Source organism: Nocardia pseudobrasiliensis NBRC 108224, from assembly GCF_001613105.1.
GTDB classification, from domain to species: Bacteria; Actinomycetota; Actinomycetes; order Mycobacteriales; family Mycobacteriaceae; genus Nocardia; species Nocardia pseudobrasiliensis.
Map to the genome: position 1 here is coordinate 172,030 of NZ_BDBS01000005.1, position 55,618 is coordinate 227,647.

Annotated in this window: 61 protein-coding genes (2 of these 61 running past the window's edge); 35 read left to right on the forward strand and 26 right to left on the reverse strand. The window is 68.1% G+C overall.

Going from position 1 to position 55,618, the window contains the following annotated elements; genetic code table 11:
- Positions 1 to 229: the 3' end of a lipase family protein gene (locus tag NP4_RS07670; RefSeq protein ID WP_169813685.1), read on the forward strand. Its footprint begins 572 nt before the window's first position; only the last 229 of its 801 coding nucleotides appear in the window; its start codon lies off the left edge, out of view; its stop codon occupies positions 227 to 229.
- On the opposite strand, the gene pdxR is transcribed toward NP4_RS07670, so the two are convergent.
- Positions 205 to 1,614, reverse strand: a complete 1,410-nt coding sequence (pdxR, locus tag NP4_RS07675; RefSeq protein ID WP_067994130.1) for a MocR-like pyridoxine biosynthesis transcription factor PdxR — start codon at positions 1,612 to 1,614, stop codon at positions 205 to 207. The two genes, NP4_RS07670 and pdxR, sit on opposite strands and share 25 nt — an antisense overlap.
- Positions 1,615 to 1,685: 71 nt before the next feature.
- On the opposite strand from pdxR, the gene NP4_RS07680 reads away from it, so the two are divergent.
- On the forward strand, positions 1,686 to 2,396 hold the full coding sequence (locus NP4_RS07680; RefSeq protein WP_067994812.1) for a pyridoxamine 5'-phosphate oxidase family protein: 711 nt from the start codon (positions 1,686 to 1,688) through the stop codon (positions 2,394 to 2,396).
- A 46-nt stretch (positions 2,397 to 2,442) separates the two neighbouring features.
- A complete protein-coding gene (locus NP4_RS07685; RefSeq protein ID WP_067994815.1) occupies positions 2,443 to 2,820 on the forward strand; it encodes a PLD nuclease N-terminal domain-containing protein in 378 nt (125 codons plus the stop codon).
- 3 nt (positions 2,821 to 2,823) lie between these two features.
- Here the strand turns inward: NP4_RS07685 and NP4_RS07690 are convergent, their stop codons facing one another.
- Both NP4_RS07690 and NP4_RS07695 read right to left on the reverse strand, forming a co-directional pair.
- Entirely contained in the window at positions 2,824 to 4,068 is a 1,245-nt protein-coding gene (locus tag NP4_RS07690) for a hypothetical protein (protein ID WP_307596592.1), read from the reverse strand.
- 2 nt (positions 4,069 to 4,070) lie between these two features.
- On the reverse strand, positions 4,071 to 4,838 hold the full coding sequence (locus tag NP4_RS07695) for a crotonase/enoyl-CoA hydratase family protein (protein WP_067994132.1): 768 nt from the start codon (positions 4,836 to 4,838) through the stop codon (positions 4,071 to 4,073).
- A gap of 168 nt (positions 4,839 to 5,006) precedes the next feature.
- On the opposite strand from NP4_RS07695, the gene NP4_RS07700 reads away from it, so the two are divergent.
- Positions 5,007 to 5,603 (forward strand): TetR/AcrR family transcriptional regulator, encoded by a 597-nt coding sequence (locus NP4_RS07700; protein WP_062509239.1) that lies wholly within the window; start codon positions 5,007 to 5,009, stop codon positions 5,601 to 5,603.
- A gap of 9 nt (positions 5,604 to 5,612) precedes the next feature.
- Complete coding sequence (locus NP4_RS07705) at positions 5,613 to 7,238, forward strand: acyl-CoA dehydrogenase family protein (RefSeq protein ID WP_067994134.1); 1,626 nt, start codon at positions 5,613 to 5,615, stop codon at positions 7,236 to 7,238.
- Here the strand turns inward: NP4_RS07705 and NP4_RS07710 are convergent.
- Entirely contained in the window at positions 7,228 to 8,064 is an 837-nt protein-coding gene (locus NP4_RS07710; protein WP_067994136.1) for a heme-binding protein, read from the reverse strand. The two genes, NP4_RS07705 and NP4_RS07710, sit on opposite strands and share 11 nt — an antisense overlap.
- A gap of 128 nt (positions 8,065 to 8,192) precedes the next feature.
- Between NP4_RS07710 and NP4_RS07715 the strand changes: the two genes are divergently transcribed.
- Positions 8,193 to 9,566 (forward strand): DUF1731 domain-containing protein, encoded by a 1,374-nt coding sequence (locus NP4_RS07715; RefSeq protein WP_082875651.1) that lies wholly within the window; start codon positions 8,193 to 8,195, stop codon positions 9,564 to 9,566.
- A 74-nt stretch (positions 9,567 to 9,640) separates the two neighbouring features.
- Here the strand turns inward: NP4_RS07715 and pgi are convergent, their stop codons facing one another.
- Positions 9,641 to 11,278, reverse strand: a complete 1,638-nt coding sequence (pgi, locus tag NP4_RS07720) for a glucose-6-phosphate isomerase (RefSeq protein ID WP_067994139.1) — start codon at positions 11,276 to 11,278, stop codon at positions 9,641 to 9,643.
- Positions 11,279 to 11,428: 150 nt separating this feature from the next.
- Here pgi and NP4_RS07725 point away from each other — a divergent pair, with 150 nt between their 5' ends.
- Positions 11,429 to 12,880, forward strand: coding sequence for an NAD-dependent succinate-semialdehyde dehydrogenase (locus NP4_RS07725; protein WP_067994141.1), 1,452 nt, complete (start codon positions 11,429 to 11,431; stop codon positions 12,878 to 12,880).
- A gap of 49 nt (positions 12,881 to 12,929) precedes the next feature.
- Here the strand turns inward: NP4_RS07725 and NP4_RS07730 are convergent, their stop codons facing one another.
- The gene (locus NP4_RS07730) at positions 12,930 to 13,154 is read right to left on the reverse strand and encodes a hypothetical protein (RefSeq protein ID WP_067994144.1); all 225 of its coding nucleotides are present in this window, start codon (positions 13,152 to 13,154) and stop codon (positions 12,930 to 12,932) included.
- A 188-nt stretch (positions 13,155 to 13,342) separates the two neighbouring features.
- Positions 13,343 to 13,636 carry a chorismate mutase gene (locus tag NP4_RS07735; protein WP_062509230.1) on the reverse strand — a complete coding sequence of 98 codons (294 nt, stop codon included), beginning with the start codon at positions 13,634 to 13,636 and terminating at the stop codon, positions 13,343 to 13,345.
- A gap of 305 nt (positions 13,637 to 13,941) precedes the next feature.
- On the opposite strand from NP4_RS07735, the gene pcrA reads away from it, so the two are divergent.
- Entirely contained in the window at positions 13,942 to 16,464 is a 2,523-nt protein-coding gene (gene pcrA, locus NP4_RS07740; protein ID WP_082875652.1) for a DNA helicase PcrA, read from the forward strand.
- Between the two features lie 58 nt (positions 16,465 to 16,522).
- Entirely contained in the window at positions 16,523 to 16,978 is a 456-nt protein-coding gene (locus NP4_RS07745) for a GNAT family N-acetyltransferase (protein ID WP_147287930.1), read from the forward strand.
- Between the two features lie 121 nt (positions 16,979 to 17,099).
- Here NP4_RS07745 and NP4_RS07750 read toward each other — a convergent pair whose 3' ends face one another.
- Entirely contained in the window at positions 17,100 to 18,170 is a 1,071-nt protein-coding gene (locus NP4_RS07750) for a M23 family metallopeptidase (RefSeq protein WP_067994151.1), read from the reverse strand.
- Positions 18,171 to 18,687: 517 nt separating this feature from the next.
- On the opposite strand from NP4_RS07750, the gene sucC reads away from it, so the two are divergent.
- The 6 genes from sucC to purH all read left to right on the forward strand — a co-directional run bounded on the left by sucC (position 18,688) and on the right by purH (position 26,174).
- The gene (sucC, locus tag NP4_RS07755; RefSeq protein ID WP_067994153.1) at positions 18,688 to 19,854 is read left to right on the forward strand and encodes an ADP-forming succinate--CoA ligase subunit beta; all 1,167 of its coding nucleotides are present in this window, start codon (positions 18,688 to 18,690) and stop codon (positions 19,852 to 19,854) included.
- Positions 19,855 to 19,868: 14 nt separating this feature from the next.
- Positions 19,869 to 20,783, forward strand: coding sequence for a succinate--CoA ligase subunit alpha (gene sucD / locus NP4_RS07760; protein WP_067994157.1), 915 nt, complete (start codon positions 19,869 to 19,871; stop codon positions 20,781 to 20,783).
- Between the two features lie 360 nt (positions 20,784 to 21,143).
- The gene (locus NP4_RS07765; RefSeq protein WP_067994160.1) at positions 21,144 to 22,232 is read left to right on the forward strand and encodes a DUF5336 domain-containing protein; all 1,089 of its coding nucleotides are present in this window, start codon (positions 21,144 to 21,146) and stop codon (positions 22,230 to 22,232) included.
- A gap of 148 nt (positions 22,233 to 22,380) precedes the next feature.
- Complete coding sequence (locus tag NP4_RS07770) at positions 22,381 to 23,892, forward strand: cell division protein PerM (protein WP_147287931.1); 1,512 nt, start codon at positions 22,381 to 22,383, stop codon at positions 23,890 to 23,892.
- 66 nt (positions 23,893 to 23,958) lie between these two features.
- Positions 23,959 to 24,615, forward strand: a complete 657-nt coding sequence (gene purN / locus NP4_RS07775; RefSeq protein ID WP_082875653.1) for a phosphoribosylglycinamide formyltransferase — start codon at positions 23,959 to 23,961, stop codon at positions 24,613 to 24,615.
- Positions 24,612 to 26,174 carry a bifunctional phosphoribosylaminoimidazolecarboxamide formyltransferase/IMP cyclohydrolase gene (purH, locus tag NP4_RS07780; RefSeq protein WP_067994166.1) on the forward strand — a complete coding sequence of 521 codons (1,563 nt, stop codon included), beginning with the start codon at positions 24,612 to 24,614 and terminating at the stop codon, positions 26,172 to 26,174. The genes purN and purH overlap by 4 nt, the downstream gene beginning before the upstream one ends.
- 237 nt (positions 26,175 to 26,411) lie before the next feature.
- On the opposite strand, the gene NP4_RS07785 is transcribed toward purH, so the two are convergent.
- Positions 26,412 to 26,873 (reverse strand): hypothetical protein, encoded by a 462-nt coding sequence (locus NP4_RS07785; RefSeq protein ID WP_067994169.1) that lies wholly within the window; start codon positions 26,871 to 26,873, stop codon positions 26,412 to 26,414.
- Positions 26,874 to 27,069: 196 nt separating this feature from the next.
- Here NP4_RS07785 and NP4_RS07790 point away from each other — a divergent pair, with 196 nt between their 5' ends.
- On the forward strand, positions 27,070 to 27,630 hold the full coding sequence (locus tag NP4_RS07790; protein ID WP_067994172.1) for a LysM peptidoglycan-binding domain-containing protein: 561 nt from the start codon (positions 27,070 to 27,072) through the stop codon (positions 27,628 to 27,630).
- A 96-nt stretch (positions 27,631 to 27,726) separates the two neighbouring features.
- On the opposite strand, the gene NP4_RS07795 is transcribed toward NP4_RS07790, so the two are convergent.
- The 5 genes from NP4_RS07795 to rpmB form a co-directional block, all read right to left on the reverse strand.
- Positions 27,727 to 28,074, reverse strand: coding sequence for a DoxX family protein (locus tag NP4_RS07795; RefSeq protein ID WP_067994175.1), 348 nt, complete (start codon positions 28,072 to 28,074; stop codon positions 27,727 to 27,729).
- A gap of 147 nt (positions 28,075 to 28,221) precedes the next feature.
- The gene (rpsR, locus tag NP4_RS07800) at positions 28,222 to 28,476 is read right to left on the reverse strand and encodes a 30S ribosomal protein S18 (RefSeq protein ID WP_062509206.1); all 255 of its coding nucleotides are present in this window, start codon (positions 28,474 to 28,476) and stop codon (positions 28,222 to 28,224) included.
- A gap of 38 nt (positions 28,477 to 28,514) precedes the next feature.
- A complete protein-coding gene (rpsN, locus tag NP4_RS07805; protein WP_373863813.1) occupies positions 28,515 to 28,934 on the reverse strand; it encodes a 30S ribosomal protein S14 in 420 nt (139 codons plus the stop codon).
- A complete protein-coding gene (rpmG, locus tag NP4_RS07810; protein ID WP_067994179.1) occupies positions 28,934 to 29,098 on the reverse strand; it encodes a 50S ribosomal protein L33 in 165 nt (54 codons plus the stop codon). The genes rpsN and rpmG overlap by 1 nt, the downstream gene beginning before the upstream one ends.
- Entirely contained in the window at positions 29,098 to 29,334 is a 237-nt protein-coding gene (gene rpmB, locus NP4_RS07815; RefSeq protein ID WP_062509200.1) for a 50S ribosomal protein L28, read from the reverse strand. The genes rpmG and rpmB overlap by 1 nt, the downstream gene beginning before the upstream one ends.
- 100 nt (positions 29,335 to 29,434) lie before the next feature.
- Between rpmB and mrf the strand changes: the two genes are divergently transcribed.
- From mrf to rpmF, 3 genes are read left to right on the forward strand one after another with little or no spacing between them, the layout of a single operon-like run.
- Positions 29,435 to 30,733, forward strand: a complete 1,299-nt coding sequence (gene mrf / locus NP4_RS07820; RefSeq protein WP_067994191.1) for a ribosome hibernation factor-recruiting GTPase MRF — start codon at positions 29,435 to 29,437, stop codon at positions 30,731 to 30,733.
- Positions 30,734 to 30,737: 4 nt separating this feature from the next.
- Complete coding sequence (locus tag NP4_RS07825) at positions 30,738 to 31,022, forward strand: type B 50S ribosomal protein L31 (protein ID WP_067994194.1); 285 nt, start codon at positions 30,738 to 30,740, stop codon at positions 31,020 to 31,022.
- 2 nt (positions 31,023 to 31,024) lie between these two features.
- Positions 31,025 to 31,198, forward strand: a complete 174-nt coding sequence (gene rpmF / locus NP4_RS07830) for a 50S ribosomal protein L32 (protein ID WP_062509194.1) — start codon at positions 31,025 to 31,027, stop codon at positions 31,196 to 31,198.
- A 327-nt stretch (positions 31,199 to 31,525) separates the two neighbouring features.
- Here the strand turns inward: rpmF and NP4_RS07835 are convergent, their stop codons facing one another.
- Entirely contained in the window at positions 31,526 to 32,488 is a 963-nt protein-coding gene (locus NP4_RS07835) for a DUF1906 domain-containing protein (protein ID WP_082875654.1), read from the reverse strand.
- A gap of 476 nt (positions 32,489 to 32,964) precedes the next feature.
- Here NP4_RS07835 and NP4_RS07840 point away from each other — a divergent pair, with 476 nt between their 5' ends.
- A complete protein-coding gene (locus tag NP4_RS07840) occupies positions 32,965 to 33,702 on the forward strand; it encodes a VOC family protein (protein WP_245997752.1) in 738 nt (245 codons plus the stop codon).
- 212 nt (positions 33,703 to 33,914) lie between these two features.
- Entirely contained in the window at positions 33,915 to 34,649 is a 735-nt protein-coding gene (locus NP4_RS07845) for a DUF8020 domain-containing protein (protein WP_067994834.1), read from the forward strand.
- A 78-nt stretch (positions 34,650 to 34,727) separates the two neighbouring features.
- On the opposite strand, the gene NP4_RS07850 is transcribed toward NP4_RS07845, so the two are convergent.
- The 5 genes from NP4_RS07850 to NP4_RS42460 form a co-directional block, all read right to left on the reverse strand.
- Entirely contained in the window at positions 34,728 to 35,516 is a 789-nt protein-coding gene (locus tag NP4_RS07850) for an MHYT domain-containing protein (RefSeq protein WP_067994203.1), read from the reverse strand.
- A gap of 12 nt (positions 35,517 to 35,528) precedes the next feature.
- The gene (locus NP4_RS07855) at positions 35,529 to 36,134 is read right to left on the reverse strand and encodes a GTP-binding protein (protein WP_067994206.1); all 606 of its coding nucleotides are present in this window, start codon (positions 36,132 to 36,134) and stop codon (positions 35,529 to 35,531) included.
- Between the two features lie 136 nt (positions 36,135 to 36,270).
- Positions 36,271 to 36,645 (reverse strand): DUF742 domain-containing protein, encoded by a 375-nt coding sequence (locus NP4_RS07860; protein WP_062512886.1) that lies wholly within the window; start codon positions 36,643 to 36,645, stop codon positions 36,271 to 36,273.
- A gap of 8 nt (positions 36,646 to 36,653) precedes the next feature.
- A complete protein-coding gene (locus tag NP4_RS07865; protein ID WP_062512884.1) occupies positions 36,654 to 37,070 on the reverse strand; it encodes a roadblock/LC7 domain-containing protein in 417 nt (138 codons plus the stop codon).
- Positions 37,067 to 40,300 (reverse strand): ATP-binding protein, encoded by a 3,234-nt coding sequence (locus tag NP4_RS42460; protein ID WP_067994209.1) that lies wholly within the window; start codon positions 40,298 to 40,300, stop codon positions 37,067 to 37,069. Before NP4_RS42460 ends, NP4_RS07865 begins: the two co-directional genes overlap by 4 nt.
- Before the next feature lie 416 nt (positions 40,301 to 40,716).
- Between NP4_RS42460 and NP4_RS07875 the strand changes: the two genes are divergently transcribed.
- Both NP4_RS07875 and NP4_RS07880 read left to right on the forward strand, forming a co-directional pair.
- Positions 40,717 to 41,406 carry a response regulator transcription factor gene (locus tag NP4_RS07875; RefSeq protein ID WP_062512880.1) on the forward strand — a complete coding sequence of 230 codons (690 nt, stop codon included), beginning with the start codon at positions 40,717 to 40,719 and terminating at the stop codon, positions 41,404 to 41,406.
- A gap of 93 nt (positions 41,407 to 41,499) precedes the next feature.
- Entirely contained in the window at positions 41,500 to 42,885 is a 1,386-nt protein-coding gene (locus NP4_RS07880) for a HAMP domain-containing sensor histidine kinase (RefSeq protein ID WP_082875691.1), read from the forward strand.
- A 119-nt stretch (positions 42,886 to 43,004) separates the two neighbouring features.
- Here the strand turns inward: NP4_RS07880 and NP4_RS42465 are convergent, their stop codons facing one another.
- Entirely contained in the window at positions 43,005 to 43,454 is a 450-nt protein-coding gene (locus tag NP4_RS42465; protein ID WP_245997843.1) for a hypothetical protein, read from the reverse strand.
- Between NP4_RS42465 and NP4_RS07890 the strand changes: the two genes are divergently transcribed.
- The 5 genes from NP4_RS07890 (at position 43,401) to NP4_RS07910 (ending at position 47,232) form a co-directional block, all read left to right on the forward strand.
- Entirely contained in the window at positions 43,401 to 44,663 is a 1,263-nt protein-coding gene (locus NP4_RS07890) for a S1C family serine protease (protein ID WP_245997755.1), read from the forward strand. The two genes, NP4_RS42465 and NP4_RS07890, sit on opposite strands and share 54 nt — an antisense overlap.
- A gap of 89 nt (positions 44,664 to 44,752) precedes the next feature.
- Positions 44,753 to 45,247 (forward strand): MogA/MoaB family molybdenum cofactor biosynthesis protein, encoded by a 495-nt coding sequence (locus NP4_RS07895; RefSeq protein ID WP_211335859.1) that lies wholly within the window; start codon positions 44,753 to 44,755, stop codon positions 45,245 to 45,247.
- Positions 45,244 to 45,444 (forward strand): hypothetical protein, encoded by a 201-nt coding sequence (locus tag NP4_RS07900; protein WP_062512876.1) that lies wholly within the window; start codon positions 45,244 to 45,246, stop codon positions 45,442 to 45,444. The genes NP4_RS07895 and NP4_RS07900 overlap by 4 nt, the downstream gene beginning before the upstream one ends.
- A gap of 376 nt (positions 45,445 to 45,820) precedes the next feature.
- Positions 45,821 to 46,498: an MspA family porin gene (locus NP4_RS07905; RefSeq protein WP_067994216.1), complete on the forward strand. Its 678-nt coding sequence runs from the start codon at positions 45,821 to 45,823 to the stop codon at positions 46,496 to 46,498.
- Between the two features lie 62 nt (positions 46,499 to 46,560).
- Entirely contained in the window at positions 46,561 to 47,232 is a 672-nt protein-coding gene (locus tag NP4_RS07910; protein ID WP_062512872.1) for an MspA family porin, read from the forward strand.
- A gap of 116 nt (positions 47,233 to 47,348) precedes the next feature.
- Here NP4_RS07910 and mscL read toward each other — a convergent pair whose 3' ends face one another.
- The 4 genes from mscL to NP4_RS07925 form a co-directional block, all read right to left on the reverse strand.
- Entirely contained in the window at positions 47,349 to 47,756 is a 408-nt protein-coding gene (gene mscL / locus NP4_RS07915; protein WP_067994221.1) for a large conductance mechanosensitive channel protein MscL, read from the reverse strand.
- 143 nt (positions 47,757 to 47,899) lie between these two features.
- Positions 47,900 to 48,601, reverse strand: coding sequence for an SAF domain-containing protein (locus tag NP4_RS07920; RefSeq protein ID WP_067994224.1), 702 nt, complete (start codon positions 48,599 to 48,601; stop codon positions 47,900 to 47,902).
- Positions 48,602 to 48,698: 97 nt separating this feature from the next.
- Positions 48,699 to 49,007 carry an FmdB family zinc ribbon protein gene (locus NP4_RS39755; protein ID WP_082875657.1) on the reverse strand — a complete coding sequence of 103 codons (309 nt, stop codon included), beginning with the start codon at positions 49,005 to 49,007 and terminating at the stop codon, positions 48,699 to 48,701.
- 67 nt (positions 49,008 to 49,074) lie between these two features.
- Positions 49,075 to 49,665, reverse strand: coding sequence for a 5-formyltetrahydrofolate cyclo-ligase (locus NP4_RS07925; protein WP_067994225.1), 591 nt, complete (start codon positions 49,663 to 49,665; stop codon positions 49,075 to 49,077).
- A gap of 146 nt (positions 49,666 to 49,811) precedes the next feature.
- Here NP4_RS07925 and NP4_RS07930 point away from each other — a divergent pair, with 146 nt between their 5' ends.
- The 7 genes from NP4_RS07930 to NP4_RS42085 all read left to right on the forward strand — a co-directional run bounded on the left by NP4_RS07930 (position 49,812) and on the right by NP4_RS42085 (position 55,513).
- Positions 49,812 to 50,756, forward strand: coding sequence for a UTP--glucose-1-phosphate uridylyltransferase (locus tag NP4_RS07930; protein ID WP_067994229.1), 945 nt, complete (start codon positions 49,812 to 49,814; stop codon positions 50,754 to 50,756).
- Between the two features lie 57 nt (positions 50,757 to 50,813).
- Positions 50,814 to 52,067 (forward strand): molybdotransferase-like divisome protein Glp, encoded by a 1,254-nt coding sequence (glp, locus tag NP4_RS07935; RefSeq protein ID WP_062512860.1) that lies wholly within the window; start codon positions 50,814 to 50,816, stop codon positions 52,065 to 52,067.
- Positions 52,068 to 52,092: 25 nt separating this feature from the next.
- Entirely contained in the window at positions 52,093 to 52,743 is a 651-nt protein-coding gene (locus NP4_RS07940) for a GNAT family N-acetyltransferase (protein WP_114755627.1), read from the forward strand.
- A 247-nt stretch (positions 52,744 to 52,990) separates the two neighbouring features.
- A complete protein-coding gene (gene sepX / locus NP4_RS07945) occupies positions 52,991 to 54,010 on the forward strand; it encodes a divisome protein SepX/GlpR (RefSeq protein ID WP_067994843.1) in 1,020 nt (339 codons plus the stop codon).
- Positions 54,011 to 54,163: 153 nt separating this feature from the next.
- Entirely contained in the window at positions 54,164 to 54,472 is a 309-nt protein-coding gene (locus NP4_RS07950) for a hypothetical protein (RefSeq protein ID WP_067994231.1), read from the forward strand.
- A 14-nt stretch (positions 54,473 to 54,486) separates the two neighbouring features.
- On the forward strand, positions 54,487 to 54,900 hold the full coding sequence (locus tag NP4_RS42080) for a hypothetical protein (protein ID WP_169813686.1): 414 nt from the start codon (positions 54,487 to 54,489) through the stop codon (positions 54,898 to 54,900).
- Complete coding sequence (locus tag NP4_RS42085; RefSeq protein ID WP_255285490.1) at positions 54,791 to 55,513, forward strand: TetR/AcrR family transcriptional regulator; 723 nt, start codon at positions 54,791 to 54,793, stop codon at positions 55,511 to 55,513. Before NP4_RS42080 ends, NP4_RS42085 begins: the two co-directional genes overlap by 110 nt.
- On the opposite strand, the gene NP4_RS07965 is transcribed toward NP4_RS42085, so the two are convergent.
- Positions 55,483 to 55,618 carry the end of a glucarate dehydratase family protein gene (locus NP4_RS07965; protein ID WP_067994240.1) on the reverse strand. 1,145 nt of this gene lie beyond the right edge of the window, so only the last 136 of its 1,281 coding nucleotides appear in the window; its start codon lies beyond the right edge, outside the window; it ends in the stop codon at positions 55,483 to 55,485. The genes NP4_RS42085 and NP4_RS07965 overlap by 31 nt on opposite strands.

A 55,618-nucleotide genomic window follows, 5' to 3' on the forward strand; every position in this document is an offset into this window, starting at 1 on the left:
CGCCGCGGAATACGCCGCCGATCAAATCATTTCGCCCGCGCAGGCGCGAGATCTGGTGGTGCAGTGGCGCGCTCGCGGCGCACGGGTGACCTATCGCGAGGTCCCGGGCCCGGTGACCCCGGCCGGTGCGCTGTTCGACCACGCCGCCGGCGCGGTCGTCGCCCTGGAGTCCGGCCTCGACTATCTCGCGAATCGCTTTGCCGGTCAGCCGATCCCGGCCGACTCCTGACCCGCGTGCCCGGCGCGGACCAGGCACTCCGCGACGACGCGCACGGCCGCGGGCAGATCCTCGCGGGCCACCGCGGCGTAGCCGAGCGGGATCCCGAAGGTGTGCTGCGGCCCGATGTGATGGCGGCTCAGGCCCTCGAGCAGTACGCCGCGCCGCCACGCGGCGGCGATCACCCGGCGCTCGGCGAGTGCGGACGGCAGCGGCGCGACCACATGGCTCCCGGCGTCGTCGCCGACCACATCGAAACCGCGACAGCGCAATTCGTCGACAACGATCGCCCGCCGCGGCGGCATTTCCCGACGCAGCCGCCGCAGATGCCGGGCCAGATCGCTGTGGCGGGCCAGTTCGACCACCACATGCTGACCGGTCGTGGCCGGTCCGGTGCCGGTGAACTCGCGATAGGCCAGCACCGCCTCGGCGATCCGTGGCGGACCCACCAGCCAGCCGATGCCCAGCACGGGCGAGAGGATCTTCGAGGTGGTGCCCAGATGGACCACGACATCGGGCCCCAAGGTGGCCAGCAGTGGCAACGGTGCTGTGTCGTAACGCAATTCGCCGTCGTAATCGTCCTCGATCACCAATGCGCCGGTGCGCCGAGCGAATTCGATCAGCGCTACCCGCCGCGCCGCGGGCATGCGCGCGCCGAGCGGAAACTGGTGTGCCGGAGTGCAATACACGGCATCGACCCCCGCCGGAACGGCGTCGACCCGCAGCCCGTCGCCGTCCACGGGCACCGGCAGCACCCGCACACCGGCCGCCCGGAACGCCCCGACCGCCCGCTGATAGCCGGGATCCTCCATCGCGACCGTGGCCCCGGGGCGCAGCACAGCCGCCGCCAACTCGCCCACCGCATCGCTGGCGCCGCTGGTCGCCAACACCACGGTATCGCTACCCGCGCCGAGACCGCGGTGGCGCAGCAGCTGCTCGGCGATCGCGACCCGATACTCCGCATCGCCCGCTCTGTCCCTGCGCGCCAGGGGAATTCGATCACCCGCTGCCCGCCATGCGCGACGCCAGGCCGCGCGGTCGATCGCCTCGACGCAGGGCGCGCCCGCCGCGAGATCGAGGTGAGTGTCCTCGGGATCCGGTTCCGCGGCGATCGGATGGCGTTCGGGTCGCGGGGCGGGCGAGGCGCTCAGATAGGTACCCGAACCATGCCTGCCCGACAGCCAGCCCTCGGCGTGCAACTGGTCGTACGCCGCGGTGATCACGGTGCGGCTCACCCCCAGCCGGGTCGCGAGCGCGCGCGAGGACGGCAGCCGGTCGCCCGCGCGCAGTCGCCCCGCGGTCGCGGCGGTGCGCAGACCGTCGGCAACCTGGACCGCGAGCGGTGTGGTCGCCCGGCGGTCGACCGACAGCGGAAGTTCGTCCAGGGCGTCGTTCATCGGAAGTGGTCTTTCGAAATTTCGGCGAATTGGCCATTCAAGAATGCCATTCCTTCCACGAATCTGATCTCATGACCGAGTCAGTTATCGCCCGGACCCCGCTCTCGCCCTCGCCGCGCAGCACCCTGACCCGCTACCGCGAGCGGGCAGCCGCCGATCGCGCCGATCTGGACGCCGTCCTCGACGCCGGTCTGCTCTGCCATGTCGCGGTGGTGATGCATGGCACGCCCGTCGTGCTGCCGACCATCTACGGCCGCGACGGCGACACCCTCTACCTGCACGGTTCCACCGGATCGGGCAATATGCGGGCGGCGATGAGCGGCGATGTCTCGGTGTCGGTCACGCTGGTCGACGGCATCGTCTACGCGCGCTCGGCCATGAACTTCTCGATGAACTACCGTTCGGCGGTCATTCACGGTCGTCCCGTCGAGCTCACCGACTCCGAGGAACGCCTGCACGCGCTGCGGGTGATCATGGACCACAACGCACCCGGCGCGTGGGACGTCGTGCGCCCGCCCAACAAGAAGGAGATGGCGGCCACCCGCGTGCTGGCCCTGGACCTCACCGAGGCGTCGGTGAAGACCCGCGCCGGCGACAGCGGCGACGATGTGGAGGACCTGCACAACGGGGTCTGGGCGGGCGTGCTGCCGATCCGTCAGGTCTTCGACGCTCCGCGCTCCAACGCCGATCTCGACCCCGGTATTGACATCCCGGACTACGTCAGCGACCGTGTCTCGGTCGATGACACGGTCCCGGTCGGCGTAAGGGGCCGTTCGAGCTGATCTGCCTGCGGGGGGACAATTCCGCGGCGCCGAGGAGGTGGCCTGCGTGCCGTACGCCGTTGTTGGTCTGATCACCCTGGTTCTCTGGGTGTACTGCCTGATCGATGTGATCACGAGTCCGGAGTCGGAGATCCGGCACGCGCCCAAGGGGTTGTGGCTGCTGATCGTGATCGTGGTTCCGACGGTCGGGGCCATTCTGTGGCTGCTGCTGGGTCGTCCGGTCACCGTCACCACCCGGTCGACGGCTCCCGGCTTCCCCGAATACGACCGCCCGGGCCGCTATGTCGCGCAGAACCCCGAGGACGACGAGGAATTCCTGCGCCGGGTGCGCGAGCGCGCCGAATCCCAGCGCCGGGAGGCTCGTCGTCAGGAGGAGGCGCGGCAGGCCGAACTGGACCGTCGCCGCGAGGCCGGGGAACTCTGACGCTCACCAGGCCGCGCTCGGCACATCCAGCCTGTCCAGGACCGATGTCGCCAGTTCGGCCAGTGCGGCGTGCGAGCGCACGCGTCGCGGGTCGAGGCTGACCAGCGCCAGCGTATAGGTCTGCGCGGTGCGTGAGAGGTAGGCCGACAGTCGGGTGCGGGGCAGATTCGCCGCGGTCAGGCCGGGATGGATGGCCCGCGCTGCCACGCCGGTGCAGCGATGCGGACCCAGTTGCGACAGTGCCGGGGGTAGCGGACCGATATTGGAGCACAGGATATCTCGCTCACCCGCGCCCCGGGACAGTCGATGGGCCAGGCGATCGGGGACGAGCTGCAGAATCTCCTCGGGTAGGCCGCCCGGACTGGTCATGCGGTGTTCGTATGCGGCGCGGCACTTTTCGCGGATCATGGCGGGAGTGTCGGTGCGCTCGACGGTGATCTCGGTCATCGACATGTCGTTGTCCACCCGGGCTTCGGCGCGGGTGTCGACCGGCAGACTCGCGCCGAGCGTGTCCCGATCGAAACCGCTGTCCCACAGCAGTTTCGCGGTTACGTAGACGAACAGGCTGTTGGGTGTTGCGCCGCGCGCGGCGGCGGTCAGCTCCCAGTCCGCGGCCGGTATCCGTAATACCGCGCTGTGTGTGGTCGCGTCGGAGTCGGTGCGCGCGGCCGCGACGGCCGGACGCCCGGGGACGCCGCGGCGCAGCGCCTGGGCGGTCCCGCCGAACACCGTCGACAACTGTCGACGGGCGTCGGACCAATCGGACTGGATCGCAAGGGGTTTGGCATCGGGCCTGCCGCTCAGCGCGCGGTCGACGGCGATTACCAGCCCCCGTCCATCGGCCAGGACGTGCGAACACGTCAGCGACACAACCGAACCGCGGTCCTCGAGTTGCGCCGCGGACAGTCGCCAGCCGGGCCCGAACTCCGGATCCAGGTCGAAGCCCTGCGCATCGGCCCACTCCCACAGCGCATCCGAGGAGATCGGCCGCGCTTCGATCCGCAGCGGATGGGCGCGATCATTGGCCCGCCAGTACCGGCGCGCACCCGGGACGGCGGGCCGCACGACCCGCCTGCCCAGCGAGCCCACCCGCAGCGCGGAATGCACCTGCCGCAACAACTCCGGCTCCACCCGCCCGGCCGTGCGCCACAGCCCCTGCAGGGCGATCGGTGTGCCCATACCCCGATGGGTGCGCAGGAAGATCTCGTCGACGACGCTCAACCGGCCCGAGGATGAGGTATTCGCCACGGTCAGGCGGATCGTCCGTGTCGTCCCGCACCCGAGGCGAAGCGCTGCGCCCCGGCGAGCGCGCCGTTCGCGTCCGACAGTGCGGTCATGCCGTGGCGCAGCTCGTTGCCGATCGCCGCGCGCTCGTCCAGACCCCACTGCTCGAGCGCCGAGGATCGGTCCGAGCGCAGGCAGGTCTGCGGGAGTGCGGCCAGCTCGCCCGCGAGAGCCTCTGCGGCACTGCGGGATTCGCCCGGCGGCACCACGCGATTGACCAGGCCCATCTGCAGCGCCTCGGGTGCGCCGACCGCACGGCCGGTGAGGATCATATCCATGGCCCGGCCCGCGCCGACGATGCGCGGCAGCCGCACGGTGCCGCCGTCGATCAGCGGCACGCCCCAGCGTCGGCAGAACACGCCGAAGGTGGCGTCCTGTTCGGCGACGCGCAGATCGCACCACAGCGCCAGCTCCAACCCCCCGGCCACCGCGTAGCCGGATACCGCCGCGATCACCGGCTTGGACAGCTGCATGCGGGTCGGGCCCATGGGTCCGTCGCCGTCCTCGGTCACTTGGTTGGAGCGTTGTGTGCCAAGCGATTTCAGATCCGCCCCGGCGCAGAAGGTACCTCCCGCGCCCCACAGCACGGCCACCGCGGCCTGTGGATCGGCGTCGAATTCGCGGAAGGCGTCGGCCAGGGCCGCCGCGGTCGGTCCGTCGACGGCATTGCGCGCCTGCGGCCGATCCAGGACGACGGTGAGTACGGGACCGTTCCGCTCGATTCGTACGCTCATAACAGTGTCCTCTCGGGGCATGATCGGAGGTCGTGCGTGGTTACGCAAGCTGCCTCCTCCGGGCCTTGACCGCTCATACCCCTGCCCTGGCTGTCGCTACGGTTCGCTCGACCATACGACGTAAACCCACCCTTGCGTCAAGAAATGAATTCATGATTCACTTCTTGCGTGGCCTACCGCAGAACCCCGGCCGTCCAGGCCCGGCTCGACGCTCAGGCGGACGCGATCACGCACGCCGCCATGAAGGTGCTGTCCCGCGAGGGGTTTTCGGGGCTGTCCATGGCCGCGGTCGCGGCCGAGGCCGGAGTGGCCACCGGCACGGTCTACAAGAACTTCAGTGGTAAAGCCGAGTTGGTGACGGCGGTGTTCCGCGCGGTCGTCACCCGCGAGGTGGCGGCGGTCGCCGCGGCGGGCAGCGCGGGCGGCATCGTGGCGCGGGTCACCGCCGCGGTGGAGACCTTCGCCGGCCGCGCCCTGAAGAATCCGAAACTGGCATATGTGCTGCTCGCCGAGCCGGTGGACGCGGCGGTCGACACCGAACGCCTGCGCTTCCGCCGCGCCTTCGCCGAAACCTTCGAGGCCGCCATCGCCACCGGCGTGGCCAGCGGCCAACTGCCACCGCAGAATCCGCGCACCACCGCCACCGCCCTGGTCGGCGCCATCGGTGAGGTCCTGGTCGGGCCGCTGGCCGAGGCGCTGCAGAGCGAATCGGTGGTGCCCGAACTCGTCGCCTTCGCCCTGCGCGCGCTGGGACTGCACGAATAGGAGCTCCGCATGCCCACCCACGAAGTCTTCAATCAGGTTCCCGATATCGCTCCGTTCGACTTCTCGCGCAATCCGGCCCTGATCGAGGGCCTGCACCGGGAGGGCGCGGGCTGGGCCGAGGCCGAGGTGCGCGAATTGGGCGCTCGCGCGGGCAGTCCCGAGGCGCAGGAGTGGGGCCGGGTGGCCAATGAGAACCCGCCGGTGCTGCACACCCACGACCGCTACGGAAACCGCGTCGACGAGGTGGAATTCCACCCCTACTGGCATCGGCTGATGGAGGTCGCGGTGTCCCACGGCCTGCACGGTTCCCCGTGGGTCGAGGACCGGCCCGGCGCGCATACCGCCCGGGCGGCCAAGTTCTACACCTGGGGCATCGCCGATCCGGGTCATATGTGCCCGATCTCCATGACCTACGCGGTGATTCCGGCGCTGCGACACAACCGTGAACTGTCCGCGCGCTTCGAACCGCTGTTGGCCGCGCGCACCTACGACTACGGCCTGCGCGAACCGTCGTCGAAGGCCGGTCTGATCGCGGGCATGTCGATGACCGAGAAGCAGGGCGGCTCGGATGTTCGCGCCAATACCACCACGGCCACACCGCAATCCGACGGCACCTACCGCGTGGTCGGCCACAAGTGGTTCACCTCCGCGCCCATGTCGGATATGTTCCTCACCCTCGCGCAGGCGCCGGGCGGGCTGTCGTGTTTCCTGCTGCCCCGGGTGCTGCCGGACGGTTCGCGCAATGCGCTGCGGTTGCAGCGGCTCAAGGACAAACTCGGCAACAAGTCCAACGCGTCCTCGGAGATCGAATACGAGAATGCGGTCGGCTGGCTGGTCGGCGCGGAGGGCGCGGGTGTGAAGACCATCATCGAGATGGTCAATATGACGCGACTGGACTGCGTGATCGGCTCGGCCACCGGCATGCGGACCGGCGTGGTGTTCGCGGCCCATCACGCCCGGCATCGAGAAGCGTTCGGCGCCAAGCTGATCGACCAGCCCGCCATGCGCAATGTGCTCGCCGATCTGGTGATCGAATCCGACGCCGCGACCACGGTCATGATGCGGCTTGCCGGCGCCACCGATCGCGCCTCGACCGATCCCGCCGAGGCCGCGCTGCGCCGCATCGCGCTCGCGGTCACCAAGTACTGGGTGTGCAAACGCGCGCCCGCCCATGCGGCCGAGGCGCTGGAATGTTTGGGCGGCAATGGATATGTCGAGGAGTCGGGTATGCCGCGGCTGTATCGCGAGGCGCCGCTGATGTCGATCTGGGAGGGGTCGGGCAATGTCGCGGCCCTGGACGCGTTGCGCGCCATGGCCCGTCAGCCGGAGACGGTCGAGGCGTACTTCAACGAGGTCTCGCTCGCGCGCGGGGCCAACCACCACCTCGACGACGCCATCGATCGAATCGGCAAGGAGCTGACCGATCTCAGCGATATCCAGTACCGCGCCCGCCGGGTCGTGGAGCTGATGGCGCTGGTGCTGCAGGGCGCGCAACTGGTCCGCCACGGCCACGCGGCGGTCGCGGACGCGTTCTGCGCCACCAGATTCGGCGGCGACTGGGGTATCGCCTTCGGCACGCTGCCGACCGGCGTGGACACCACCGCGATTCTGGAGCGGGCCTACGTCACTGCTTGACCAGGGTCGCGACCTGGATATGCGGCCAGTCGGTCGGCTCGCGGCGCGAACGGGACGGGAAGCGCAGGGTCGTCTGCTGGCTGTACTGCAACTGCAACGTTTCCACACCGTCGATGCCGCTGAGCGTTTCGACCCAGTAGGTCGATTCGAATCTGGCCGCGGCGGCATTGGCGCCCAGGAAACCGATGGCGCGGATGTCGTCGCGGCCGGTGCGCACGTCCAGGGTGGTGGTGTGGATGACCGTTTGCTCCTTGAGCGCGTCGGTGAGCAGCACCGTCGGATCGCGGAGCGCCTGATCGGGAATGCCCGGCGGCAGTTGAACATCCGGCGTCGGGAAGTCGCCGTCGCCGAAGGTGTATCCGATCGGTGTGGTGTCCAGCGGTGGAATGTCCGGCGCGCCCGCCACATCCGGCAGCGGCGTGCCCTGTGCGAGCAGGGCCGCGCCGTGCGGGACGGTGGCCGTGCGTACGATCGTGGCCACCGCGATCGGCGCGGTCGTGGGCGGCACGAACAGCCACATCCCGGTCTCCACGTGCAGGGCTTCGTTGGTGCGGGCATCGCAGACCTGCTGCAGATAGTGCAGGCCGCGCAGCACGATATCCCCTTGGCCGTTGCCCCGGTTCGAGATCGGCGCGCCGATCTCGGTGAAGGTCAGGATCTCCCGGGTCGCGTCGACCCGCAGCCGAAACGGCGCGTGGCCCTGGTGATCCGGTAGTTCCGCGACGCTGAGACCCGAACCCATCCAGGTGCCCGGCAGATCCTGCAGCGGGCCCAGATCGGCGGTCGAAAGGAATGCGGGCGCGGCCGCCCGCAGACGGGTCCTCATATCTCCCCCCTAGTACAGCCTCAGTGTCAGGATCACAGCGTCGCGCGTCGTCGGCACGCCCCCAATTCCAGCGGCCGGTGAGCAAGCCCACCCTTCCGATGCTCGCGGGGCGGGGGTTTGATCGAAATATGGCAAGTACGACGACGTACCGGCAGTTCATCGCTCTACCGCCCGAGCGGGTGTGGACAGTTCTCGGGGATCTCGTCCAATGGCCGGACTGGAATCCGGCGGTGGCCTCGGTGGCGCTGCGCTCGACGCCCGGGGTGGGAACGCTGGGGGATTACGTGCCGGGCGGTGCGACGGGCATCGTGCACGAACGGCTGGCCGAGCCGTTCGTGATCACCGTCTTCGACCCCAACCGTGAGCTGGTGATATCGCAGCCGGAACCGTTGGGAGTCTTGGAGATTCGCTGGACGCTCACACCCGTGTCGGGCGGTACGGAGCTGAGCGAACGAGTGCGTCTGACCGGACCGTCGGCGGCCGTGTTCCGGCGGATCATCGGCGACCGGTTGCGCGCGGATGCGCGAATGCGATTCGCGCGACTGGCCCGGCTGGCGGGACTCACCCCGGATCCGGCGGCGCTTCGGATCGTACTGGCCGGTGGCAGTGGGGCATTGGGGCGGCATATCGCGGCGGATCTCAGCTGCCGCGGCCACGAGGTCACCATTCTGACTCGGCGTCCGGATCCGGAATTGCCGTTCCCGCAGGTGCGTTGGGACGGCCGCGGCCTCGGCGACTGGGTGCGGACACTGCGCGGGCCCGGGCCGATCGCGGTGATCAATCTCGCGGGCAAACTTGTCGACTGCCGACCCAATGAACGCAATATCGCCGAATTGCGGAACAGCCGAGTCGATTCCACGGCCGCTCTGGTCGCGGCCTCGCGCACGCTGGATCGTCCGATCGATCGCTGGATCCAGGCGAGTACCACGGCCATCTGGTCCGATGCCGGAGAAATGCGCTGCACCGAAACCACTCCGCTGCCGGTGGGGCTGCCGCAGATGACCGGCGTCGCCGAGCCGTGGGAGCGGGCGTTCGACGGGGCGAACACCGCGCACGCGACGATTCTGCGCACCTCGATCGTGCTGGATCCCGAAGCGCCCGCGCTGAAACGGTTGTGCGGGCTGACCAGGGCCGGGCTCGGCGGCCGGGTCGGGCGCGGGGATCAGTGGTTCAGTTGGATCCATATCGAGGACTGGCTCGCGCTGGTGCGGGCCGCCCTCGGACTGGAGCCCGATACTCGTATACCGGACGGAATCCTCGTCGCCGCAACGGATTTCCCGGTGCGAAACCGCGAACTTATGGCGGCCCTGCGGCGGCATCTGCGTCGGCCGCCCGCGCCGCCGACGCCCGCGGTGCTCCTGCGGATCGGCGCGGTGGTGTTGCGCAGCGATCCGGCGCTCGGCCTCACCGGTCGACACGCCACCTCGGAGGTGTTGCCGCACACCGGGTTCCGATTCCGTTATCCCACGCTGGACGAGGCGCTGACCGATCTGATCGGCTGAGCTACGCGCGGCACCATGCCGAGCCACGGCATCGGCAGGAACCACAGCAGGTGTCCGGCCAGCGCGCTCATGGTTCAGCGGTGGCCGCGGTACCAGCGGATCAGGGCGTCGGTGGACGAATCCGATTGCGGCTGTGGATCTTCCGCCGCGGTCAGCAGCGGTTCCAGTGCGAGGGCCTGCTGCTTGCCCAGCTCCACGCCCCACTGATCGAAACTGTCGATGCCCCAGACGGTTCCCTCCACGAACACCTGATGTTCGTACAGGGCGATCAGCTGGCCGACCACCGAGGGGGTGAGCTGTTCGGCGAGAATCGCTGTGCTGGGCCGGTTTCCGGGCATGACCTTGTGCGGGACGATCCTCGGATCGGTACCCTCGGCCGCGATCTCCTCGGCGGTCTTGCCGAAGGCGAGCACCTTGGTCTGCGCGAACAGGTTGCTCATCAGGATGTCGTGCATGCTGCCCGTGCCGTCGCGCGTGGCCAAATCGTCGGTGGGGCGGGCGAATCCGATGAAATCCGCCGGGATCAGCCGGGTGCCCTGATGTAGGAGCTGGTAGAAGGCGTGCTGGCCGTTGGTGCCCGGTTCGCCCCAGAAGATCTCGCCGGTCGAGGTGGTGACCGGGGTGCCGTCGGCGCGCACCGATTTGCCGTTGGATTCCATCGTCAGCTGCTGCAGATAGGCCGGGAAGCGAGCCAGATCGTTCGAATACGGCAGCACCACACGGGATTCCGCGCGGAAGAAGTTCGAGTACCAGACTCCGAGCAGACCGAGCAGTACGGGCGCGTTCTCGGCCAGCGGCGCGGTGCGGAAGTGTTCGTCGACGGCGTGCATACCGGCGAGGAATTCCGCGAAGCGCTCCTTGCCGATGGTGGCCATGACCGATAGGCCGATCGCCGAATCCACCGAGTAGCGGCCGCCTACCCAATCCCAGAAGCCGAACATATTGGCGGTGTCGATGCCGAAGTCCGAGACGCGTTCGGCATTGGTGGACACGGCGACGAAGTGTTTGGCCACGGCCTCCTCGCCCAGCGCGGCGACCAGCCAGCGGCGCGCGGCGGTGGCGTTGGTGAGCGTTTCGAGGGTGGAAAACGTCTTGGACGCAACGATGAACAGGGTGCTGGCCGGGTCCAGGCCGTCGAGTTTCGCGGTCAGATCGGCGGGGTCGATATTGGAGACGAAGCGCGCCGAGACGCCCGCGTCGGCATAGTGCCGCAGGGCCTGATGCACCATGACCGGACCCAGATCCGAGCCGCCGATGCCGATATTCACCACCGTCGCGATCCGCTCGCCGGTGGCGCCGCGCCATCGGCCCGAGCGCAGCGCGTCGGTGAACTCGCCCATTCGCCGCAGCACCTCGTGCACCTCGGCGCCCGCGTCCGCGCCGTCGATGGTCGAGGACCGATCCGCGGGCAGGCGCAGGGCCACATGGCCGACCGCGCGATCCTCCGAGGTATTGATGTGCTCGCCGCCGAACATGGCATCGCGCCGACCCGCGATATCGGCCGCCTCCGCCAGTTGCACCAGCAGATCGAGGGTTTCCCGCGTGATCCGATGCTTGCTGTAGTCGATCCGCAGATCCGCGACCTCGACGATCAACTCGCGCCCGCGCTCGGGATCCTCGGCGAACAGATCACGAAGATGCCGGTCGGCAACCGCCGAATGGTGATCCCGCAGTTTCCGCCAGGCCGCCGTCGCGGTGATGTCGCTGCTCACGTACGCCGAGATTACAGACCGTTTCGTGTGGGCGCAGGTGATGTCGCTGGCTGTATCGGTTGGCCGGGATTACAGACCGTTCGGAAGTCGTTTCGGTCTCGCGGTGATTGTCGCCACCCCTGCGCGGGGGACCGGCCTAGGGTGGAAGCCATGGTGTCCGAAAGTGAACTTCTCGCGTCCGTACCCACGCAGCTCTGGATCGGTGGGCCGGTGGATGCCACCGGCGGAGCCACCTTCCCGGTCGAGAATCCGGCCACCGGCGAGCCGCTCACGCACGTCGCCGACGCCTCGCCCGAGGATGCCGTGCGCGCCCTCGACGCGGCCGTGGCGGCGCAGGACGCGTGGGCCGCGACGCCCGCCCGCGAACGCGGCGAGATCCTGCGCGCGGTCTACGAGCGCATCATCGCGCGCACCGAGGATTTCGCACTGCTGATGACCCTGGAGATGGGTAAGGCGCTGCCGGAGAGTCGCAACGAGGTGCGCTACGGCGCGGAATTCTTCCGCTGGTTCAGCGAGGAGGCCGTGCGCATCCACGGCCGCTATCAGACCGCGCCCACCGGCGCCGGCCGGATCATCGTGCACAAGCAGCCGGTCGGCCCGTGTTTGGCCATCACGCCCTGGAACTTCCCGCTGGCCATGGGCACCCGCAAGATCGGCCCGGCCCTGGCCGCGGGCTGCACCATGATCGTCAAACCCGCCTCGGCCACCCCGCTGACCATGCTGCTGCTGGCGCAGCTGTGCAGCGAGGCCGGACTGCCCGACGGCGTGCTGTCGGTCATCACCAGCAGCCATTCGGGCGCGGTCACCGAACCGCTGCTCAACGACTCCCGGCTGCGCAAACTCACCTTCACGGGATCGACCGGCGTCGGCAAGAAGCTGGTCGAGAAGTCGGCGAACAAACTGCTGCGCACCTCCATGGAACTCGGCGGCAACGCCCCCTTCGTGGTCTTCGACGATGCCGATATCGACGAGGCCGTCAAGGGCGCGATGCTCGCCAAACTCCGCAACGGCGGCGAGGCCTGCACCGCGGCCAACCGCTTCCACGTGCACAACTCGGTGCGCGAGGAGTTCATCGAGAAGTTCGCCGCCGCCATGAGCGAGGTCAAACTCGGCGCGGGCGCCGATCCGGAGACCACCCTCGGGCCCTTGATCAACGAGGAACAGCTGACCACCGTCTCCGAACTGGTCGACGACGCCGTATCCAAGGGCGCCCAGGTCCGCCTCGGCGGCAAGGCTCCCGGCGGCCCCGGCTACTACTACCCGGCCACCCTGCTGTCCGATGTGCCCGAGGGCGCGCGCATCCTGAGCGAGGAGGTCTTCGGCCCCGTCGCCCCCGTCATCGGCTTCGATACCGAGGAACAGGGCCTGGCCGCCGCCAACGACACCGAATTCGGTTTGGTCGCATACATTTACACCCGCGACCTGAACCGCGCCCTGCGCGTCGCCGAGGGCCTGGAAAGCGGCATGGTGGGCGTCAACCGAGGCGTCATCTCCGATCCGGCCGCCCCCTTCGGCGGCGTCAAGGAATCCGGCTTCGGCCGCGAGGGCGGCTTCGAGGGCATCGAGGAGTATCTGTCCACGAAGTACATTGCCCTGCAGTAGCAGCGCGTCGTGATGGGGCCCGGGTTCCGGGCCCCATCACGACCGGAGCTCAAATCTGCTCGTCCAAGGCGGCGTCGATCTCCCTTTCGGACGCGGGCCTGACATCGAGAGCACCCGCTACTCGCCCGAGATTGATCTTCAGCCCCAGCACATCTCTGCCGATTCGATACACGGTCTCGCCGTAACCCGCTTCGACATCGTCGACCTTATGGCGCAATCGGTCCATCCGGCTCTCCAGAATCTCGACTCGATGTTCGATGGTCTCCCTCGCCATGACTTCCCCCAATCGTGTTGAGGCCCCCTGGAACTGGACCGTGGTGAACGTCGGCCACAGTACCCACGGCCACCGACAGGATCGATCCCGCACGCGTGTCGCCACGCGGACACAAAGCGACCGCCCCGGGGCGACATCACCCGGGGCGGCCTGGGGTCGCGGGCTCGGTGGAACGCCGCGGTGGTGGTCTAGTGGCCGAGGCGGCCGCGGCCGAGGCGGAGCAGCAGCATGGCGAGGGTATGGCCCTCCTGGCCCAGTTCGCTGAAACGCTCCAGCACCTTCATCTCGCGGGAGTGGACCAGGCGGGGGCCACCGTTGGCCATCCGGGTGCGGCCGATCATTCTCGAGATCTCGGTGCGCCGCTTGATGGCGGCCAGGATCTCGGCGTCGAGCCGATCGATTTCCTTACGGAGCTTGTCGATTTCCGCCTCGCTGCTGGGCAGGGCGGAATCGGACCCGGTCGCGGTCGTAGAGGTGTTCATACTTGTGCTCTCCTCGTGTCAGAACTTCGATCGGCAGGCGGCCCCGACCCGTTACCGATCGGTTCTTTCACCGTGAATCAGACCCGGTGAGCCTTTCATTGTCCCCCGTCGATTGTGCGCTCAGGTGCACGATCGGCAACCACATATGCCAGTGGCTGCTCGAACAGCAGAGGTCGCGTGAGCGCTGGTCATGTGGCCAGTCTGCCACGGGCCCAGAGCGAAGCAAAACAGTTTCGGATGAGAGGCCGCTGAGAATGCACTGGAACTACATGCGTGTCGGTGCCCGCCGGTAGCGTGGATGGGCGATGGATACGACGGTGGCTGACAAGACGCGGAGCGGGCGCGCACACAACAGGGATCGAGACGGCAACGCGGCGGCCGAGGGCCTGCTCGACGGCCTGAATCCGCAACAGCGGGCGGCGGTGCTGCATACCGGTACCCCGCTGCTGATCGTGGCGGGCGCGGGTTCGGGCAAGACGGCGGTGCTGACCCGCCGCATCGCCTATCTGCTGGCCGCCCGCGGCGTCAGCCCGGGCCAGATTCTGGCCATCACCTTCACCAACAAGGCCGCCGCCGAGATGCGCGAGCGGGTCGCCGGTCTGGTGGGCCCGCGCGCGGCGAGTATGTGGGTGTCGACCTTCCACTCCAGCTGCGTCCGCATCCTGCGCACCCAGGCCGGTCTGGTGCCGGGCCTGAACTCCAACTTCTCCATCTACGACGCCGACGATTCCCGGCGCCTGCTGGCCATGATCGGGCGCGATCTGGATCTGGACGCCAAGAAGTACTCCCCGCGCCTGCTGGCCACCGCCATCTCGAATCTCAAGAACGAGCTCATCGATCCCGAAACCGCCTCGGCCGACGCGGAATCCGACGAGAGCGAACTGCCCCGCATCGTCGCGCAGGTCTACACGGAGTACCAGCGGCGGCTACGCGCGGCCAATGCCCTGGACTTCGACGATCTGATCGGTGAGACGGTCGCGCTGTTGCAGAACCACCCCCAGGTCGCCGAGTACTACCGCCGCCGCTTCCGCCACGTCCTGGTCGACGAGTACCAGGACACCAACCATGCCCAGTACGTTCTGGTGCGCGAGCTGGTCGGCCATCACGTGGGCCTCGACGACGCCGATGCGGGCGCGGCCGCCGCCGATCCGGATTTCGTCCCGACCCAGCGCGCCGACGCGGTGCCGCCGAGCGAATTGTGCGTGGTCGGCGACGCCGATCAGTCCATCTACGCCTTCCGCGGCGCCACCATCCGCAATATCGAGGAATTCGAGCGCGACTTCCCGGACGCGGAAATCATTCTGCTGGAGCAGAATTACCGTTCGACCCAGCACATCCTCTCCGCCGCCAATTCGCTCATCTCGCGCAACGAGGGGCGACGGGAGAAGAAGCTGTGGACCGATGCGGGCGACGGCGATCTGATCGTGGGCTACGTCGCCGACAACGAGCACGACGAGGCCTCGTTCGTGGCCCGGGAGATCGACCGGCTGGTCGACCAGGGCGACTACAACTACAGCGATGTCGCGGTGTTCTACCGTACCAACAACAACTCCCGCGCCCTGGAGGAAATCTTCATCCGAATGGGCCTGCCGTACAAGGTGGTCGGCGGGGTGCGCTTCTACGAGCGCAAGGAAGTTCGCGATATCGTCGCCTATCTGCGGGTGCTGGAGAATCCGGACGACGCGGTGAGCCTGCGACGCATCCTCAACACCCCGCGCCGCGGCATCGGCGACCGCGCCGAGGCGTGTGTGGCCGTACACGCCGAACAGCGCGGCACCGGTTTCGCGCAGGCGCTGCGTGAGGCCGCCGACGGCAAGGTGGCGCTGCTGAACACCCGCGCGCAACGGGCGATCGCGGGCTTCCTGGATCTGCTCGACGAGATTCGCGCCGCCGGTGAGCAGGACGATGTCGAATTCCCGGATGTCGGCTCGGTGGTCGAGGCGGTGCTGGACAAGACCGGCTACCGCATGGAGCTGGAGAACTCCGACGATCCGCAGGACGGCGCGCGGCTGGACAACCTCAACGAATTGGTCAGCGTCGCCCGGGAATTCAGTTCCGAGGCGCGCAACAGCGTGGAGGCCGCCCGCGCCGAGGGCCTGCTGCCCGAGGCCGGTGAGGGCGAACCGGATCCGGGTTCGCTCGCGGCCTTCCTGGAGCGGGTGTCGCTGGTCGCCGATACCGATCAGATTCCCGACGAGGGCACCGGGGTGGTCACGATGATGACCCTGCACACCGCGAAGGGGCTGGAGTTCCCGGTCGTATTCGTCACCGGCTGGGAGGACGGGCAGTTCCCGCATATGCGCGCGCTCGGCGATCCCGCCGAACTGGCCGAGGAGCGTCGCCTGGCCTATGTCGGCCTCACCCGCGCGCGGCGGCGGCTGTATCTCACCCGCGCGGTGGTCCGCTCGGGCTGGGGTCAGCCGGTATCCAATCCGGAATCCCGCTTCCTCCAGGAGATCCCGGGTCATCTCGTCGACTGGCAGCGGCTCGAGCCCGCGCATTCGCCGCAGGCGCGCGGTTTCCGGCGCCGCGGTGAGGACGAGGGGCTGGAACGGGATTGGACCCGCGGCGACGGCTGGTCGGATCAGCGGCCCGGTCTGCGCGAGCGCGGCGGCCCCCGCAGGCCCGCCCCCGCCGCCGCCGGTAAACGCAACAACACCGATCTGGTACTGGCCGTGGGCGATCGGGTCAGCGACGACAAGTACGGCCTCGGCCGGGTGATCGCCGCGGAGGGCTTCGGCTCGCTCGCCACGGTGACCATCGACTTCGGCACGGCCGGGAAAATTCGCTTGATTCCGCAGTACAGCCGGACTTTGGTGAAGCTGTAACACGGGCGCGGCCGCGGATCGGCGGGGCGCCTGTCCTGCCGACGAGCGGAACGAGGTGATGACCACCATGGCGCTGACCGCCCGCGTCGCCGCGACGGCGGATGTCCCGGGGCTGTGCGCGATGATGGCCGAGTTCAACCTCCTCGAGGGCATCGAGTGGACCCGCGAGACCGGTGAGTCGGGCGTGCGCAGGCTCATCGCGGATCGCGACCTGGGCGTGATCGGCCTACTGTCCGAAAGTGACCACATCACGGGCTATTTCGTCGTGACGTGGGGCTACGACCTGGAATGGAACGGCCGCGACGCCTATCTCACCGAGCTCTACCTGATCCCGCAGGCACGCGGCCGCGGATTGGGCAGGGTCGCACTGGAACACGCCGAGCGATTCGCCCGCCGCCATGACGTCCGCGCCCTGCATTTGATGGTGCGACAGGACAATCTCGCGGCCGTGCGGCTGTACAAGCGCGCGGGCTATGCGATTCCGCCGCGAGTGTTCATGTCCAAGCCGCTGTAGCGCCGACCGGCGTCGCACTGGACCGTCCCGCAGGCCCTACTCGGTCGACGACACCGGGCCGATGCCTAGCGCGGGCTCGCCTACGACTTCCGTGCGCGGCCTTCGAAACTCGCCGCGAGAGTCAGTCGCGCTCGGGTCCCAGCGAAATACCGCGCGAGGCCAGCCAGGGCAGCGGGTCGATCTTGTCGACGCCGTTGAGCCACACCTCGAAATGGCAGTGCGGACCGGTGGAGAAGCCGCGGTTGCCGACGGTGGCGATCTGATCGCCCGCCATGACCCGCTGACCCACCGAGACGACGGCGGTGTCGACGTGGCCGTAGACGGTGATGGTGCCGTCGTCGTGCTTGAGCCGCACCCACATGCCGAAGCCGGAGGCCGGGCCCGCGTCGAGAACGGTGCCGTCCTCGACCGCGTAGATCGGGGTGCCGATAGGGGCCGCGATATCGACGCCGAGATGCTGGACGCCCCAGCGACTTCCGAAACCGGAGGTGAAGGTGCCGTTGGCGAATTTGGTGAACAGCGGCCGCAGCTTGGCGGCCTCCTGCGCGGCGAGTTCGGCCGCGAACTGCTGGCCGTGCTGCAGGATGTCCTGGAACTGGCTCATATCGGCCACCGGCGCCACATTGAGCACCTGCGGCGTCTGCGATCCGGCGGTGTCGGTGCTGACCGCCTGCGCGGCGATTTCGTGCACCTGGCCCGCGGCCTCGTAATCGGCGGTGGCCGTATGCGGCTGGCTGCCGGACTGCATTCCGGCCTGTCCGGCGGCGACCACCGCGCCCGCGGCGACGGCGACCACGGCCGCCCGGCCCTTGAGCGCGGCCGGGGGAGCGGGCATCCGATGCGCACCGGAGCGACGGACGCCGAACCTGTTGGAACGGCCCGCCACACCATCGGTGCGGGAGTTCTTGTGCGGCCAGGCATCTCCGAGTCGCGCGATATCGAACGGCTCGGCGTCCTCGGCCGGATAGTCGAAGTCGTCGTGCTGATCGCCGGACTCCTGCGAGTCCCAGGCATCCCAGCCGGAGTCCTGGCCCGCACCCCACTGGTCGTGCTGCTGCCAGGCGTCGTACTGCTCGGTTTGCTGCGCACCGGCGTACCCGAAATGCGCTTGATTGCCGAAGGATTCGCTCTCGGGCCGATAGCGTCCGGCCGACTGAGCGCGGGAACCGTATTGAAAGACGCCGCTGCTCATCGAACGAATTCCGGTTTCGAACGGAACCGGTTGGTCGACAAGTCGCCTGCGGAGCGGCCCTCTACCTGCGGAGCGCTGTGCTGCAACAAGTCTGCCGTCCTCCTAGTCCCTGACCCCAGTCGTAACCGTGCTGTGACATCGACCGCATCGACGGTAACGAAACGATTGCAGGTCGGCAAGCGCTGCGGTCGATCTGCGACCACATGTGAGATTCATCACGCTAGCAGCGGGGAATAGCGATGTGTGCTGGGGGTAACCAGCGCCGGTTCTTCTACGACGATTTGTCGTATAAATCCCGTCGCGCCCGCTCACCTGCCGCACGGTAGAAACCTACTCGCGAGTAGGCTTGGCCAGGCGTTTTGCGGATGCGGATGCAGCGCCGTGACCTGCGCCACTTAGGCTGTATGCGGCTGATTTCGCGTCCATGTGACTGATTAGAGTCCGACCCGACCCGCCTCCGACGACGGGCCGCCAACAGAAGTCGTTGTCACCACAACGCAGACGAGACGGTGAGTACATGGATCTCTTCGAATATCAGGCGAAGGAACTCTTCGTGAAGCACGGAGTGCCTTCGTCGGAAGGCCGGGTCACCGACTCGGCCGAGGAAGCCCGTGCGATCGCGGCCGAGATCGGCAAGCCTGTGATGGTCAAGTCTCAGGTCAAGGTCGGCGGACGCGGCAAGGCTGGTGGCGTCAAGTACGCCGCCACCCCGGACGACGCATTCACCCACGCCTCCAACATCCTCGGCCTGGACATCAAGGGCCACATCACGAAGAAGATCCTGGTCGCCGAGGCCAAGGACATCGCGGCCGAGTACTACATCTCCTTCCTGCTGGACCGGGCCAACCGGACCTACCTGGCCATGTGCTCGGTCGAGGGCGGTATGGAGATCGAAGAGGTCGCCGCCACCAAGCCGGATCGGCTCGCCAAGGTTCCGGTCGACGCGGTCAAGGGCGTCGATCTCGCGTTCGCCCGCTCGATCGCCGAGCAGGGCCATCTGCCCGCCGACATTCTCGACGCCGCCGCGGTGACCATCCAGAAGCTCTGGGAGGTGTTCATCGCCGAGGACGCCACCCTGGTCGAGGTCAACCCGCTGGTCCGCACCCCGGACAACGAGATCCTGGCCCTGGACGGCAAGGTCACCCTGGACGAGAACGCCGAGTTCCGCCACCCCGACCACGCGGCCTTCGCGGATATCGACGCGACCGATCCGCTCGAGCTCAAGGCCAAGCAGAACGACCTCAACTACGTCAAGCTCGACGGCGAGGTCGGCATCATCGGCAACGGCGCCGGTCTGGTCATGTCGACCCTGGACGTCGTCGCCTACGCCGGTGAGAACCACGGCGGCGTGAAGCCCGCGAACTTCCTCGACATCGGCGGCGGCGCCTCGGCCGAGGTGATGGCCAACGGTCTCGACGTCATCCTGGGCGACGACCAGGTCAAGAGCGTTTTTGTGAACGTGTTCGGCGGCATCACCGCCTGTGACGCCGTGGCGAACGGCATCGTGAAAGCCCTGGAGATCCTGGGCGATTCGGCGGCCAAGCCGCTGGTGGTCCGGCTCGACGGCAACCGCGTCGAAGAGGGCCGCAAGATTCTGGCCGACGCCAACCACCCCCTGGTGACGCTGGCGCAGACAATGGACGAAGGCGCCGACAAGGCCGCCGAGCTGGCTGCGGCCAAGTAAAGGACGAACGAGAAATGTCTATTTTCCTGAACAAGGATTCCAAGGTCATCGTCCAGGGCATCACCGGCGGTGAGGGCACCAAGCACACCGCGCTGATGCTCAAGGCCGGCACCCAGGTCGTCGGCGGCGTCAATGCCCGCAAGGCCGGCACCACCGTCTCGCACACCGCCAAGGACGGCTCGGCCGTCGAGCTGCCGGTGTTCGGCACGGTCGCCGAGGCCATCAAGGAGACCGGCGCCGACGTCTCGATCATCTTCGTGCCGCCGAAGTTCGCCAAGGACGCCATCATCGAGGCCATCGACGCGGAGATCCCGCTGCTGGTGGTCATCACCGAGGGCATCCCGGTGCAGGACACCGCCTACGCGTGGGCCTACAACGTGGAGAAGGGCAACAAGACCCGCATCATCGGCCCGAACTGCCCCGGCATCATCACCCCGGGCGAGGCGCTGGTGGGCATCACCCCGGCCAACATCACCGGCAAGGGCCCGGTCGGCCTGGTGTCCAAGTCCGGCACCCTGACCTACCAGATGATGTACGAGCTGCGCGACTTCGGCTTCTCCACCTCGATCGGCATCGGCGGCGACCCGGTCATCGGCACCACCCACATCGATGCCATCGAGGCGTTCGAGAAGGATCCGGAGACCAAGCTGATCGTGATGATCGGCGAGATCGGCGGCGACGCCGAGGAGCGGGCCGCGGCCTACATCAAGGCCAACGTGACCAAGCCGGTCGTCGGCTACGTCGCGGGCTTCACCGCGCCCGAGGGCAAGACCATGGGTCACGCCGGTGCGATCGTGTCCGGTTCGTCGGGCACCGCGCAGGCCAAGAAGGACGCGCTCGAGGCCGCGGGCGTCAAGGTCGGCAAGACGCCGTCCGAGACCGCCGCGCTGGCCCGCGAGATCCTCGAAAAGGCCGCCGTCAACGCCTGATTCCGGCGAAAAGCATGCCGGAACCATAGGTGTGTGGCCTGCCGATACGAATGAAGGCCGCCTCCCGCATCGGGGGCGGCCTTCGCCGTGCGTGCCGCGGCCGGATCCGTCGGGGGCAGGTCCGACGGAACTACCTCACGGCGCCGGGAACAAGTGGCAAAGACCCAGCGTGCGCACGAGCATGCAGAAACATTCCGACAGATCCATGGGCTACCTCCGATCCTCTCGTCGAACAACACGATTCGGCGGTTCGCCCGGTTCAGCGCGATCGCGCGACCGTGACCGGATCGCCCGAGTGCAGTAGCGTCAAGAGGGCATCCAGCCGTGTAGACCATGAAGGACTCGATAGGAGACGACGCCATGTCTTACCCGACCGGGGGCTCCGGGTACAACGCTCCCCAACAGCCGCCCTCGTCCGCGCCCAGCTTCGGCCAGCAGCCGTCGAGCGGTACCGGTGCTGCATCGACGGCCGGTGAATCGAGTGCCAAGGGACTGCCGTTCTATCTGACCGTCGGTGTCGCCGCGTTAGGCGTCATCAACTTCCTACTCGGCTTCACCTCCTACGCGACCTTCAAGCCGGGTGACGGCTCGGGGCTGGGGCTGCGGATCCCGGAGCAGACCGCCTCCTTCTTCAAGGCTGGCGGCATCACGCCGCTGCTGGCGCTGCTGCTGCTCGGCGGCCTGCTCGCTGGACTTTCGCTGCTGCCCAAGCAGAACTGGGTCGGCGCGGGTGCCGCCGCGGCGGGCGCCGGATTCCTCGGCCTGCTGTTCCAGTCGTTCACCCTCGGTGAGGGTTACAGCCTCGCGTGGGGTGCGTGGGTGGTGCTGTTCCTCGGTCTGGTGCAGACCGCGGCCGGTGTGGTCGCGGTGCTGTTCGAGGGCGGCATCCTGACCCCGCCCGCGCCGAAACCGGCTGCGCCGCAGGGCTTCGGCGGTCCGGGCGGCTACGGCCAGCAGCAGTCCTACGGACAGAGCCAGCCCGGTCAGCAGCAGGGACAGTTCGGCCAGACCCCGCAGGGCTACGGTCAGCAGCAGTACGGTCAGCAGCAGCCCGCCTACGGTCAGCAGGCCGGACAGCAGTCCGCTTACGGCCAGTACGGTCAGCAGCCGTCCTACGGCCAGCCGGGTCAGCAGCAGTACGGCCAGCAGCAGTACGGTCAGACCCCGCAGTACGGGCAGACCCAGCAGCCGTCCTACGGCCAGGGCGCGCAGCAGGCCTACGGCGCCTCGCAGCAGCGGCCGCAGCCCGCGACCGGCGCCGAAGAGGCCGCCACGCAGCACTTCGGCGCGGCGCAGAGCGGGCAGCAGTACGGCGGCTCGGCCTACGGCCAGCCCGCCCAGTCGAGTTCGAGTCAGAGCGCCCAGGCCAACCCGTTCGGCGGCGAGCAGACCGCCAATCCGGCCGCTGATGCCACCAAGGCGTTCCGTCCGGAGGACGACAAGCAGTAGAACCACTCCGATCGTCGGCGAGCCGGGCTTCGAGCGGCGCGCCTGACTCGCCGACGCGCGGAAACCTGCCACGCTGAATTCCCATGGGCACGCACACGAGTGGACCTCCGGCTCGACGCCCGCGGTGGACGGTCATCGGGAGGGTCTGGTGAGGTCGTCGTTGGTCAGGTGGGACGACTCCGGTCAGCGGCGGGTCGACGCACCGGAGCACGACTCCGAGCCGAATCGGCCCGAGGACAACATCTTTCTCTCGCTCACCCCCGAGCGGGCCAAGGTGCTGCTCATCGTCGCGGCGCGCACCTCGAGTTACACCGTGGTCGTGCTCGTGGCTCTGGTGCTCGCGACCCTGTTCGCCGCCGGGAGCGGTATGACGGGCGCGCCGGGCGCCATAGCGGCCGGTTGGCTTGCGGTACATCAGGTTCCGCTGGTGATCGGCACCACCTCGCTCGGACTGCTGCCGCTGCTGCCGACCGGACTGGTGGTGTGGTTCGCCGCGGGCGACTGCGCACGGGCGGTGGAACCGCGCTCCTCGCACGCCGATCTCGGCTGGATCGTCGGCGCGGCGCTGTCGGGACCGCTGCTGATCACCGCCGTCTGTCTGGCCGTGGCCGAGGATGCCTCCTCGGTGGTCGCGTTGCAGCCGCCGAACACTCTGGCGGCCTTCGGATGTGTGGGCGGGCTGCATCTGCTGGCCGCCGGGGCCGGAATCCTGCGCAGCCGACCCGAACTCGTCACGCCCTATCTGCCCGAATGGGTGCTGCCCGGTGCGCGGGTGGCGGTGCGCGCACTGGGCCGGTTGCTGCTCGCGGGCGCGGCGCTCACGCTGCTGTCGTTTCTCGTGCACTGGTCGCAGATCGGCGAGACCTACCGGGCCGCGGGCAATTTCGCGGGTGTGCTCGGCCTGACCGCGCTGTCGCTGGCCTATCTGCCGAATGTCGTGATCGGCGCGGCGAGCGTGCTGATGGGGGCCGATGTGCACCTCGGCGCGGGCTCGCTGAATCTGTTCTCGGTCGTGGGCGCGCGGCTGCCCGGGCTGCCGGTGCTGGTCGCCGTGCCCGCGGGTCCCGCGGCCCTGTGGTGGCCGGTGGTGCTGCTGATTCCGGCCGCGGTCGGCGTGCTGGCCGGAGTGGACTGCGCCCGCGAGGCCGGTGACCGCCCGCGCACGCCGTGGGCCACACTGACCGCGGCCGGTCTGACCGCGGTCGCGGCGCTGGTGCTCGGATCGGCGGCCGGGGGCGCCGCGGGCTCGTTCGGTGAGCTCGGCCCGGGGGTGTGGCTGTTCGCCGGGCTCACCCTGGTCTGGATGATCGGCGCGGGCTACGTGGGCCTGCTGGCGGCGCACTGGTTCCTTGTCGCGCCCGCACCGGCCGCCGCGGACTACTACGACGACGAGTACGCCGACTACGCCGATGAGGAGGAGTACTCCGATGAGGAGTGCGTCGCCGACGATTACGGGGACGAGTATCCCGAAGCGCACTACGGCTACGAGGACTACGCGTCCGATTCGGACGCCCCGATCGTCGACGGCGAGTTGATCGAGGAGCCGCTGGCGCTGTCGACGATCGCGGATGAGGCGAAGACGGCCGAAAACTCCGACATTCTCGACGCCGAGGTGGTAGAGGCGGACCTGCCCAACAGCAACGAAGTGGACGGTCGTTAGGCTCTAACGCGGCGGCCCGGACTGGTCGCCGCCATCCCGCACCCGTCGCATACAGGGAGTAGAGCGCTGACGACCCCGCCCGCCCAGCTGGTGCCGCCGACGGCGCCCGCATCCGTCGTCGTGCTCGCCTCGGGTACCGGATCGCTGTTGCGTTCGCTGATCGAGGCCACCCGGGACGCGGAGTATCCGGCCCGCATCGTGGCCGTCGGCGTCGATCGCGATTGCGCCGCAATCGAACACGCGCGCGACGCCGGAATCTCACATTTCCTGGTCGCGCTGGGCGAGCATCCCGATCGCGCCGCCTGGGACGCCGCGCTGACCGCGGCCGTGGCCGCCTTCGAACCCGATCTGGTCGTCTCGGCGGGTTTCATGAAGATCCTCGGGCCCGCCTTCCTCGACCGGTTCGGTGGTCGCGTCATCAACACCCATCCCGCCCTGCTGCCGTCCTTCCCGGGCGCGCACGCGGTGCGTGACGCACTGGCCTACGGCGTGCGGGTGACGGGCTCCAGCGTGCATCTGGTCGACGCGGGCGTCGACACCGGACCGATCCTCGCTCAGGAGGCCGTGCCGGTGCGGTCCGACGACGACGAGGACACCCTGCACGAGCGGATCAAAGTCGTCGAACGGCGGTTGCTGGCGCAGGTCGTCGCGGCCGTCGCGACGCGAGGCATTGTCTCCGATGGACGAAAGGCAGTTATCCCAGATGAGCGAGTTCTCCGGTGAGTGAGCGCAAGCCGATCAGCAGGGCGCTGGTAAGCGTCTACGACAAGACGGGACTGGTCGAACTGGCCAGCGGCCTGCATGCCGCCGGCGTGGAGCTGGTCTCGACCGGATCGACTGCGGCGCGCATCGCCGACGCCGGAATTCCGGTGACCAAGGTGGAGGAGCTCACCGGCTTCCCGGAGACCCTGGACGGCCGGGTGAAGACCCTGCACCCGCGGGTGCACGCCGGAATCCTCGCCGATCTGCGCAAGCCCGAACACGCCGCGCAACTGGCCGAATTGGGTGTCGCCGCTTTCGAATTGGTGGTGGTCAACCTCTACCCGTTCACCCAGACCGTCGCGAGCGGGGCGACCCCGGACGAATGCGTCGAGCAGATCGATATCGGCGGCCCGTCGATGGTCCGCGCGGCGGCGAAGAACCATCCGTCGGTCGCGGTGGTCGTCGACACCGGTGACTACGACGAGGTGCTGACCGCCGTGAAGTCGGGAGGCTTCACCCTCGCCGAGCGAACGGGCTTGGCGGCCAAGGCCTTCCAGCACACCGCAAGTTACGACGTCGCGGTGGCGAGCTGGCTGACCAATGTGCTCGCGGCCGATCCCGAAGCGGGCCTGCGGTTCCCGGCCTGGCTCGGCGGCACCTGGACCCAGCAGACCGTGCTGCGCTACGGCGAGAACCCGCATCAGGCCGCCGCGCTGTACATCGACGAATCCGGTCCGGCCGGTCTGGCGCAGGCGGAACAGTTGCACGGCAAGGAGATGTCGTACAACAACTACACCGATGCCGATGCCGCCTGGCGGGCCGCCTGGGATCACGCCGCGCCCGCGGTCGCGGTCGTCAAGCACGCCAACCCCTGCGGCATCGCGGTCGGCGCGGATATCGCCGAGGCGCACCGCAAGGCGCACGCCTGCGATCCGGTCAGCGCGTTCGGCGGCGTGATCGCGGCCAATCGCGAGGTGACGGTGGAGATGGCCGAACAGGTCGCCGAGATCTTCACCGAGGTGATCGTGGCGCCCGGCTACGCCGACGGCGCGGTGGAAGTGTTGCAGCGCAAGAAGAATGTGCGCATCCTGGTCTCCGCGGCCCCGGTGCGCGCCGGTGCGGAACTGCGCCCGATCAGCGGCGGCGCACTGCTGCAGCAGCGCGATATCGTCGACGCCGAGGGCGACGATCCGGCCAACTGGACCCTGGTGTCCGGCGAGGCGGCCGACGCGGCGACGCTGGCCGATCTCGAATTCGCCTGGCGCGCTTGCCGTGCGGTGAAGTCGAACGCGATTCTGCTTGCGCACGACGGTGCTTCGGTCGGTGTCGGCATGGGTCAGGTCAACCGAGTGGACGCGGTGCATCTGGCGGTGCTGCGCGCCGGGGAGCGGGCCGTGGGGTCGGTGGCGGCCTCCGATGCCTATTTCCCGTTCCCGGACGGCCCGCAGCAGCTGATCGCCGCCGGGGTGAAAGCCATTGTGCAGCCGGGTGGTTCGGTGCGCGACCAGCTGACCATCGATGCCTGCCGAGAGGCCGGGGTCACGATGTACTTCACGGGTGCGCGGCACTTCGCGCACTGACAGGTAGCGAGGGCCCCTGCGCGGACATGATCTCCGCGCAGGGGCCCTCGTCATCCAGTCGCCGAGCCATAGCCATCTCGACTCCCAGGTTTCGTCATCCCGGCGCGTGCGACGGGTGCCTCCAGAGCAGGGAAGGTACCACCTTCACAACCCCGGTGCGGCAGACCGAAATGCTATAACCGCAGCGTGACCATCGAATGTGAATTACATCACTACGAAATTTCGAAGTGAGCGGATTCACTTGGCACTGAGTACCTTTCGATTGCCCAATGGTTGCTTCAATGGGATCTCCAGGGTGCCGAAGACGGCGATCATCGTGCACATCCGACCGGCCGCCTCCGGCAGCGTGCCCGCGCGCAATTCGACCGTTACCGTGCTGTCGGATTCGGTCGTACTCGCGTCCACGCCATAGCATTCCGGCGAACCGCTCTGGAAGTTCACCGCGATCCGATCGGGCGCGACGCGGGTCCAGCTGTCGAACGCGATGGGGCGAGGATTGGCGATCGCGGGGTTGGCGGTGAACGCGCGGCCGGGCTGCGGAGTGGTCTGTTCGGTCGGTGTGCTCGCGGCCGACGTCGGATGCGCGCTCGTATTCCCTTGCGCACCATCGTTGTTCGACTGACCGCAGCCGGCGGCCAGCAGTGCGAGCAGGGCGGCCACGGCGGCGCCCGCGCGCCGCGAGCCCGAGATCGGTTCCATGGCGCCCCACCCTAGTGGGTGCGAGCGGGGGTCCCGTCGCTGCCGTCGTCGACCGAACAGTGAACTTTCTACAACGACTGCGCGTAATCAGTGCGCTGCCGGGTACTCGCCAGTAGTCTCTGCAAACGATGAGCGAATGCAGTTCTGCGCCATCGACTTATGAGCAAGCGAACCCCTGTCCCGAAAGGACCCTCCGATGGGCGACACGCTGAACGTAGGCGATGAACTCGGTCTCGGCCAATCCCTCCAGGGTGGTGCGTACACCCTGACGCTGCAGAACGACGGCAATCTGGTGCTGTCGGAGCCGGGCGGGGTGGTGTGGGCCACCAACACCCATGAGCAGGGTGTCAAACGCGCGGTGCTGCAGGACGATGGCAACTTCGTGCTGTACAAGGACGACGGCGCGGCGTGGGCCACCGACACCAACGGCAAGGATGTCGACCGGCTGGTGGTGCAGGCCGACCGCAATGTGGTGCTCTACGGCAAGGACGGCAGCCCGGTGTGGGCCTCGGACACCAATACCGACAACCCGATCCAGGCCGAGGAGCCGGTCCTGGCCGCGGCCACCGAGCAGGCCCCGCCGCCGCCCCCGCCCGCTCCGGCGGCCCAGACCTACACCGTCGAGCCCGGCGACACCCTGTGGGCCATCGCCGAGCGCTTCTACGGTGACGGCAACCGCTACGGCGAGATCGCCCAGGCCAGTGGCATCGACAATCCGGACGCCATCGATGTGGGTCAGGTCCTGACGATCCCCTGATTCGGCCGAACGCACGCCGGAACGACGAAGCCCCGACGCCTCCGGCGTCGGGGCTTTCGACTGAGACCCGGTATCCCGAGCCGATTTTCGGTCGGATCAGCGCGCCAGTTGCAGCACCAGCGTGGCCACGGCCGGAGCCAGGTAGAGCAGCGGGAACGGCGTGGTCTTGTACGACCGGGCACGGATGGTCGTGGCGGCGGCGCCGAGGAAGTAGAGGATCAGACCGATTGCCGCGGCGATGCCGACGATCGGCGCCACGAATCCGGCCAGCAGGCCCAGCGCACCGGCCGATTTGGCCAGCGCCAACGGGTTCCACCAGGCCCGCGGCACCTGGTACTGGATCAGCGGCTCGACCACGAACTGTTTGCGGGCGAACAGCGAGTAGCCCGAGAATCCGATCCACAGGGCGGTGACGACGGCGACGATGTGGTAGGCGACGTTCATTGGAATCCGTTTCCTCTCAGCGACTTTGCTTGGTTGCCTGTTCGACGACGCGGCATGCGCGACTGTGACATCGGCGGATTCCGATACGAAAAAGGCCGGGCCCCGGCGTCGAAGGACGTCGGGGCCCGGCCTGGCGCCGCGGTTACCTCAGCGGCTGGTGAACGGCAGCAGTGCCATCTCGCGGGCGTTCTTCACCGCGACGGCGACCTGGCGCTGTTGTTGGGGGGTGAGGCCGGTGACTCGGCGGCTGCGGATCTTGCCGCGATCGGAGATGAACGTGCGCAGCAGGTTCACGTCCTTGTAGTCGACGGTCTCGACACCGGCGGCGATGAGTGGGTTCTTCTTCGGGCGCCGTGCCTGCTCGGCACGGACCTTCTTCGACGGTGCTCGCTTCACTGGCATGTCAGCGGTTCCTTCTCACTCACGAGATCTGCGGAGGTCTACCAACTCGATTTGTGCACACCGGGCAGTTCCCCTCGGTGGGCCATCTCGCGTACCCGGACCCGAGAGAGACCGAATTTACGGAGATGCCCACGGGGCCGTCCATCCGTGGCGTCCCGATTGCGCAATCGTACCGGACTGGCATCCCGCGGCATCTTCTGCAGTGCAGCCTGAGCAGCTGTGACTATCTGCGCCGCCTCCGGCGTCGCTTGTTCGCGGCCCCCGAGGCTCGTTTCTTCCCTCCTCCGCTCCTCCGCTTCGCTCCCCCGCTCCGTCAGTCCAGAAACCAGCCGGGCCGCGAACTGTGGGTTGACGCTGGCCAAGCGGATTGCTTCCTTCAGCGCGGCGCGGCGTTCGGCATAGCGGGCGACGACGGCCCTGCGGTGCTCATTGCGGTTGATCTTGGATTTCTTGGCCATCAGCGGTCCTCGCGGAAGTCGACGTGTTTGCGGATCACCGGGTCGTATTTGCGCAGGATCATTCGGTCCGGATCGTTGCGGCGGTTCTTGCGGGTGACGTAGGTGTAGCCGGTACCCGCGGTCGAGCGGAGTTTGATGATGGGCCGAATCTCGTTGCGGGCCATCAGATCTTCTCCCCGCGCGCGCGTAGCTTCGCGACGACCGCCTCGATGCCGTCGCGATCGATGGTCTTGATGCCCTTGGCGGAGACCGTGAGCGTGATGCGCCGACCCTCGCTGGGCAGGTAGTAGGACTTGCGCTGGATATTGGGATCCCAGCGGCGGTTGGTCCGACGGTGCGAATGCGATACGGACTTGCCGAAGCCCGGCTTGCGCCCGGTGACCTGGCAGTGGGCCGACATGTCTCCTCCTTCACAAGATGACAATCATTTTCGACAACGACGGTTCGACACTGTAGCGTGAACCCGAAGCAAATGAAAATCATTATCGAAAGGGGTTCCGGTGGCGTCTCATCCCGACCGCCGCACGCCCGTCGTGGTGCTCGCGGGCTTCCCGGGTCCGGCCACGACCGGTGTGGACCATGTGGCGCGGATGCTGCGGGACGCGCCCGGCACCGTGGTGATCCGCCACGATCTGACGGAGTTGCGTGAGGGGATTGTCCGTCGGACCGTGTGGAGCGAGGGGCGCGAGCAGATCAGCGTGCACGAGCTCGCGCACGGATGCGTGTCCTGCACGCTGCGCGCGGATCTGCTGCCGCTGCTGTGTCTGCTCGCGGCCCGGGATTCGGTGCGGCGCATCGTGATCGCGCTCGATCCGGCCTTCGAGGCCGAGGCCGTGGGTCATGCCGTGGACCATGTGCCGGTGGCCGGGGTGGTGGGCCGGGTGGACGGTCCGGCCGGGCGCGATGTGCGCATCGAGGCCGTGCTGACCTGTCTGGACGCCCGGACCTGGCTGCCCGACGCGCTGTGCGGCGACACCCTCGCCGAACGCGGGTTGGCCGATGCCGATGACGATCGGACCATCGCGCAGGTGGCCGTCGGGCAGGTCGATTTCGCCGATGCCGCAGTGGTTTTCGGTGTCGACGGGGTGACGGTGCACGAGCGGGAGCAGTTGGGCGCGGTGCTGGAACGGCTGATTCCACAGGCGCCGGTGGCCTGGCTGGGAGATCCGCGGCTGCTCAGCGCGGGCGAGGTGGAGGATCTGCTGCATCGTGTTCCCGCGGATTCGCGGCGCGGTCGGATCTTCGACGCACATGCCCCGCTGCTGCGCGGTCAACCGCCGCTGACCGCCGAATCCGGTGTGGCGCTGGTGGAATTCGCCACGAACCGGCCGTTTCATCCGGCGCGATTGCATCAGGCGCTCGATGCGCTGTTCGACGGCGTGATCACCGCGCGCGGCCGCATCTGGCTGGCCACCCAGCCCGATGAGGTGGTGTGGCTGGAATCGGCGGGCGGTGGGCTGCGGGTCGGCAGCGCCGGACGCTGGCTGGCCGCCATGGATGCCGCCGAACTGGCCGAGGCCGATTCCGATCGCCGGGCGCTCGCGGGCCTGCGTTGGGACGACCGATTCGGCGATCGCGATATCTCGCTGGCGATTCTGACCTGCGACGCCGATGTGGACGAGATCCGCCACGCGCTGCACTGGGCCCTGGTCGACGAGGCCGAACTGCTACTGGTGCGCACCGCGCCCGAACTGGTCGCGCAGTGGGACGACCCGTTCGGAAGTTGGCACGAAGATCCCTGCGACACAAGCGAACCCAGCGCCTCACCGGTCGGTGAGCAGCGCGCGAACGAAAGGTAGGCCCGTGAAATCAGGTATTCATCCGGATTACCAACTGGTCGTCTTCGAGGATGCGAGCACCGGTAAGCGCTTCCTCACCCGGTCCACCGCGACCGGGCTGCGGACCGTGGAATGGTCCGACGGCAACACCTATCCGCTCATCACGGTGGATGTCACCGCCGATTCGCACCCGTTCTGGACCGGTGCCAATCGCCTGCTCGACACGCAGGGGCGGGTGGAGAAGTTCGAGCGCAAGTACGGTAGACGCATTCGGGCCCAGGCGGATCCGGCCGTGCGGAAGGAGAGCTAGCCATGGCGGTGCCGAAGCGGCGGATGTCGCGGGCCAATACGCACAGTCGGCGCTCGCAGTGGAAGGCGACGCCGCCGGATCTGGTGCCGGTCCGGGTCGACGGGGTGGTGCGCCGAGTGCCGCGGCGATTGGTCGCGGCCGTGCGGCGCGGATTGATCGATCCGGAGAAGTTGTAGCGGGCGAGGTGCTGATGGTGCGGGGTAACTAAACTGTCCGGTCGGTCGTGGAAATGTGGTTATGGTTTATTTGTCCACATTCAGCGACGAGATGGTTATCCGTTCGTCTCGGGTGATCGGGTGAGTCGCGACAAGTGTGGGTAGCGGATAAATAGCTGCGATCTGAATTACGTACTGGTAGTTGGTTTTTCAGCAATGAAAAAGTCTGCTTGAAGTGATGCTTTCGTGGCCGGGCGCCGGTACCCTCGTGCGGGAGGGCGGGTTCTTCCGGTTCACTGGAAGAACCCGCTCATCGCCACTTCCGAGTCCGTTCGGGCGCTTTCCCGGTTATCTGTTCGCACCGTTGCCGTCTCGGCCGGGCAGGGGCAACTCGTCCAGCAGTGACTCCAGGCGGGTCAGGCTGTCGGTGACGACCGAGGCGGGGCCCGACAGCAGCGACAGTGGCCACGGCCAGTGATGGTGTGACAGCTCCTCGACCTGTTTGCTCAGATCGGCGGTCGTCGCTTCCAGATCGCTGATCTCCGTGCGCAATTCGGCGATCTGTGCCAGGGCCGCGGCCAGGCCGTCCACCAGGGTGCGGTTGTGGCCATTCGCGTCGGCGCCCAGTTGCGGCCAGCCGGCCAGGCCGGGTCCGCGCAGCTGAATCTGGATATCGCGCAGAATCGCGTCCTGCTCCGGAGTCACGTCCGGTTCCTCTCCATCGATGAAATCCCACTGGCCGAAATCCTCGGTCTCGGCCTCGTTCACATCGCACACCACGCCCGCGACGAGCACCTGCTGCCCGTTCTGGAACAGCTGCCGCCGATATTCGACATTGCCGCCCGACCAGGCGGTGGTCTGCCAGGCCCAGCGTGCCGCACCCGCGTCCAGCGCGCGGCTCACCGGCCAATATCCGCCGTAGATACCGGTATTCACGCGACCGAGCACACTCGCCGCGCCGTCCAGATACGCATTGATCGCGGCCTGCTGCTCCCCGGTGGCATCGAAATCCGCCGAGAAGTAGATCGGCCGATCCTCCCGCCCCCCACACCGCAGCGCCTGGGCCAACCCCGCCCGCGCATCGGTCACCCCCGCCGCGTACCCGTCGAGCATCCGAACCGCCGTCGTCTCCCAATTCGACACGATCGAAACCCCGTGCGCCCGCAGATCATCGGCCTCTTCGGGCGTCAACAACTTCCCCGGCAACGTAGGCCCCCCGGGCGACAGATACCGAACCACAAAGTCGTACCCGGCAGCCCGAACCGCCCCACCACCCGGCCGAGCCGCCGCGTAGTCCAGCCCGAAACGCATGGATCCCACTGTAATTCGCACCCCGAACCCTCGCTGGCGCATGAGAATCCCCGGCCGAAAAGCAGGCCGGGGAACGAGTGGTGGTGCCGGGAGCGGGTGGTGGTGGCGGCTGTCGCTCGCGGTCGCCTTCCCTCCTTCCCGGTCGCGCGCTGGTCGCCTTATCTCCTTCCCGGTCGCGCGCGGTCGTTCTACCTCCTTCCCGGTCGCGCGCGGTCGTTTTATCGCCCTACCGGCCGCTAGCGGTTGCCCTCTCTTTCCCTGTCGCCCCGGCACGCTTTTCGCCGGGGCGACAGGGCCGTGTCGACTCGCGGAACTTGTCGGTGGGGGCTGGTTGACTGGCGGTGGCCGTGTGATCGGGATCACGTTTAGTTCCGGTTGGCGGCTGTTCGCGATCGACGGCACAGAAAAGGGAGAAGACGATGCCTGTTCGACAGCAACCGTGGCCGGAGGGGACGCCCTGTTGGGTGGATTGCCAGGTGGATGATCCGGTCAAGGCCAGTGAGTTCTATGCGGGACTGTTCGGCTGGGAGATTCAGGGTACGGCCGAGGAGGCCGGGGGTTATCTGATGGCGTTGAAGGGTGGTGAGGCCGTCGCCGGGATCGGGCCGAAGCCGCAGGCGGGGATGCTCTCGGTGTGGACGACCTATCTGGCGGCCGAGGATGCCGATGCCGTGGCGGAGAGGATCACCCGCGCGGGCGGTCAGGTCGTGATGCCGCCCTTCGATGTGATGGACGCCGGGCGCATGTTTGTCGCGGCCGACTCGACCGGCGGCTACTTCGGAATCTGGCAGGCCCGCGCTCACAACGGCGCCGCGGTCTACAGCGAGCACGGCGCCTACACCTGGAACGAGCTGCACACCAGGCAGTTCGAGGCCGCCGAGAAGTTCTACGCCGATGTCTTCGGCTACAGCTACGAGCATGTGGGCGACGGCGCGACGATGCGCTATTCGATGTTCACCCCGCCCGGCGCCGAACAGGCCGCGGGCGGCATCAACGACGACACCCTGATGCCGGGTGAACCCATGCCCAGCTACTGGCTGACCTGGTTCCAGTACGACAACGTGGACGAGGGCCTGGCCCGCGCCGGCGAACTCGGTGCCGGGACCATGATGCCCGCCACCGACTCCCCGGTCGGTCGGATGGCCATTGTCGCCGCCCCGCAGGGCGAGGCCTTCGGCCTGATCGACACCAATGTGCGCGTGGGCGAGATGTAGTTCGCCGGTGCTGCGCTGAGGGTTTGCTGAGCCCTCGGCGCGGTGTCGTTCGCCCTAATTTTCGGCTTCTTAACACCCGCGGTACATTTTTGTCGGCTTATTGATGGCTTCTGTTACAGGTTCGTAATAATAGCCAGAGAGCATGCTTGAGGGTTCGGTCGGAGCCTGCGCGCCAGAGGTTGGTGGCGCACCTGCTGAAGAAAGCTCTCTCGATGAGGTTCACAAAGTTAGCCGCTACGTCGGCGCTGGTAATTGCGGCGCTCGGCGTCTCGGCCGGGACGGCCTATGCCGATGTCGCCCCGGCTCCCGTTTCGAATTCGACCCTGCAGACCGATATTCTGCCGGGCATCCACTACAACGCCAGCCTGGTCGATCATTCGGTGGTCGTCAGCACCGACAGTGGTTCGATGGCCGCACGCGACGGTCAGTTCCAATTCCTCGACGGTAGTGGCCAGGTGGTTGCTGCATTGCCGCTGAGCTATCAGCGCGACGGTCTGAACTTCCCCATCGCCGCGGCGATCGACGGCAATACCGCCACGCTGACCCCGAGCACCGATCGCGCCCAGGCCACCCCGGCCGACAAGCGCGTCCCGGATCTGCGCTACGTCGACGCCACCGCGAACCCGAACTTCAACCAGGCGGTGAGCAACCTGTCCAGCGAGGTGGCGATCGGCGTCGCCATCGGCACCCTGATCGGTACCGCGATCGGCGCGGGCATCGGCTGCGTCGCGGGCGGTATCGTGTCCGGCCTCGCGGGCGCCGCGGTCACCATCGGCACCCTGGCCGTCCCGGCGGCCCTCGGCGGCTGCCTGGTCACCGGCGCGGCGCTGGCGGCCATGGGCGCGGTCGCGGGAACGATCTTCATCGGCGGACCGGTCGCGGCCGTGGCGTTGTTCCAGTTCTTCGCCGACGTCAACACCCCGCCGGCTCCCGCACCGGCGCCCTGATTTCGATAGGGACGCAGGAATCTGAACACACCGTTCGGGCCGGATCGCCTCGCGATCCGGCCCGAACGGCGTCTCGACTCAGGAAGACCGGGAGACCAGCGGACGGCGTCGGGCCCGCGGTCGCGCGGCCTGCTGCGGCTCGCGATTGCTGCGTGAGCGGTCCGGCGCCACCAGCACGGCGGTGATCGGTACCGCCAGCGATAGCGTGCCCAGGACGAAGACCGGCACGAAGAGGGTGAACAGATCATCGCCCGCGGGCTGGCGCATCGCCGGATCGATCCGTACCCGGACACCGGTCAGGCCCAGATAGTGCAACGCGCACACCAGAATCGCGAAGACCAGCGCCGCACCCGCCAGCAGGAGCAGCGCGCGCGGCCGACCCATGGTGATCAGCACGACCGCGGCCGCGGCGACGGCCAGCACGGTCGCGCCGAGGGCCGCGAACGGATTCAGCGTGATCGCGCCCTGCACATGGATCGCGGTCATACCGAGCACATGCATCAGGCCCAGCCCCAGACCCATGACCGCACTACCCGCCGCGAGCCTCGGCGGCGCGGGTGAGCGACCGGCCACCAGCAGCCCGCCCAGCACCGAGACCACCGCGAGCACCGCGGCCACCGCCACCCGCCAGACGTCGTATCGGATATCGCCCTGCGCCACACCGATGCCCAGCATATTGACGTATACGGCCAGCCAGGTCCCGACCGCGCCGATCGACACCGCCGCGGCGGTCAGCCACACCAGCCGGAACTTGGCCGTCACCGACAGCATCGACTGCCGAATACAGGCCAGTCCGACCAGGGCGCCCGCCAGCGAAACCCCCAGCGACAGCACCAGAACCCACAAACCCATCGTGAAATAACTCAATGCCCCTACCCCTCAACCCTGTCCGACCGCCTGCCGCTGCGCCGCCTTGAGTCTTTGAATCGCGTACTCGGTCACCGCCGCCAGCGCACCGCGCACCTCACCCGCGTCGCGGGCATCGATATCGACGATCGGCACGCCGTCGCGGATGGACAGCGCCTCGCGCATCTCGGTCACCGGAAAACGCGGCGCCTCGGGAAAACGATTGACTGCCACCAGGAACGGCAGTCCGCGCGCCTCGAAGAAATCCACCGACGCGAAGCTGTCCTCGATGCGGCGGGTATCCACCAGCACCACGGCGCCGATCGCGCCGCGAATCAGGTCGTCCCACATGAACCAGAACCGGCGCTGTCCGGGTGTGCCGAACAGATACAGCGCCATATTGCCGGGCAGGATGATGCGGCCGAAATCCATGGCGACCGTGGTGGTGTCCTTGTCCGGGGTGGCGGACAGATCGTCGACGCCGTCGGAGACTCCGGTCACCATCGCCTCGGTGCGCAGCGGCACGATCTCCGAGACCGCGCCGACGAAGGTCGTCTTGCCGACGCCGAAACCGCCCGCCACAACGATTTTCGTGGAGGCGGTCCGGCCGTCGATATTGGGGGAGAACGGATTCGGCATCGGTAGTACCGAATTCGGGGGCAGGGCGGGTGGTAAGGGATTCTGCGGCATGAAGGAATTCTGTGCGGTTCCTGGTGCTGTGGGCGGGGGAAAGGTGGAATTCGGGCTGGTCGCAGGACGTTTCGGTAATCCGGGCTCAGAGGGCGCGCAGTCCACGCAGGGTCCTCTCCATCAGATCGCGGCGCTCGTCGAAACTGGCGTGCTCGCTGAGGGTGGTGTGCACCCGCATGGTTCTGGCCACCACCAGATCGCCGATCACGACCCGGACCATGCCCAGCGGCCGCTGCATATGCGCGGCGATTTCGGCCACCGACAACCGGGCCGTGCCCAGTCTCAGGATGTCTGTGCGGATATCCCCGTGTGGCCAGTCGAATTGATTGGCGTAGGGCAGGGTTTCGACGACCGCCTCGAGCGGAAGCTCGACCGCGGGTTCGGTCCGACCGGCGGTCAGCGCATACGGTCGAACACGTGTGGTTGGCCGGCCGGAGCCAGCCCCGAGGGAACTCGACATCGCACTCTCTATACCGCCGAACGAGCCGTGGCTTGCACGACCGCCCCGACCCGATCGGACAACAACGCCATTTCGTAGCCGATTCGGCCGATATCGTGTTGTTTGTTCGCGAGCACCGCTAGGTGGGAGCCGTTGCCCACACTCATCACCAATAAGTAGCCGCGTTGCATATCCACGATCGATTGCATCACCTTGCCGCCGTCGAAAAGCTGTGCCGCGCCGGAGGACAGGCTGGCCAGACCCGCGGTGACGGCCGCCAGCTGCTCGGCTCGGTCGGACGGCAGATGTGGGCTGGTGGCCTGTAGCAGTCCGTCGGCCGAGACCAGCACCGCGTGCGACACACCCGGCACATCGCGCGTGAAGCGGGTGACCAGCCAGTTCAGGTTCTCGTCGGTGTCGGTGGTGGTCTGCTGGGTGTCGGTCATGCTGAGCCTCCGTCGTAGTGCTGAGCATCCGCACGTCCGCTGCGGACGCCGCTCAGATGCCTGGACAGGTTGGTGCGGATCTCCTCCGGATCGGGCGCGCCCGATCGCGTTGTGGCGGTGAGTCCGCCGGGCACCAGTTGCGCGCCCGGGCGGCGAATCGGCAGACCGCCCTCGGTCTGCCGGGCGGAGGTCGGACTGCTGGCCTCGGCCGCGGCCGCCCAGCCCGCGTCGGCGGGAGAGGACCAGCCGTTCGCGGGCCCGCTGGACGAGGGTTCGACCAGCCATTCCGAGACCATGCGCTGATAGATCGGGGTGCCCTGGGGCACGGGAGCCGTTGCGCTCGCGGCGGATTCCTCCGGCTGCTGCGACGGATACACCGCCGTCTCGGCCCAGATGTCCACCGGCTGTCCGGAGTCGTGCGGCGCGTCCGGCTCCGAATCGCCTCGGCCGAAACGGGTGTCGTCCTGGGTGTAGACCGGCTCCGCGTAGGTGTACCGGTCCTCATCGGGATTCGGGTCACGCTGCGGGAGGCTGTCGTCGGCTGAGGACCACTCGCGCGCGTAACCGTCCTCGAGCGCCCCCGAATCCCGGTCGGAGAAGCCCGCGCTCGCCCCAGCCCACTCGCCGCGCGTGTCATCGGTCCGATCCGAGTCCGGGAGGTCATCGGTCCGCGGCCATTCGCCGTGCGGGGCGGCGTTGTCGGAGGGGTGTGAGACCCGTTGTGGGGGGTCGTCGGTACGACGCCATTCGCTGTGTGGGGCGGCGTCGGCGGAAGAATGTGAGACCCGTTGCGGCAGACCGTCGGTGCGGGGCCATTCGCTGTGTGGGGCCGCGTTGTCGGAGGGGTGTGAGACCCGTTGCGGCAGACCGTCGGTGCGGGGCCATTCGCCGCGCTGCGCCGCGCTTTCGGACGGATCCGAATCCTGCGGGGGCGGGTCCTCGGACGGTTGCCATTCCTGTTGTGCGGATTCGTCTTCGGCGGGCGGATTCTGCGGCCATCGCGGATCCGGTTGCGCGGGTGCGTCATCGGCGGAGTCGTCCGGGGAGTCCCAGGCGGTGAAGTGGTCGGCTCCCGTGGTCGCCCGGTCCTCGTCGTCGGCGGGGAATTCGTCAGGGGGCAGGTTCAGATGGCCGACTGTGGCATCGGGATGGGCGGATTCGCGGTGGGTGAACAGTTCGCCGGTGCTGCGGTGGGTGAACAGGCCGTCGGTCAGGGATGGCTGGGGGGCGTCGTCCTGGGCGTAGGGCGTGAACAGGTCGTCGGCGGGAATGGGCGGGCCGAAGTCGGCGGCCTCGCCCGGACGGCGTTGCGGCAGTTCGAGTTGCGGGCGGGCGAACAGGCCGGTGGCCTCCGCGTCGGGGACGACCGACAGCGGCGCGGGGCCGATCGGGCTCGGGAAGGGCGCGATGATCGGCTGTGGGCCCGTGGTGGATTCGGGCAGCGGCGAGACCAGCGCACTGGGCAGATGCACACTGGCGGTGATCCCGGCCTGCTGCCCGGCGCTCGCGGTCCGGCGCAGGCTCACCGTGACCGTATGCCGCTTGGCCAGTCGCCCGACCACGAAAAGACCCATGCGGCGGGCGGTTTCGACGGTCACCTCACCACCGGAGGCCAACCGCTCGTTGATCGCGCGCAGATCCTCCGACGACATGCCCAGGCCGCGGTCGGTGATCTCGATCAGATAGCCGCCGTCCACCGCGCGGGTCACCGAGACCGCGACCGGGGTGTTGGGCGGGGAGTAGCGCAGCGAGTTATCGATCAGCTCGGCCAGCAGATGTTCGATGTCGACCGCGGGCTCACCGGCCACGATGCCGTCGGGCACGGTGCCGATCTCGACCCGTTGATAGTCCTCGACCTGGGAGACCGCACTCCACAGCATGTCCGACAGCGGCGTCGGCGGCAGCATGCCGCGGCGCAGCGCGGTTCCGGCCAGCACCAGCAGGTTGTCGCCGTTGCGGCGCATGCGGGTAGCCAGATGGTCGAGCCGGAACAGGCTTTGCAGCCGCTCGGAGTCGTCCTCGTCGCGTTCGAGGTCCTCGATCAGGCCCAGCTGCTGTTCCACCAGCGACTGACTGCGCCGCGACAGCGTCTCGAACATATTGCCGATCTGCAGCCGCAGGCGGGCCTGTTCGGCGGCCAGATGCAGGGCCTGGCGGTGCATATCGTCGACCGCGCGGGCCAGCTGACCGATCTCCTCGGTGGTGTCCACATCGACCGGGACGATGTCGGGCGTCGCGCCGCCCTCGCGCACCACGGCCAACTCGGCGGGCAGGTCGGTGTGCGCGACCTGTAGCGCGTCGCGGCGCAGTCGCCGCACGGGCACGACCAGCGAGCGCGCCACCGCCAGTGCCAGCGCCAGGCCGATCAGCAGGGTCACCACCACCAGCGCGACGTCACGCAGCACATTGGTGCGCGCGTCGATGGAACGACGCGACAGTCCGGAATCGATCTGCGCGGCAAGCTGATCGGTGGCCTGGGTGTAGGCGTCGGCGCTGATCCGCATCGAATCCGCCACGCCCGGCACCGCGATCGGCTCGATCGCGTTCTGGCTCAGCGCGCCCAGGCGGGTCTGCAGCGCCCCGAGCAGCGCCTCCGGCTTGACCGCGGTATCCGGCGCCACCTGGACGTACTGGTTGATCATGGTCTGCTCGGCGCCGGCGGCGGTGAGCACGCGGGCCAGCGTGGACGGATTGTTGCCGATCTCCGCGCCGGTGATCAGCAGCTGCTGCTGGATGAATTGCCGCCGTGCCGCCGTGACCGCGCCCAGTTGATCGAAGTAATGCTCGATCGTGGCGTCCTGCGGGGTCGGCAGCGCGGTCAGCGCGGTGCTGACATGACGCGAAACCTCGTCGGCCTGTTGGCCGATGGCGGTATTGGCGCGCGGGTTGTTGCGCAGTGTTCGCCCGGCCTCGAGTGCCTGATTCAGTTCGGCGAGGGCGCGCTGTTCGCCGTCGGTCACCTTGAGCGTCGACTGCAGCTCGGCCGCCGCCTGATCGAATCGGGTAGCGGCCTGGTCCAGGGCGCTGTCGGTGACCCGATCACCGCTCGCGACGACAGCGAGCTGATCGGCGGCCCCCGCGAAGGCCAGCGTGGGTCGGATGATGCGGGCCTGTTCGCTGGCGGTGTCCAACTGTGCGATCCGGCCGAGTTCGTCCTTGATGCGTAATACCGCGAAGGTCGACGCCAGGAGAACGGGCAGCAGCAAGACGATGCCGACCTTGCTGGTCACGGACAGGTTGGACAGACTCCTCTGCCATGGCCGCGGTGCAGTGCCCATCCCGCTTCAGTCGCCTCCACTCGCGCAGTTGCCCCGGGCTCCGACCGCGCTGGCCGGGCCCCGCTCACAAGAGGCGCCTTCCCCGGTGGGTATTCGAATTCGCACTCAGTGAACTGTCGACCGTACGGGTCCAACGGGTTGAGAACCAACTAGAGGTCTACTTTTACCGCAGGCAACATACCGTGTGAACACCGTCGCGGCAATTCGATCGTTCACCCCGTGGTTCGCCGAAATTCGCTGTACGCAAGCACTTTCGTGACCGGACGAAAATAACGACCCGAACGCGCAGGTCATCCCGGCGGATAGGCTGGCGTGTCGGATGTTTGCTTCTCAGTCGACTCTCAGTCGATACGGTCAGACTGGTGTCCATGCGCATTCTGGTAGTCGACGACGACCGCGCGGTTCGTGAATCGCTGCGACGGTCGCTCACGTTCAACGGCTACTCCGTCGATCTGGCGGTGGACGGGGTCGATGCTCTGGACAAGGTGTCCGCCGGACGGCCCGACGCCCTGGTTCTCGACGTGATGATGCCCCGGCTGGACGGGCTCGAGGTGTGCCGGCGACTCCGCAGTACCGGCGACGATCTGCCGATTCTGGTGTTGACCGCCCGCGATTCGGTTTCCGAACGGGTGGCCGGTCTGGATGCCGGCGCCGACGACTATCTGCCCAAACCCTTCGCCCTCGAGGAATTGCTCGCCCGCCTGCGCGCGCTGTTGCGTCGCACCGCGGTGGATTCGGCCGTGGAAACCTCGGAGACGATGAGTTTCGCCGATCTGTCGCTGGATCCGGTGACGCGCGAGGTCTCCCGCGGTGAGCGATCGATCAGCCTCACCCGCACCGAGTTCTCGCTCCTGGAAATGCTGATGGCCAATCCACGCCGGGTGTTGACCCGCAGCCGGATTCTCGAGGAGGTGTGGGGTTACGACTTTCCCACCTCCGGTAATGCGCTCGAGGTCTACATCGGCTATCTGCGTCGCAAGACCGAGGCCGACGGCGAGGCGCGCCTGATTCACACGGTGCGCGGCGTCGGTTACGTGCTGCGCGAGACGCCCCCGTAGGAGCGCTGTCGCACAGTGGGAAGAACCAATCCGCGTCAGCCGACCATCCCCGCGCTCGGCCCGTCCACCGATGCCCTCGAGCTGCGTCCGCCCATGCCGCTGACCAGTTCGGTGTCGCTGCGCTGGCGGGTTACGCTGCTGGCCGCCTCGGTGGTGCTGGTCGCGGTCGCGCTGACCTCGATCGCCGCCTACGCCATGGTGGCCCGCTCGCTGTACGCCGATGTGGACAAGCAGCTGCAGGCCCGCGCCGCGGGCATGATCAGCAATGATCTGGATCAGCTGGACTATCAGCAGGTGCTGATGCTGGGCAGCCTGTACTCGAGCGACGTCTCCATCGCCCTGCACTATCCGGGCACCTCCGGCTGGATCGCGCTGCCGCGGCAGTACGACCCGCCGATCGGGGAACCGGAGAACGCGGTGGCGCGCGGTGAGGCGAAGTTCTCGCTGCGGACCAGCAAGAATCAGCGGGTTCTGGCGGAGAAGATGAAAACCGGTGCCACGCTCGCGATCTGGGAGCCGCTGCAGCCGACCAAGGATGTGCTGGATCGGTTGGCGTGGCTGCTGTTCGTGGTCGGCGGCTGTGGCGTCGTGGTCGCGGGCGCGGCCGGGGCCGCGGTGGGCCGCACCGGCTTACGGCCCATCGCCCGGTTGACGGCGGCGACCGAGCGGGTGGCCCGCAACGACGATCTGACCCCGATCCAGGTCACCGGCGACGATGAATTGGCCCGGCTCACCGAGAGTTTCAATGCCATGCTGCGGGCACTGGCCGAATCCCGGGAGCGGCAGCGGCGTCTGGTCGCCGATGCCGGACACGAATTGCGCACGCCGTTGACCTCGCTGCGCACCAATATGGAACTGCTCATCGCATCCTCGCGCCCGGGGGCCCCGGCCATTCCGGAACAGGACATGGCGGAACTGCGCGCGGACGTCATGGCGCAAATCGAGGAATTGTCCACGCTGGTGGGGGATTTGGTGGACCTCGCGCGTGAGGACGCTCCGGAGACCGTTTACGAGCAGGTCGATATCGGCGAGGTTGCCGAGCGCGCGCTGGAACGGGCGCGGCGTCGTCGCAGCGGCATCGAATTCGTCGCCGAACTGCGGCCGTGGTTCGTCTACGGACATGAGGCCGGATTGGAACGGGCGCTGCTCAATGTGCTCGACAATGCCGCGAAGTGGAGTCCATCCGGTGAACAAGTGCGCGTCGCCATGCGCGAAACCGGTCCGGGTCTGTTGGAATTCGCGGTGGACGACGCCGGTCCGGGTATACCCCCGGCCGAGCGGGAGTTGGTGTTCGAACGCTTCTATCGGACCACGGCATCGCGGTCGATGCCCGGCTCCGGACTGGGACTCGCCATCGTCAAGCAGGTGGTGACGAAACACGGAGGGACGATCACAATCGACACATCCGCCCGCGGCGGCGCACACATCCGCATCGTGCTGCCCGGTGTCGGCGCCCCACCCGCAATCTCGGAGAACTGATAGCGCGGTCTCAGTCCGCTCTCAGTCGTGGTCACCAAGCTGGGCGACAGACTCGAGGAGAAACGAGGGAAATGACCGAGGAATCGAAGGACAGGCGGGACGAGCCGGCTGCGCAGCAATCACAGCAGCCACCGGCGAGCGGGCACCAGCCCACCGAACAGCTTCCGTCGGCTCCGGCCCCCGAGCATCAGGTCTGGGCCCGCAACGCCGGTGACCAGGCAACCACCGCGCAGTATCCGCCCTACGGCTCCGGCGGGCAGCACCCCGGGGACCCGGGCCAGCAGAGTACGGGCGGCCAGTACTCCAGCGACGCGGGTCAACAGGGTGCGGGTGGTCAGTACTCCGCCGACGCCGGTCAGCAGGGCGCGGGCGGCCAGTACCCCGGTGACGCGGGTCAGCGGGGCGTGGGCGGCCAGTACCCCGGTGACGCGGGTCAGCAGGGCGTGGGTGGTCAGCATGCCGGTGACGCGGGTCAGCCGGCTGCGAATGCGGGTGATCGGCATGCCGGGTATCCGATGCAGCACACCGCGGAATTCGCGCAGCATCCCGGCGATCCCGGTGTGCAGCACACCGCGCCGATTCCTCCCTATCAGGCTGGCTATGGGGCGCAGCCTCCGGTGGGGCCGGGAAACTATGCGCCGCAGCCTCGGCGGCGCGGGGCGGGCGGGCTGATCGCGGGAGCCATTGTGCTGGCGTTGATCAGCGGTGGGATCGGTGGCGCGGTCGGCGCTCTGGTCAGCCACCACGACAGCGCGTCCTCGGGTCCGGTCAGCAATGCCCTGTCCGCGCCGCCGCCCAAGGCCGCCCCGGCAGCCAACGCGCCCGCGGGCACGGTACCCAATGTGGCGCAGAAGGTGCTGCCGAGCGTGGTGATGATCCGGGTGGCCGGTGCGCGTGCCGAGGGCGAGGGCTCCGGTGTCGTGCTGTCCTCGGACGGGTTGATCCTCACCAACAATCACGTCGCCAGCGGCGCGGGGCCCAACGCGAAGATGGAGGTGCAGTTCAGCGACGGCACCACCACCTCGGCCTCGGTCGTCGGCATCGACCCGATCTCCGACCTCGCGGTCATCAAGGCCGCCAACAAGTCCGGCCTGACCCCGATCGAATTGGGTTCCTCGGCCAATCTGCAGGTCGGGCAGACCGTGGTCGCGATCGGTTCGCCGCTCGGCCTGGCCGGAACGGTGACCACGGGCATCGTCTCGGCGCTGAACCGTCCGGTCTCGACCAGTGGTGAGGGCGGCAATACCAGTACGGCGACGGTCATTTCGGCCATCCAGACCGACGCGCCCATCAATCCGGGCAACTCCGGCGGCGCGCTGGTGGATATGGACGGCAAGCTGATCGGCATCAATACCGCGATCGCGACCCTCGGCGCCTCCGATATGGGCGGCGGCGGTCAGCAGAGCGGTTCGATCGGCCTCGGCTTCGCGATTCCGGTCGATCAGGCCCGCCGGGTCGCCGATCAGCTGAGCAAGACCGGGCACGCCACCTACGCCCAGGTCGGCATCACGGTCAGCCGCGTCGACAGCGCCAACAACGGCGCTCGCGTCCAGGACGTCACCCCCGACGGCCCGGCAGCCAAGGCGGGCATTCCGGCGGGCGCGGTCGTGACCAAGGTCGACAATCAGATCATCGACACCGGCAACGCGCTGGTCGCGGCCGTCCGCTCGCATCAGCCGGGCGACAAAGTCAAGATCACCTACACCGATCCCAACGGCCAGAATCCCAAGACCGTCGAGGTCACCCTCGCGGCCGCACCCGCGGAGGCTCCCCGATGATCCATCGCCCTCGCACGCTGACCCTGCTTCCGGAATCCGTTGCCGGGGGACAGGAACCGCTGTCGGTCCCGGACGCTACGGTGAGCAGCATGGAAATCGATGCCGCCGTGGCCGGCCGTGCACTTGTCGTGATCGTCGACGACCGAACCGCGCACGGCGGGGTCGACTCGCTGGGTCCACTGGTCACCGAACTGCTCACCGAGGCCGGATTTCTCGTGGACGCCACGGTGCTGGTGCAGATGGACGAGGTCGAGATCCGCAATGCGCTCAATACGGCCGTGATCGGCGGCGTCGACCTGGTGATCTCGGTCGGCGGCACCGGTATGTCCCCGCGCGATGTCACCCCGGAGGCCACTTCCGAGGTGCTCGATCGGGAGCTGCCCGGTATCAGCGAGGCCCTGCGCTCCTCCGGCCTGGCGGCCGGATCGCTCGACGCGGGCCTCTCGCGCGGGCTGGCCGGTGTTTCGGGCAGCACGCTGGTGGTCAATCTGCCGGGCACCCGCGCCGCCGTGCGCGACGGGATGGCCACGCTCGGTCCGCTGGCCAGCCGCGTCATCGACGAACTGTCAGGTCTGGACGAGTGACCGACACCTCCGACGAAACCCCCCGCCCGCGTCGGGCGGGGGGTTCTTCGCGTTCGGCCGCCGACGCGGCCAAGCTGGCTCGTATCTTCGGCGAGACTCTGCCGCAAACAACCAGTGACGAACGCACCTCCGACGGCGAGCGTCCCGCTTCGTCGGACGACTGGTTGCGCTCACAGGTGCCACCGCATCACGGTTGAACGAACGGACATGTTTGCGCCATGGGGATGACGCCGCGTGTTTCCGAGTTCTCACAGCATTTATGCGTTGTCCGTAATATGACCGAGATTCCAATGTGATTCAGATCACACTGCCTTTACGGACACTTACGTTGTCATGTAGTTGCCGCGCCGTTTAATGTTCGCCTTTGGGCTGCTCCACCTGCGGTTCTCGAAGGCTCGGGGAAGGCGCCTCGCGTCGACCTCGCCGGAACAGAGCCCGGTTCCGACAGTTTGCGGAGAATTGGTCGCCGGTTACACGGCGGCAACAATGCGCCGACAAACTGTGCTGGGCCTTAAAGGACCGCATACAGCCTCGATGGTCGAGGCTGACTGTAAGAACCTGATGAGGGGAAGTATGAGCGAGAACCGCACCATCGGTCTGCGGCGTGGTGCCCGTTTCGCGGGCATCGGCGCGGCCGCGGCCGTGGCCATCGGCCTTTTCTCTACCGGTGCCGCCAACGCCGACGCCTTCGTACCGTTGCCGGACGGTCAGAAGCAGGGTCCCAATGGCGTTGTGATCACCCGCACCGGAGAGCATGCTGTCGTTTCGCCGTCGATGGCGGCCAACGGCGCCGGACGTGTCGTCTGGGTCTCGGGTAACGCGATTGCCGACGTGCCGAACACTCCCGAAGGCAAGGCCGGCCCGTGGAACGGCCCGAGCAACGCGCAGGGCACCAACAACTCGTCGACCCACGGCACCTCGATCGTGAGCACCGGCTACATCGTCGGCTGCCAGGTCAATATCGCCAGCGACGCGATCTCCGCCGGTGTCTCCGGCAGCGTCAGCCTCAGCGGCGCTGGCGTCGGTGGTTCCATCGGGCTCAACCTCGGCCCCGGTCAGGTTGCTTTCGCGCAGATCGATAGCAAGGACATCACCAAGCCCGGTACCTACTCGATCGAGTACCAGGACACCGAGATTCAGATCCAGAACTGCGCGGGTTATGCCCAGGCGCGTGCGTACACCGTCGTCGAGATCATCGGCGACAACTACTCGAAGACCACCCTCTACGGTCAGCCGTTCAGCATCGGCTGATGTGGTCGATTCCGCCAAAACCATTCCCGCGTAAAGCGATTCACCCTATGAGGGACCACAACATGAACATCCGTAAGACCGTGGCTCGCGCGGCCGGTATCGGTGCTGTCGCCACCGCCGCCCTGGGCCTGTTCTCCACCGGCGCCGCCAACGCCGACACCTTCGTCCCGCTGCCGGGCGCGGACTTGACCAAGACCCTGTCCGACGGCACCGTCGTACACCTCTGGATCGACGGCGAGTCGGCCAACATCAACCCGTCCATGGGTTCCACCCCGCTGCACCGCAACGCCTGGGTGTCGGGCACCGCTCACGTCCAGCTGTCGGGCAACAACGACTCGGTGGGCGGCATCATCCGGCCGGGTTACGTCGTCGGTTGCCAGGTGAACATCTCCGGCGGCGGCGCGAGCGGCGGCGTCGATGCCAAGACCGACTGGGCGGGCAAGAACCCCGAGGTCGGCGCGAACACCGGCGGCAACCTGACCCTCGGCCCCGGCCAGGCGGGCTCGTTCTACGTCCTCGACCGCGAGAAGCCGGACGACTACGGCAACGAGTCGCACTCGACCAAGAACAAGTTCAGCGGCAGCAACGGCTCGGTCGCCTGGTCCGACGAGACCATCGGCCTGACCGGCTGCGCCGGCTACGCGCAGGCCCGTTCCTTCGTGAGCGTCGAGGTCGAGACCGACAACGTCATCACCTGGGTGACGATCTGGGGTCAGCCGTTCAGCATCGGCTGATAACGGCTAGGAGCATGCCGCAACAGCCAAGGCGTGCAACAACAATGGGCCCGGTGCGAAAGCGCCGGGCCCATTGGCATTTTCGCGCCCGGACTATCGTATTTCTCTGTGCCGGTTCAGGATTCGTGTCGACCGCCCGCGCTTTTCCCGCCCTCGGCGAGTAGATCGCGGATCTCGGTGAGCAATTGGGTATCGGTGATGGCCGGTTCGGTGGACTTGCCCCAGCGTTTCTTGGCGTGGGTGGCGGGCAGGACGAGGACGAGATACAGGACGGCCGCGATGATCACGAAATTGATCGCCGCGGTGATGATCGGGCCGACCGCGATGAAGGTGGCCGGTTTGTCGGAGACCAGCCGGAATCCGAGCCCCAGTTCGCCGTTGCTGCCGAAGACGGCCAGCAGCGGATTGACGATTCCATTGGTGAATGCCGTGACGATCGCGACGAATGCGGTGCCCATCACGACCGCGACCGCCAGGTCGATCACATTCCCCCGGAACAGGAAATCCCGGAAACCCTTCAGCATTGCGGCTCCTGTCTCATCCGGCACGGCCGCGGCCGCACCGCCGATCTGGTCAAGGCCCCCGGTTCGATCGCCATCGGCTATCGAACCGGATAGTCGGGATGCTAGTAGAGGTCTGCGGCAAATGTCCGGCGAAGTGAGGGCCGTCATCGGAACACCACCGTCAGTTCGGTGCGCAACGACCCGGCCGCGACGGTGAGGGCGTGAGCGGCATCGAGGGCCACCAGCACGACCCGTTCGCCGCCGGGCCCGGATCGGCGCTCGGGCGTGGTGACCAGGACGACTACCGCATCGGCGGCCAGCGTGGGCGGCGGCCCGGCGCGGACCGGATCGGCGTCGGCATGGTCGGCCGCGATCACGTCGACCCGATCGCCGACGCGCAGAATATCGGCAACGGCGTTGTCCACCAGGCGAATCGGGACGATGCGCGCATCGGAGACCCCGGCCGCGACCTGTGCCAGGCGGGCGCCGACGACCCGCAGATCGGTGAGAATCTCCCCGGCGCGCACCGCACCCGACAGCGTCGCGCCGATCAGCGCCGGAATCTCGTGCGCACTGCCCGCGGGCAGCAGTCCGGCCGGACGGGCGACCCGGCGCAGATCGTCGGCGCTCAGCACCCGGCCGGAGGCCAGATCGCGCGTGGCGACCACCACATCGACCGAACGGGCGGCGGGATCGCCGCGAACGAACAGGGCGGCCGCGCAGACCGCCAGGAAGGCCGCGAGCGCGCGGCGCAGCAGGGTGGCGTCGGCCCAGGACGGGCGATGGCGGAGCAGAAACTCCCAGGGCGGTTCCCGCCCCAGATCGGCGGCTCCGCCGCGGTCACCGGAATTCGATAGCAGTCGCATGCCGCGACACTACGGCGGCGATGCGCTCACCCCACCCGCAAAACCGCAGGTCGGAATCAGGCTGTGGACAAAGTGTCGACTGTGGACAACTCGCCGATCAGGCCGCGGTGCCCGCGGTCGACGTGCTGGTGGAGGTAGTGGACGGCGTCGACGACGAGGACGACGACGAATCCGAACCCGAGGAGTTGTTGCCACTGGGCTTGGCCGGTTCGCTCGCGGTCGCCGAGCCGTTGCGGCTGTCGGTGCGGTAGAAACCGCTGCCCTTGAAGACGATGCCAACCGAATTGAAGAGTTTGCGCAGCTTGCCGTCGCACTTCTCGCAGGTCGTCAGCGCGTTGTCCGAGAACGACTGCACGATGTCGAACTTATCGCCACACTGCGTGCACTGATACGAGTAAGTAGGCACTCCAACCTCCACGGTCTCCGTCGGTTAGCACTCTACAACCGACAGTGCCAACAGTGCCAATCCGGAGTTAATTCCCGCTCAGGTGTCGCAATCCGCCACCGGGCGTCAAAGCCCATCCCATGCGCCGATCGTGCGGTTCCTCGGGCAGCCGATCCACCAGTTCCTCGTCGCGTACGACGGCGATCAGCCGGGCATCCGTACGCGCCGCGGGCAGGGTCCGATCGTAATATCCCGCGCCTCGGCCGAGCCGTACGCCGCGCAGATCCACCGCCAGCGCCGGAACCAGGACGATCGCCGCCGATTCGATTGCCGCACTGGGCATCCGAGCGCCCGTCGGTTCCAGCAGGCCCCAGCGCGCGGACCGCAGCGAATCCGGGCCCAGATATTCGGCCCACTCCAGCGGCCCCGGCGGCCCGGTCACCGGCAGCAGCACCCGCACCCCACCGGCGCGCAACGCCTCGAGCATGGCCGTCGAACCCGGCTCACCACCCACCGGAACATAGGCCGCCACCCAGTCGGGTCGATCGGCGGCCAGCTCCGCCGCGGCGCTCGCCAGCGCGGCCGATTCCGCCGCCCGCACCTCGTCGGGCACTGCCGCGCGCCGCGCGAGCAACTCGGTCCGCCACTGCTGCTTGTCCCGCTGACCAGCCACATCCACAGCGCCACCCTATGTGAGCAATCTCCGCCCGAGGGTTTCGCGGACGAGCCGGCGGGGAATCGATGGATGCAGTCCTAGGCTTCCGGGAATGCCGGGCCCGTGCGAAGCCGGTCCCGCTGACGACATCGATGGATAGGGTGTGCCTTATGACAGCTGACGCCGGATCGGACGCGCCGTCCTGCTTCCGTACCGCGGTCGTGCCGGCGGCCGGGCTGGGAACCCGTTTCCTGCCCGCGACCAAGACCGTGCCGAAAGAGCTGCTGCCGGTGGTGGATACACCCGGTATCGAGCTGGTCGCGGCCGAGGCGGCCGAATCGGGGGCCGAACGCCTGGTCATCGTGACCTCGCCCGGAAAAGACGGCGTGGTCGCGCATTTCGTCGAGGATATGGTCCTGGAGGGAACACTCGCCGAGCGCGGCAAATACAAGCTGCTGGAGAAGGTGCGTCGCGCGCCGGGCCTGCTGGATGTGAGCTCGGTCGTACAGGAGGAGCCGCTGGGGCTGGGTCATGCGGTGGCCCAGGCGGAATCGGCGCTCGACGACACCGATGACGCCGTCGCGGTGCTGTTACCCGACGACCTGGTGCTGCCCAGCGGCGTCCTCGAGGTGATGTGCCGGGTCCGGCGCAAGCGCGGCGGTTCGGTGCTGTGCGCGATAGAAGTGCCCAAGGACCAGGTCAGCTCCTACGGCGTCTTCGACGTGGAGAAGGTGCCCGACGCGGTCAATCCGAATGTGCTGCGGGTCAAGGGCATGGTCGAGAAGCCGAGCCTCGAGGACGCGCCCTCGACCTTCGCCGCCGCCGGGCGCTACATCCTCGATCGCGCGATTTTCGACGCCCTGCGCCGAATCGAACCCGGCGCGGGCGGGGAACTGCAGCTCACCGACGCGATTTCACTGCTGATCGCCGAGGGCCATCCGGTTCATGTTGTGGTGCACCGTGGGTCGCGACACGACCTGGGCAACCCTGGCGGTTATCTTCGTGCTGCGGTCGATTTCGCATTGGAGCGAGAAGAATACGGCCCGGAGTTGCGCGAGTGGCTCGAACGCCGGCTGGCGCCCGACTGGAATCCGCAGCTGACCTCGTCCGAGTGACGCGGGTGGCCGGGTCCGGTCGGCCGCGTTGAATACTGGACATGAGGGAAGGGCTGCATGCGCTCGGTTGAGGACCAGCAGATCAAGGTGACCGCGGCGGCTGTCGCCCCGCGGCCCGTGCGGGTCGCGATCTCCGAGGCCCAGGGTTTGCTGTGTGCCGAGGACGTCGTCACCGAACGGCCGCTGCCGGGTTTCGACCAGGCGGCGATCGACGGGTATGCCGTGCGCAGCGTGGACGTGCAGGGCGCCGGTGTGGACATCCGCGACGAGGACGGCCAGCCCGTCGACCTCACCCTCCCGGTGGTCGGCGAGGTCCCGGCCGGATCGCGCCAGCCCATCCGGTTACAGCCGCGCCAGACCGTACGGGTCGATACCGGCGCGCCGCTGCCCACCCTGGCCGATGCCGTACTGCCCCTGGACTACACCGACGCGGGCCGGGCCCGCATCAAGGTCTACGAACCCGTGCGCACCGGCGATTACGTGCGCCGCATCGGCGACGATGTCCAGCCCGGTGATATCGCGGTGCGCGCGGGCACCATCATCGGCCCGGCGCAGGTGGGTCTGCTGGCCGCGGTCGGCCGCGACAAGGTGCTGGTGCATCCGCGCCCGCGGCTGTCGGTGATCTCGATCGGCGGCGAACTGGTCGACATCGATCGCACGCCCGGACCCGGTCAGGTCTACGACGTGAATTCCTATGCCCTGGCCGCGGCCGCGCGCGACGCGGGTGCGGATGTGAACCGCGTGGGCATCGTCAGCGCCGATCCCAAACGCCTGCGCGATGTGGTCGAGGGACAGCTGGTGCGCTCGGAGGTCGTGGTGATCGCGGGTGCGGTCGGCGGCTGGGTGTCCGAGCAGATCCGCGAGGCGCTGGAGGGACTGGGCGAACTGGAGGTCGCGCGCGTCGCCATGCATCCGGGTTCGGTGCAGGGTTTCGGGCGGCTGGGGCGCGATGAGGTGCCGACCTTCCTGCTGCCCTCGAATCCCGTTGGGGCGCTGGTGGTTTTCGAGGTCATGGTGCGGCCGCTGATTCGGATCGCGCTGGGCCGCCGCCATCCCATGCGCCGGGTGGTGCAGGCGCGCACCATCATGCCGATCAGCTCGATGCCCGGCCGACGCGGATACCTACGCGCACAACTCATGCGCGACGAGCAGACCGGCGAATATCTGGTGCAGCCGCTGGGCGTGAACGGTTCGGCGCATCTGCTCTCGACCCTGGCCGAGGCCAACAGCCTCATCGTCATCGAGCCGGATGTCACCGAGATCCGCACCGGCGACGAGGTGCCGGTGGCCTTCCTCGCTCAGCGCGGATGACGGTCGCAGCGGGACACTGATGGACATGAATATGTTCCGGGCCGCCCAACATCCGGGCTGGCCCGCCCATTTGGGCCCGGTACAGGTGGCCGCCGGTCGGGTGGCGCTGCGGCCGATCCGATTACGCGATGCCGCGGCGTGGGCGCGGATCCGGGTGCGCGATCGTGAACATCTCGAGCCGTGGGAGCCCACCGGGCGTGGCACCTGGGAGGCCCGCAATCACGCCTCGAACTGGCCGTCGCTGTGGTCGAGTCTCAAGGCCGAGGCCCGCCGGGGCGCGATGATTCCGCTGGTGATCGAGGTCGACGGGGCCTTCGGTGGTCAGTTGACCATCGGCAATATCGTGCGCGGCGCCTTGCGCTCGGCGTGGATCGGCTACTGGGTGGCCAAGGATATGGGCGGTCAGGGCGTCGCGACCGCGGCGCTGGCGCTGGGTCTGGATCACTGTTTCGGTCCGGTCGGGCTGCACCGGGTCGAGGCGACGGTGCGTCCGGAAAACCTTGCCAGCCAAGCGGTTCTGCGCAACGTCGGCTTCCGCGAGGAGGGCCTGCTGCGGCGCTACCTCGATGTCGACGGCGCCTGGCGCGACCATCTGCTGGTCGCCATGACCGCGGAAGAGGTCTCGGGAACCGTCGTCGATCGTCTGGTGCGAGCGGGTCGAGCGACCCTGCTCTGACCGGGCGTACCTTATGTTACTTATGGGGCAGGTGTGGACGGCGCGCCTGCGGGATATTCCTGTGGCACCGAATTAGCCTACGGACGTCGGTGGTGCGTCCCGCGCTACCGGAAGGGAGCCTGCGAAGTGGCCCGACAATGCGGCCGTATTACACGTGCTGCGATGTCGAGACACCGGGCAGGACACGAGCCGAGCGTGAGAACCGTCGAAGGGACAGCGGCCAGGCGGGGACGGAGGTGTGAGTACGATGCCGAATTCGATCTTGTGGATTGGTCTTGTCGTGCTCTGGGTCTTCGTGTTGTTTCCGATGCTGGCCGACCGCCATCCGCGGATTCGCCGTACCACCGATGCGGCATTGGCCACGCGGGTGTTGCACCGCGGGGGCACCAAGCGACGCATGAGAAAGGGACCCGGTGCCGGGCACGAAACCGATCCGGACTGGGTGCCGGCTCGCGTGCAGAGAAAGCTTCCCGACGGCGATGATGCGGAGGATCGGATGACGACACCGGCCGATGAGCCCGTCACCGAGGACGAGACGACCGCCGAAGCGGGCGATCCGGTCGAGACGCCCGTCGCCGAGGCCGCCACCGAGGATGATGTCGATGTGATCGACGCCGAGGTGGACGAGACGCGGGCGGATGAGGCCGGCGACGAGGACAGCGACGACATCGCGGCCGAGGCGCCGCGCGCCGAACGCCCGCGCGGCGCGGCGGTGGCCACCCGCGAGGACGACGCCGAGTTCGAATCCGATTCCGAGGCAGCGGATTTCGTACCGACCCGACGCGGTCGCGGCGGTTACGATCCGGAGGCCGACGCGATCGCCCGTGCCGCGCGCTACCGCTTCCGTCAGCGTTCGACGCTGGGTCTGGTGCTGAGCATGCTGCTGTTCGGCGCGTTCGCGGTGGTCGTCTCGCCGCTGCTGTGGTGGGCCTGCGGACTGGCGGGTGTCGTCATGGCCACCTATCTGGTCTACCTGCGTCGCCAGGTGCGCATGGAGGAGGAGATCCGCCGCCGCCGCGCCGCCCGATTGTCGCGCGGCCGCGACGATTTCGAGGCCGAGGAGTACGAGCAGGATCAGCACGAGCGCCGCGAGCCGCCCGCCCTGGACCGCGACTCCGCTCGCGCGCTGCGCCGCCGTGCCGTGGTGCTCGACATCGACGACGAGGACCCCATGTTCGACCATCTCGAGCCCTTCGACGCCGCCGCGGCCCGCGCGACCCGCAATCGCGCCGCCGGTGGCGAAATCCGCCGCGCCGCGGGCGAATAGCGAGCCGCCGGGCCAACTCTCGCGTCGAGCCGCGAACCCACGATCCGGGTTCGCGGCTCGCGGCGTTTCCGGCTGCCCGGACAACCGTTGACCGCATTCTCATACGACTGTATGGTCATTGCTAATACAGTCGTATGAAGGCGAGATGATGGCATGTTCCGAGTGGTCGAGCTATTGGGTCTGGGTGCGCCGCTGATCGGGGCGGGCATGGTCGTCTACTACCGGCGACGCATGGGAGCGGCATTCGCGCCCGCGCTGCTGGCGGCCGTGGTCGCGCTGGTGGCCTCGGTGGTCGGCATGGTCACCAGCCGCGTGATCTGGTTCGGCGGCGGTGGTTCCGAGGGCATCTCCGAGCGGATGGAATTCGGGGCGGGCGTGCGGAATCTGCTGCTCGCCGGGGCGTGGATGTTGTTGCTGCTGGCCATCTTCCGGCGGCGTCGCGTGGAACAGGGGGTGCGGTGATGCACGGAGCCGTGGTGTTCGGAATCAGTGAGGTCGCGGTCGTGGCGCTGGTGATCGCGTCGCTGGCGGCCGGATTGCGGCTGGCGGGGCGCTATCGCGTCGCTGGCCTGTCGCTGGCGGCCGGGGCGCTGGCGTGGCTGCTGGCCGAAATCGTGCACTGGCTGCAACTCGGTCTGCTCGTGCCGCGTCTGGAGGGCGAGGAGCATTCGACGTCACGGCTGATCGCGGGCATGCTGGGCGATGCCGTGTACTTCGGCATCGGCGGTATCGGGGTGCTGCTGCTGTTCTTCGCGGCCGTGGTCGATCGCCGTCCCGCCGGTGACGGCCGCCGCGAGCCGGTGGCCGTGGCGCGGCAGCTCGGCGCGGCGGCGTGGCATTACTATCAGGACCGCGACAGGCGAGAAAGGGGGCGACGCGTTGGGCGCTAGACAATCGGGGGCGGGTACTCAACTCGACCGGCGGCGCGAGCTACTCGATCGGCTCGCGGATGTGATATCCGAAAGTGGTATGGAGGGCGTCAGCATCCGCACCCTCGCCAGCCGCGCGCACGTCTCCATCGGCACGGTCCAGTACTACTTCTCGACCAAAAGCCAGCTGCTGCAAAGCGTTTGGGAACACGTCCGCGACGAGTACTCCGAACGCCTCTTCAGCTCGGGCATCGCCGACGAACCGCCGGAGCGGAAGCTGGAACATCTCATCCGGCTGCTCGTCCCGCCCGGCAGTGACGACCGCCTGACCAGGGTGTGGCTGGCCCTGGTGTACAGCGCCACCCACGATCAGAAGATCGCCGCGCTGCATCGCGCCCAGTGGCAGCGCATGGAGGAACTCCTGACCGAGGTCCTCGCCGCCGCCAATCCCGTCCGCGCGGCCGAGGCGGGCGAGGCGGCCGCGGAATTTCTCGCTCTGATGGACGGATTCGCCATCGCCGTGGTCACCGAACCCGAGCGCATGCCCCCGGCCCGCGCCCACCGCATCGCCCGGGCCTGGACCGCGGCCTGGCTGAACGACACTCAGAATTTCGGGCCGGTAGCGACCGCATAGGCCGGGTCGACCCGACGCATGGCGGCGACATCGTCTCGATTCCGATACCGCGGCAGGGCCTTCCAGCGTTCGTGCAGCCGAGCCAGCGCGTCGCGGTCGAGTTCC

Bases quoted from the DNA above. Each gene is read 5' to 3' on its own strand.
- pdxR (WP_067994130.1), bottom strand. From the start codon at position 1,614: ATGAACGACGCCCTGGACGAACTTCCGCTGTCGGTCGACCGCCGGGCG.
- NP4_RS07680 (WP_067994812.1), top strand. From the start codon at position 1,686: ATGACCGAGTCAGTTATCGCCCGGACCCCGCTCTCGCCCTCGCCGCGC.
- NP4_RS07695 (WP_067994132.1), bottom strand. From the start codon at position 4,838: ATGAGCGTACGAATCGAGCGGAACGGTCCCGTACTCACCGTCGTCCTG.
- NP4_RS07705 (WP_067994134.1), top strand. From the start codon at position 5,613: ATGCCCACCCACGAAGTCTTCAATCAGGTTCCCGATATCGCTCCGTTC.
- NP4_RS07710 (WP_067994136.1), bottom strand. From the start codon at position 8,064: ATGAGGACCCGTCTGCGGGCGGCCGCGCCCGCATTCCTTTCGACCGCC.
- NP4_RS07715 (WP_082875651.1), top strand. From the start codon at position 8,193: ATGGCAAGTACGACGACGTACCGGCAGTTCATCGCTCTACCGCCCGAG.
- NP4_RS07725 (WP_067994141.1), top strand. From the start codon at position 11,429: ATGGTGTCCGAAAGTGAACTTCTCGCGTCCGTACCCACGCAGCTCTGG.
- NP4_RS07730 (WP_067994144.1), bottom strand. From the start codon at position 13,154: ATGGCGAGGGAGACCATCGAACATCGAGTCGAGATTCTGGAGAGCCGG.
- NP4_RS07735 (WP_062509230.1), bottom strand. From the start codon at position 13,636: ATGAACACCTCTACGACCGCGACCGGGTCCGATTCCGCCCTGCCCAGC.
- pcrA (WP_082875652.1), top strand. From the start codon at position 13,942: ATGGATACGACGGTGGCTGACAAGACGCGGAGCGGGCGCGCACACAAC.
- NP4_RS07745 (WP_147287930.1), top strand. From the start codon at position 16,523: ATGACCACCATGGCGCTGACCGCCCGCGTCGCCGCGACGGCGGATGTC.
- NP4_RS07750 (WP_067994151.1), bottom strand. From the start codon at position 18,170: ATGAGCAGCGGCGTCTTTCAATACGGTTCCCGCGCTCAGTCGGCCGGA.
- sucC (WP_067994153.1), top strand. From the start codon at position 18,688: ATGGATCTCTTCGAATATCAGGCGAAGGAACTCTTCGTGAAGCACGGA.
- sucD (WP_067994157.1), top strand. From the start codon at position 19,869: ATGTCTATTTTCCTGAACAAGGATTCCAAGGTCATCGTCCAGGGCATC.
- NP4_RS07765 (WP_067994160.1), top strand. From the start codon at position 21,144: ATGTCTTACCCGACCGGGGGCTCCGGGTACAACGCTCCCCAACAGCCG.
- NP4_RS07785 (WP_067994169.1), bottom strand. From the start codon at position 26,873: ATGGAACCGATCTCGGGCTCGCGGCGCGCGGGCGCCGCCGTGGCCGCC.
- NP4_RS07790 (WP_067994172.1), top strand. From the start codon at position 27,070: ATGGGCGACACGCTGAACGTAGGCGATGAACTCGGTCTCGGCCAATCC.
- NP4_RS07795 (WP_067994175.1), bottom strand. From the start codon at position 28,074: ATGAACGTCGCCTACCACATCGTCGCCGTCGTCACCGCCCTGTGGATC.
- rpsR (WP_062509206.1), bottom strand. From the start codon at position 28,476: ATGCCAGTGAAGCGAGCACCGTCGAAGAAGGTCCGTGCCGAGCAGGCA.
- rpsN (WP_373863813.1), bottom strand. From the start codon at position 28,934: ATGGCCAAGAAATCCAAGATCAACCGCAATGAGCACCGCAGGGCCGTC.
- rpmG (WP_067994179.1), bottom strand. From the start codon at position 29,098: ATGGCCCGCAACGAGATTCGGCCCATCATCAAACTCCGCTCGACCGCG.
- rpmB (WP_062509200.1), bottom strand. From the start codon at position 29,334: ATGTCGGCCCACTGCCAGGTCACCGGGCGCAAGCCGGGCTTCGGCAAG.
- rpmF (WP_062509194.1), top strand. From the start codon at position 31,025: ATGGCGGTGCCGAAGCGGCGGATGTCGCGGGCCAATACGCACAGTCGG.
- NP4_RS07835 (WP_082875654.1), bottom strand. From the start codon at position 32,488: ATGCGTTTCGGGCTGGACTACGCGGCGGCTCGGCCGGGTGGTGGGGCG.
- NP4_RS07845 (WP_067994834.1), top strand. From the start codon at position 33,915: ATGAGGTTCACAAAGTTAGCCGCTACGTCGGCGCTGGTAATTGCGGCG.
- NP4_RS07855 (WP_067994206.1), bottom strand. From the start codon at position 36,134: ATGCCGAATCCGTTCTCCCCCAATATCGACGGCCGGACCGCCTCCACG.
- NP4_RS07860 (WP_062512886.1), bottom strand. From the start codon at position 36,645: ATGTCGAGTTCCCTCGGGGCTGGCTCCGGCCGGCCAACCACACGTGTT.
- NP4_RS07865 (WP_062512884.1), bottom strand. From the start codon at position 37,070: ATGACCGACACCCAGCAGACCACCACCGACACCGACGAGAACCTGAAC.
- NP4_RS07875 (WP_062512880.1), top strand. From the start codon at position 40,717: ATGCGCATTCTGGTAGTCGACGACGACCGCGCGGTTCGTGAATCGCTG.
- NP4_RS07880 (WP_082875691.1), top strand. From the start codon at position 41,500: ATGCCGCTGACCAGTTCGGTGTCGCTGCGCTGGCGGGTTACGCTGCTG.
- NP4_RS07890 (WP_245997755.1), top strand. From the start codon at position 43,401: ATGCAGCACACCGCGGAATTCGCGCAGCATCCCGGCGATCCCGGTGTG.
- NP4_RS07895 (WP_211335859.1), top strand. From the start codon at position 44,753: ATGGAAATCGATGCCGCCGTGGCCGGCCGTGCACTTGTCGTGATCGTC.
- NP4_RS07905 (WP_067994216.1), top strand. From the start codon at position 45,821: ATGAGCGAGAACCGCACCATCGGTCTGCGGCGTGGTGCCCGTTTCGCG.
- NP4_RS07910 (WP_062512872.1), top strand. From the start codon at position 46,561: ATGAACATCCGTAAGACCGTGGCTCGCGCGGCCGGTATCGGTGCTGTC.
- mscL (WP_067994221.1), bottom strand. From the start codon at position 47,756: ATGCTGAAGGGTTTCCGGGATTTCCTGTTCCGGGGGAATGTGATCGAC.
- NP4_RS07920 (WP_067994224.1), bottom strand. From the start codon at position 48,601: ATGCGACTGCTATCGAATTCCGGTGACCGCGGCGGAGCCGCCGATCTG.
- NP4_RS07930 (WP_067994229.1), top strand. From the start codon at position 49,812: ATGACAGCTGACGCCGGATCGGACGCGCCGTCCTGCTTCCGTACCGCG.
- glp (WP_062512860.1), top strand. From the start codon at position 50,814: ATGCGCTCGGTTGAGGACCAGCAGATCAAGGTGACCGCGGCGGCTGTC.
- NP4_RS07940 (WP_114755627.1), top strand. From the start codon at position 52,093: ATGAATATGTTCCGGGCCGCCCAACATCCGGGCTGGCCCGCCCATTTG.
- sepX (WP_067994843.1), top strand. From the start codon at position 52,991: ATGCCGAATTCGATCTTGTGGATTGGTCTTGTCGTGCTCTGGGTCTTC.
- NP4_RS07950 (WP_067994231.1), top strand. From the start codon at position 54,164: ATGTTCCGAGTGGTCGAGCTATTGGGTCTGGGTGCGCCGCTGATCGGG.